This window comes from Kineococcus haloalkalitolerans (assembly GCF_050871905.1).
In the GTDB taxonomy this organism is placed as follows: Bacteria; Actinomycetota; Actinomycetes; order Actinomycetales; family Kineococcaceae; genus Kineococcus.
In genome coordinates, this window is record NZ_JBJLSH010000005.1 from 1 (window position 1) to 57671 (window position 57671).

Consider the following 57671-nt stretch of genomic DNA (forward strand, 5'->3'; position numbering starts at 1 on the left):
GTTGGTGTTGAAGGCCGCGCCGACGGATTGGTTGGTGGGGGGGCGGTGCGGGGGGTGGGGGGGGGCCCCGGGGGCCCCCGCCCCCCCCCCGCCTGGTGAGGAACGACTAGCCGAGGCTGGTCGACCTCGAGGTGTCAGCTCAGCCGCGCAGCAGGGTCAGGACGTTCTGCGAGGCGGAGTTGGCCTGGGCGAGCATGCTCGTGCCGGCCTGCGACAGGATCTGGCTCTTCGTGAACTTCGTCATCTCGGCAGCCATGTCGGTGTCGCGGATGGCCGACTCCGACGCGGTGATGTTCTCGATGGAGACGTTCAGGTTGTTGATCGCGTGCTCAAAACGGTTCTGCAGCGCACCGAGCTTGGCGCGGGTGTCAGAGACCTTGGCCAGGGCCGTGTCGATGGCGGTGATGGCGGAGTTGGCGCCAGTGCCAGTCGTCACGTTGAGGGAGGCAGTACCGAGGCCCGCAACCGAAGCGTCGATACGGTCGATCGACACAGTGATGCGGTCAGCGGCGGTGTTGCCGTAGCCAACCTGGAAGACGCCACCGGAACCAGAAGTACCAGTGACGGTGTCCAGTCGCACACCCGCCTTGGCGGCGTCGCCGGCGGTGGTGCCCTCACCAGTAGTGAGGGAGGTGAACTTCGACGAAACGAGGCTCACGTTCCAAACACCGTTACCCGCGTCGGTGACGACAGCCTTCACGTCACCGGCCTGGTACGTCGCGAGAGCCGCGTCAGCAGAACCATCGAGACCCGCGTCGACCGCCGTCTGCAGAGCAGTCTGGTACTCAGCGGCGGTAGCGTAAGTAGCGTCCGCGACGTTGATGTTGACGGGCGTACCGATCGTGCCAGCCTTGAAGACGCCGTCAATCGTGAAGTCGACGGCCGCGGCCGCAAGCACGAGCCCACCGGACGGAATGCCCGTGATGGAGCTCGCCACAACTGCAGCCGACCCGCCGTACGTGCCGTCGAGCAGCTTCTGGCTGCCGAAAGACGTCGTCTTGCTGATGCGGTCGATCTCCAGGCTGAGGGCCTCGATCTCCTTCTGTGCGGCGCCGGCAGCCTGAGAGTCCTGAGCACCCGTGTTCGAAGCCTGGACCGCCAGGTCACGCATGCGCTGCAGGATGCTCGTCACGGTGCCGAGAGCGCCGTCCGCAGTCTGGGCGACATTGACGCCGTCCTGAGCGTTGCGAGCGGCGACGGTGAGGCCACCGATCTGCGAGCGCAGACCCTCGGAGACGACCAGGCCGGCCGCGTCGTCGGCGGCCTTGTTGATGCGGAAGCCGGAGGACAGCTTCTCCAGCGAGCCGTTGAGCTGCTTGTCGGTGCGCTGCAGGTTGTTGTAGGAGTTGAGCGCAGCGATGTTGTTGTTGACGCGAAGACCCATGATCTTCATTCCTCCGTGAGTGGTGTCCTGGGGGACGCCGGTCCGTCCGTGGTCCGGCTCGCCGGGCGGTCTGTGTGCCCGACACCAAGTTCATCGGTCCGTGTGCGCCGGACCTGAGCATCTAGATGTGTGGCGAACGGGTGATGCCGCGCGATCACCTCCGGCGGGCGCCCGCTCCCCCGCTTCCGGTAGACAGCGGTCGTGACCACCACCGCCCGCGAGCGCCGCTTCCGCACCTGGACCCACCACAGCGAGCGCGCCGCGACCGTCGTGGCCGCCGTCTGGCTGGCCGCCTTCGCGTGGCCGGTCCTGGACCCGTCGCTGCCGTCGGCCGCCCGCCGGGCGTGCGTGGTGACCAACCTCGTGACGTGGGTGCTGTTCGGCGCCGACTACCTCGTGCGCCTGGCGCTGGCCCCGCACCGCGGCCGCTTCTTCGTCACCCACCCGCTGGACCTGCTGCTGCTCCTGCTGCCGGCGCTGCAGCCGCTGCGGCTGTTGCGCCTGGTGATGGTGGTGCGGGTGCTCAACAAGCGGGCGGGAGCGCGGCTGCGCGGGCGGGTCGGGGTGTACGTGGGCGCGGCGACCGCGCTCGTGGGGTTCTGCGCGGCCGTCGCCGTCCTGCAGGCCGAGCGCGGCGCGCCGGGGGCGACGATCACCACCTTCGGCGAGGCGGCGTGGTGGGTCGCGACGACGATCACGACCGTCGGGTACGGCGACTACTCCCCCGTCACCGCCACCGGCCGCGCCGTCGCGGTCGGGTTGATGCTGTCGGGGATCGCGCTCATCGGCGTGGTCACCGGCTCGCTGGCCTCGTGGTTCCTCGACGAGGTCCGCGACACCTCCGGATCGGCGGCCGACGCGACGCAGGCCGACGTCGCCGCGCTCGCGGAGGAGGTCCGCCGGCTGCGCGCCGAGCTGGCCGCGCGGCCCGGGAACGACGCAGCGCCCCGCCACCAGGGGTGACGGGGCGCTGCGGGGACGGGCTCAGGCGATCTGCGCGGCGACCGGCTTCGGGGCGCTGAACGTGCCGAACGCGGACATCGCCAGGCGGGCGCGGAAGTCCGACTGCGCGCCCACGGCGGCGTAGTAGGACTCCTTGCGCTGCACGCTGGCCGCCGACCCGGTCGCGGGGGCGACCATCTCCGGCGCCAGGTGGGTGTTCATGCCGTCGCGCAGCAGCGTCAGCGCCTCGGCGCGCATCTGCGAGACGCGGGACTCGCTGACCCCGAGGTGCAGGGCGATCTCCGCCATCGGCTTCTCGTGCAGGAAGTACTCCTCCACCACCAGCTTCAGCCGCTCGGGCAGCGCGGCGATCGCCGAGCGCAGGTAGCCGAGCTTCTCGCGGTGCAGCAGCTCCTGCTCCGGGCCGGGGGTGTGGGTGGGCAGGTGGTCGTCGATGGTGCCGCCGTCGGCGGTGAACCCCTGCATCGACAGGACCACCGCGCGCTGCGCCTCGTCGCGCGTCTCGTGCAGCTCCCGCGTGGTGACGCCCAGCGTCGCGGCCAGCTCCTCCGACGACGGCTTGCGGCCCAGCTGGGCGGTCAGCTCGTCCTCGGCGGCCGTCAGCTTGCGGCTGCGGCTGCGCAGCCCCCGCGAGGCCCAGTCCTGACCGCGCAGGTCGTCCAGCAGCGCCCCGCGGATGCGGGTGTTCGCGTAGCGGGCGAACGGCACGCCCGTGCCCGGGTCGTAGCCGCGCGAGGCCTGCACCAGCGCCATCAGCCCGGCCGAGGTCAGGTCGTCGCGGCTCACGTGCGAGGGCAGCCGGCCGATGAACTCGTTGGTGATGTAGCCGACGATCGGCAGGTGCTGCTCGACGAGCTCGGCGCGCTGCGCGTCGGTGAGCTCCACAGCGGTGAGCTGGGCGGCGGTGGCGGCGTCTGCGGTCACACACCCCTTGTCGGCACGCGCCGGCCGTCACCTTGAGCACCCGGACGGCGGACGCACGAGAGTGACGGGTGGGACGAGCGGGTGACGGCGCGGCAATGCAGCTCAGGTCGGCGCGGGGCCCGGGTCAGTCGAGGTCGAAGACGTAGCGCAGGGCTCGGTCGACGTCCTGCCGCTCCTCCCAGGTGAGGTTGCGGACGTAGTCACCCAGGCGCTGAGGGTCGAACGCGCGGAGCTGCTCGACGAGCACCCTGCCCGTTTCACCGTCGATCACCAGGTCGGGGCGGAAGACCGCCGGCGCGGGGCCGTCGCTGCCCGTCGTCGGGGCCACGACCCACGTCGACAGCCACGGCAGCCGATCCGTCTGCAGGACGACCGCGTACCGGACCCCCCGTTGCTCGTGCCCCCGGCCGTCGAAACGTGCCCGGTAGACCTCGCCGCTCACGCCGTCCGCTCGCGGCGGGGTTCGTTGGCAGCCATCTCGTCCATCTCCGCAGCCACACGGGCCGCCCACTCGCGCTCGCGCGGATCGCCGGCCAGCCGCGCCGCGTCACGGTCGGCCTGACGCCGGTACTGCCGCCAGCGACGCGCCTCGAGCGCTTCGCGGATCAGTGCGTCGAAGGTCAGGTGGTCGTCCTCCGCGACGCTGCGCAGGAGGTCCCTGGTCTCCTTGTGCACGCGGATGGTAGTGGTGTCAGCCATCCTCCGAGTCTACTCAGCGTAGACACGGTCAGGAAGTCCACAACCGCTCGCTGTCCACGTCCGCCAGCCACGGCACCGGCCCGGCGCCCTCGGCGTAGGTGCGCTCGGCGGTGAGCACGAGCCGCGTCACCGTCTCGGCGTCTGGATCGACGATCCAGTAGCCCGGAACGCGCCACTGCGCGTACAGCTCTCGCTTGAGGACCCGGTCCACGATCCGCGTCGACACTGACTCCACCTCCACGACGAGGAGCACGTCGGAGGGATCGACCCACAGCTCGTCGCGCCCTACGACCACCGCGTCGACCACCACGACGTCCGGGACGAGCAGGCGGTCGGTGTCACCGCGCCGCAGCAGGTTCACGCCCGGCAGCACGCGGTGCGCCACGGGCTCGCCGAGGACGTGCAGCAGCTGTCCGACGACGCGCTGGTGTCGCACGCCCGGCACCGGGCGCACCAGCAGCGCGCCGTCCAGCAGCTCCAGCTGGGCCGTCGGCTCCTCGGGCAGGTCCTCGACCGTCCACGGCCCCGCGCCCCGCACCTCCACGGCCCCTCCCCCGCTCGCGCTGACAGCCAGCCTGCAGGCACCCGCCGACACGCCGATCTACAGCTCCGCCGGCGCGGTGTGTCGCCTCGACCGCGCAGGCTGACTGTCAGCCCCGCGCCTCACAGGTCGTCGATGAACCGCTCGACGTCGTCGGGAGCGCCCGCGACGAGGATCTCGTCGCCGTACGCGAGGACGGTGCCGGCGTCGGTGTGCCGGTAGCGGGCCTCCTGCGCGGGCTTGACCGACACCACCGTCACCCGACGCTTGGCGCGCAGCCCGGACTGCCCCAGCGGCACCCCGACGAGGTACTGCGGGGGGCGGGTCTTGGCCAGCGCCCACCCCTCGTCGACCTCCAGGTAGTCCAGGGCGCGGCCGGAGACCAGGTGGGCCACGCGCTCGCCCATGTCGTGCTCGGGCAGCACGACGTGGTGGGCGCCGACGCGGCGCAGGATGCGGGCGTGCTGGTCGTCCAGGGCCTTCGCCCAGATGTCCTCCACGTCCAGGTCCGACAGCAGCGAGGTGGCCAGGATGCTGGCCCGCATGTCGGTGCCGATGGCGACGACGGCGCGGCTGTAGTCGGCCACGCCGATCTCGCGCAGCGCGCTGACGTCGGAGGCGTCGGCGACGACGACCTGCTCCAGCTGCCCGGCCAGGGACTGCACCAGCTGCGGGTCCTCGTCCACGGCGAGCACCTCGGTGCCGCCGCGGGCCAGCTCCAGGGCCAGGGAGCGGCCGAAGCGCCCCAGGCCGATGACGACGACGGGTTCGTGCCTAGCCAACGATCGTCCTCTCCTCCGGCAGGGAGTGCCGGCGTCCACGCTCGCGCAGCGCGAGTGCCGACGCCAGCGACAGCGGGCCCACGCGGCCCAGGAACATGAGCGCCACCAGCACCAGGTGCGCCGGTTCGGGCAGGCTGGCCGTGATGCCGGTGGACAGCCCCACGGTGGCGAAGGCGGAGACGGCCTCGAACAGCACGTCGCCGAAGTCCTCGTGGGAGATGACCAGCAGCGCCAGGGTGGAGCTGGTGACCAGCCCGACGCCCAGCAGCGCCACCGCGAGCGCCTGGCGCTGGTTGGTGGCGGGCACGCGGCGGCGGCCCACCTCGACGTCGGTGTCGCCGCGCACCTCCGCCCACAGCACGTACGCCAGGACGCCGAAGGTGGTGACCTTGATGCCGCCGGCGGTGCCGGCGCTGCCGCCGCCGATGAACATGAGGACGTCGGTGGCGAACAGGGTCTCCGGCCGCAGGGCGGCGATGTCGAGGCTGTTGAACCCGGCGGTGCGGGCCATCGCGGAGGAGAAGAACGCCGTCAGCAGCGCCCCGCCGGGCCGCTCGCCGCCGAGGGTGGCGGGGTTGGTCCGCTCCAGCAGGGCGTAGGCGAGGGTGCCCAGCACCAGCAGCGCCACGGTGACGATCACCGTGACGCGGGTCAGGACCGACCAGCTGCGCGGGCGGCGCCAGGAACGGGCCAGCTCGAACACCACGGGGAACCCCAGCCCGCCGATGATGACCGCCGCGGCGATCGGCAGGCAGACCACGGCGTCGGAGACGTACCGCACGAGGCTGTCGGCGTGCAGGCCGAACCCGGCGTTGTTGAAGGCGCTGATCGCGTGGAACACGCCGTACCAGGCGGCCTGGCGCCACCCGAACGCGTAGGCGGTGGCGAACCGCACCGTGAGCACCAGCGCGAGGACCGCCTCGCACGCCAGGCTGAACACGACGATCCGCCACACCACCCGGCGCACGTCCCCGGCCGACAGCGTCTTCGTCTCCGTCTGCGCGAGCAGCCGCGCCCGCAGCCCGAGGCGCCGGGAGACCAGCAGCGCCAGCAGGCTCGCCAGGGTCATGAAGCCGAGCCCGCCGGTCTGGATGAGCGCCAGCACCACGACCTGACCGGTCACCGACCAGAAGGTGCCGGTGTCGACGGTGACCAGTCCTGTCACGCACACCGCGGACACGGCGGTGAACAGGGCGTCGGTCAGCGGCGCGCGCTCGCCCGACGCGGTGGCGATCGGCAGCGACAGCAGTCCGGTGCCGACCGCGGCGGCGGAGGCGAAGCCGAGGACGACGGCGCGGCCGGGACCGCGGACCCCGCCGCCCAGACCGCCGCGACGGCGGGTCCGGGAGCGCGCGGGGAGGGACGCTGCAGGCACGAGGGATCACGATGGCACAGCCGCGGTGACCACGGGCTGTAACACCACCCCGCAGCAGCGCGCCCGGTCGGGTGGTCCCGCCCCCGGTCGGCCCATCCCGGCTCAGCGGACCGGCCCCGGCGGCCGATGGTGCACCTGAGCGACGCCGGCGGAACCCGCGACCGGCCCGCGCGAGCACCACCGGGAGGACACACGTGAAGGCGCTCTGGCAGGTCGTCCAGGACCTCGAGCACGCGTCCCGCAAGGGACAGCTGACGCCCAGCTTCGTCGAGACGTACGCCGACAAGCACGGCGAGCGCGTCAGCGCCCTGTACGCGCTGGCCGCCAAGAACATGCTGGCCATCGACCACGAGGCCGGCCGCAACGACCACATCCTGCGCTCGCCGGAGGAGGACCGGCCCGTGCGGCAGGGCACCGTGAACGCCGCCGCGGTCGCGGCCGCCGCGGAGGACACCTCGCGGGAGATGCACCGCGAGCTGCGCCGCGCCCGCGACGACGGCCGCCCCTACGCGCTGCGCAAGCCGTCGAAGAACGCCTTCTTCATCGTCAAGGACCGTTGAGCCGCTGCGACGCCACCGACCGAGGCGCCGGTCCCCCGCGGGGGCCGGCGCCTCGTCGCGTCCAACCGTCCGGGCGCGCACCACCCGAACGGCGGCGGGCGCCCGCTCAGCTCCGCGGGCGCGGTGCCGATGGGCGGGGGACACGCACGACGAGCACGCGCACGGCGCGACCGGGAAGGACACGCATGGCACTCGCCGAGGTCTCCGGCATCCTCTGGAAGGAGCGGGAGCTGCTGGAGCTGCTCCTGTTCAAGCTGGAGGAGGAACAGCTCGTGCTGGCCAGCGGCCGCACGCGCTGGCTGGCGCACGCGACCCGCGAGGTCGAGTTCGTCATGGAGCAGATCCGCTCCACGGAGGTCCTGCGCGCCACCGAGGTCGACGCCGTCGCCGCCGAGCTGGGCCTGGAGCCCGGCCCGAGCCTCAACGCCCTCGCCGAGGCCGCCCCCGAGCCGTGGGGGGAGCTGCTGCGCGGTCACCGCGACGCCTTCCTCACCCTCACCGCCGAGATCCAGGACCTCGCCGACGCCAACCGCGACCTGCTGACCTCCGGCGCCCGCGCCGTGCGCGAGGCCCTCCTGGGCCTGGACACCACCCTCGACACCTACACCGCCCGGGGCAAGAACCACGCCGCCTCCGCCGGCGGGTCCCGCGCCCACTTCGTCGACGAAGCCCTCTGAGACAGGACCCCACGATGAGCACCTTCTCCGGCATCAACCAGGCGTCCCGGGCCCTGACCGCGGCGCAGCGGGCGATGGAGGTCACCGGCCAGAACATCGCCAACGCCAACACCCCCGGCTACTCGCGCCAGCGCGTCGACCAGGTCTCCAGCGTCGTCGCCGACACCGGCCAGTGGGCGCGCCAGAACGTGCCCGGCGACGGCGTGCAGATCACCGGCATCAGCCGCGTCGCCGACGCCCTGGCCGCCGCCACCGCCCGCCAGGACTCCGCCACCGCCGCCGAGCAGAAGACCACCGCCGGCGTGTGGACCGGGATCGAGGGCGCCCTCGGCGACACCGGCGGCACCGGCCTCAGCAAGGACCTCGCCGACCTGTCCGCCGCCTGGAACGACCTCGCCAACGCGCAGGGCTCCCAGGCCGCCGACGCCGCCAAGGCCCTCGTGCTCTCCCGCAGCCAGACCGTCGCCTCGACGCTGAACTCGATGGACTCCCAGCTGTCCGCGCAGTTCGACGGCCTCGTCGGCCAGGGCCAGGCGGTCGTCGACCAGGCCAACGAGGCCGCCCGCCGCGTCGCCGACCTCAACGCCGTCATCCTGCGCGCCTCCTCCAGCGGCTCGATCCCCAACGAGCTGCTCGACCAGCGCGACGGCTACGTCAACCAGCTCGCCGACCTCACCGGTGCGCGCGTCGTGCAGCGCGAGCACGGCGTCGTCGACGTGTACGTGGGCAACGGGGCGATCGTGTCGCGCGACTCCGTCGAGCCGCTGCGCCTCGACGCCCCCGGCGGCTTCTCCCTCGAAGGCGCCAAGAACGGCCAGCGCATGACGTTCACCATCGCCGGCACCGTCGTCGAGCCGCCCGCCGGGCAGCTGAAGGCGACGCTGGACGGGGTCAACAAGACGCTGCGGGAGCAGTCCGACCGGCTCGACCAGCTCGCCGGTGACATCGTCGCGGCCGGCAACCGCGGTCAGAACCCGGCTCCCCTCGAGGTGAAGCCGGGCGCCACGACGGCGGCCGGCGTGCGCGTCGTCCCCGCTTACGACTTCCGCGCCCTCGTCGCCAGCGACAGCGGCTCCGTGAACGGCGCCGTGGCGGCGCAGGTGCAGAAGGACCTGGCCGCCGTGACCGGCACGTGGCGGGTCTTCGCCAACGACATCGCCTCCTCCACCCAGTCCGCCGACAACCGCGCCACCCTCGCCCAGCAGGTGTCGCTGAAGTCCTCCGCCGCCCGCGAGGCGGTCTCCGGCGTGAGCATCGACGAGGAGATGACGAACCTCGTCTCCTACCAGCACGCCTACTCGGCCGCCGCGCGCGTCCTCACCGCCATCGACGAGGCCCTCGACCGCCTCATCAACCGCACCGGCGTCGTCGGACGCTGAGCCTGACCACGCCCGAGGAGGGACTGACATGATCGGCCGCGTCACCCAGCGCTCCATGGCGCTGAACTCCCTGACCAACCTGCAGGCCACCAAGGCCCGCTCCGCCCAGCTGCAGGAGCAGCTGACGAGCGGCACCAAGCTGGCCAAGGGCTCCGACGACCCCGTCGCCGCGGCCGCCGCGCTGCGCTACCGCGACCAGCTGGCCACCAACGCCCAGCACGCGCGGAACATCCAGGACGCCTCCGCGTGGCTGACCACGCAGGAGAACGCGCTGACCGACGCCACCAAGGCCGTGCAGCGGATCAACGCGCTCACCGTCCAGGCGGCGAACACCGGATCGGTGGACGTCAACGGGCGCACGGCGATCACCGCGGAGCTCAAGGAGCTCAAGGAGCAGCTGCGCGCGGCCGCCGGCACGACCTACCAGGGCCGCCCGGTGTTCGCCGGCGCCAAGGTGATCGCCGACGGCACGGACCTCTACAGCGAGGCCGGCGGCGCGTACACCTACAACGGTGACGAGGCGCCGCTCAAGCGCACCGTCGCCCCCGGGCTGGAGCTGGCCGTCAACGTGCCGGCCACGAAGGTCTTCGGCTCGGACGCCCAGAACGTCTTCGGCGAGATCGACGCCCTGATCGCCACCATCGAGGGCGGCGGCAACGCCGGCACCCACCTCGGCACCGTCCAGGCGCGCCTGACCTCCATCACCACCGGCCTGGGCACGATCGGCGCCCTGACGAACAAGCTCGAGGCGGCCAAGGAGGTCAACCAGACCCGCGCGGACACCCTCACCACCGCGCTGGACGACGTCGAGGGCGTCGACCTGGCCAAGACCCTCGTGGAGTTCAACCTGCAGAACACCGCCTACCAGGCGGCGCTGCAGGCCACCGCCAAGGTCATCCAGCCGACCCTCCTGGACTTCCTGCGGTGACCGCGGCTCCTACGATGGCGCCCGTGCCCGACGCTCCCGCCGCTGGTCCGCAGGTCGACTTCGTCGCGCCCCTCATGGGGCTCGCCGAGCACACCAGCTTCACCCTGGTGTCCCTCGACGACGACGGCGTCCTCTACGCGCTGCGCAGCGTGCGAGACCCGCAGGTGCGCCTGCTCGTGGTGGCGCCGGGGCGCTTCTTCCCCGGCTACACCCCGGAGATCGACGACGAGACGGTCAGCGCGCTGGACCTGCGCGACGCGACCGAGGCCGCGGTGCTGTGCGTGGTGAACCCGGGCACCGACCCGGCGTCGGCCACCGCCAACCTGCTCGCCCCCGTGGTGATCAACCACCGGTCGATGCGGGCGGCGCAGACGGTGCTCACGGGCACCGACCTGCCGCTGCGCGCGCCGCTCGTGGCCGCCTGACGACCCCCTGCGCTCGACCCGGGCCCCCGTCGCACCACGCGGCGGGGGCCCTCGCGCGTGGCGGCGCGGCCCGGGCGGCGCGTGTCGGGACCCGGCCCTAGGGTCGGGACGAGATCGACCGCCGTCATCCGGAGGAGTGCCGCGTGAACCTGGAGCGCCCCGTCGCCCCCGACCCCTACTCGCTGCTGCCGCAGGTGCCCGGCTTCGCGCTGGAGTCCACCGACGTGCGCGAGGGCGAGCCGATGGCCGAGGCGCAGGCCTCCGGCGCGGTGTCGCCGCAGCTGTCGTGGAGCGGCTTCCCCGAGGGGACGCAGTCGTTCGTCGTCAGCTGCTTCGACCCGGACGCGCCGACCCCGGCGGGCTTCTGGCACTGGACGGTCGTCGACGTGCCGGTGTCGGTGACGTCGCTGGAGGCCGGTGCGGAGGCGCCCGAGGGCGCGACGGTGCTGCGCAACGACGTCGGTGGCCGCGGCTACACCGGTGCCGCGCCGCCGGAGGGTGACCGCCCGCACCGCTACGTCTTCGCCGTGCACGCCCTGGGCGTGGAGTCGCTGGGCCTGCCCGAGGACGCCACCCCGACCGTGGCGGCGTTCTCCTCGCTGCCGCACCTGCTGGCGCGCGCCACCCTCACGGGCACCTACCAGCGGTGAGTGCGGACGCGACCTCGATCAGCGGCGACCTGCCGCTGCTACCGGCCGCCGAGCACCCCGAGCTGCTGCCGCCCGCCGTCCACGCCGCGCTGCCGGCGGGGGCGTGGGTGTGCGCGATCGACCCCGAGGTGGCCGACACGGCTGCCCTCGTCGAGGCGCACGGGGTGTCGCTGGAGGCGTCGGGCAACTGCGTCGTCGTGGCCGGCAAGCGCGAGGGCGAGGAGCGCGTCGCCGCGTGCGTGGTGCTGGCCACCACCCGCGCCGACGTCAACAGCGCCGTCCGCAAGGCGCTCGGGGTGCGCAAGGCGTCGTTCCTGCCGGTGGAGCGCGCCACCGCCGAGACCGGCATGGAGTTCGGCGGCATCACCCCCGTCGGGCTGCCCGACGGCTGGCGGGTCCTCGTGGACACCGCGGTCGCGCAGGCGGAGTGGGTGCTCATCGGGTCCGGGACGCGCGGCTCCAAGCTCGTGGTGCGCGGCGCCGACGTGGCCGCGCTGCCCGGCGCGGAGGTCGCCGACATCGCGATCGGCCGCTGACGCGCCGTGCGGCTGGACGCGCGGGGGCCGCGGGCGGCCGGCGAGGTGTGGGAGGACTACGCCCGCCCCGCCCGCTGGCCCGCGTGGTCCCCGCAGATCACGGGCGTCGAGGCGTCCGCGGACCGCATCGCCGCGGGGGTGACCGGCACCGTCCACGGACCCCTGGGGCTGCGGGCGCGCTTCGCGGTGCTGGCCGTCGACGATGACGCGCGGACGTGGACGTGGCGGGTGAGCGTGGGGCCGATCACCGCAGAGCTGGAGCACGGCGTGGTCGCCGTCCCCGGCGGCACGTCGACGTGGCTGCTGCTGCGCGCGCCGGCCGCGCTGGCGCTGGCCTACTCCCCCGCCGCCCTCCTCGCGCTGCGCCGACTCGTCGGCGCCTGAGCCGGGGGCCCGTCAGGGGCGGGTGGCCCACAGCGCGACGGCGGAGGCGGCGGCCACGTTGAGGCTGTCGACCTGCGGCGCCATCGGGATGCGGACGGTGACGTCCGCGCCGTCCAGCGCCCGGCGGGTCAGCCCGTCGCCCTCGGTGCCCAGCAGCAGCGCCAGCCGCTGCGGCGCGTCGAACGCGTCCAGGGCCGTGCTGTCGTCGGCCAGCGCGAGCGCCGCGACGGTGAACCCGTTGCTGCGCAACAGGTCCAGGTCGCCGGGCCAGGTGGTGGCGCGCGCCCACGGCAGGTGCAGGACGGTGCCCATCGACACCCGCACGCTGCGCCGGTAGAGCGGGTCGGCGCAGCGGGGGCTGACGACGACGCCGTCGACGCCGAACGCGGCCGCGGAGCGGAACACCGCGCCCACGTTGGTGTGGTCGACGACGTCCTCCAGGACGACCAGCCGGCGCGGTCCCGGCCCGAGCCCCGCGAGCAGGTCGGCCACGGACCGCTCGGGCGGGCGGTGCACCGAGGCGATGGCGCCGCGGTGCAGGTCCACCCCCGTCAGCGCGGTGAAGGCGTCGGCCGGGGCGAGGAACACCGGCACGTCGTGCTCGGCCAGGACCGCGTCGAGGACGTCGGCGAGCTCCACCTCGCGCGCCGGGGACAGCAGGAACGAGCGGGGCCGGTGCCCGGCGGCGAGCGCCCGGCGGACCACCTCGACGCCCTCGGCGAGGAACAGGCCCTCGGCCGGTTCGCGGCGGGCGCGCAGCTGCACGTCCTTGAGGCGGGTGTAGTCGGCCAGCAGGGCCGCGAAGCGGGGGTCGGCGAGGTCGTCGAGCGGGATCCGCGGCACGGGCGGCGACGCTACCCGGCGGGGGTCAGGCGCGGGCGGGGGCGGGCTCGGTCCCGGCCGGCGCGACGTCGGGCGCGTCGAGGTCCAGCACACCGTGCAGCACCCCGTCCGGTCCCGGGTTCAGGGCGCGCTCGACGTCCACGACGGGGCTGGGGTAGCCCAGCAGGTAGCCCTGCGCGGAGTCGCAGCCCAGCCGGCGCAGCGTGCGCAGCTGCTCGGGGGACTCCACGCCCTCGGCGACGACGCCCACGCCCATCGACTTGGCCATGCCGACGATCCCGGCGACGACGGCCTCGTCCTGCCGGTGCCGGCCCAGCCCGGCCACGAAGTGCCGGTCGACCTTGACGTGGTCGATGGGCATGGTCTGCAGGTGCGCCAGGGACGAGACGCCGCGGCCGAAGTCGTCGATGCCGACGCGCACGCCCATCGTGCGCAGCGCGTGCAGCGTGGAGAACCCGGCGGCGGCGTCGGCGACCAGCAGCTCCTCGGTGACCTCCACGAGCAGCGCGTCCCCGGCCGGGCCGGACGGCTGCGCGCCGGCGACCACGTCCAGCAGCGCGTCCCCGGCCAGCTGCCGCGGCGACAGGTTGACCGAGATCGTCAGGCGGCAGTCCTCGCCCGCCGCGTCGGCCTCGGCGTACCAGGTCTCCAGGGTGCGCCAGGCCTCCTGGATGACCCAGGCGCCGATGTCGAGGATGAGGCCGCTGCGCTCGGCGACGGGCACGAACTGCTCCGGCACCAGCAGCCCGCGGCGCGGGTGCTGCCAGCGCAGCAGCGCCTCCACGCCCTGCACGTGCCCGTCGCGCAGGTCCACGATCGGCTGGTAGTGCAGGCGCAGCTGCCCCTGCTCCACGGCCAGCGCGAGGTCGACCTCGGTCTGGGACACGTCGACGGCCTGGGCCTGCATGCGCTCGTCGAACAGCTCCGAGCGCGCCTTGCCGCCCTCCTTGGCCCGGTACAGGGCCGCGTCGGCGCGGCGCAGCAGCTTGGAGGCGTCGCCCTCGTCGCGGGCCAGGGCGATGCCGACGCTGGGGGTGACGTCCACGGTGCGGCCGGCGCCCAGCTGGACGGGGCGGTCGGCGATGGCGGCCACGACGCGCTCGGCGATGCGGCTGGCGTTCAGCTCGTCGCTGAGGTCCTCGCACAGGACGGCGAACTCGTCGCCGCCGAAGCGGGCGACGGTGTCCTCCGGGCGCACGGTGGCGCGCAGCCGGTGGGCGACCTCCAGCAGGACGGCGTCCCCGCCGGCGTGGCCGTGGGTGTCGTTGATGCCCTTGAAGTTGTCCAGGTCCAGGTAGAGGACGGCGCAGCCGCGCTGGCCGCGGCGGGCCAGGGCGTGCTGCAGGCGGTCGGTGAACAACTGCCGGTTGCCCAGGTCGGTGAGCGGGTCGTGCAGGGCCTGGCGGCGGGCCTCCTCCAGCTCACCGCGCTGGCGCACGCCGTCCTCGTCGACGCGGTCGGCGGCGCCCAGGGCCAGGTACAGCAGGAACACGGAGGTCAGGACGCCGGCGAGGAGCGCGGCCAGCAGCGTCTCCAGCGCGGGCGGGCCGTCGAGCAGGCGCTGCACGAGGGCGATCACCCCGACGAGGACGAACGGGGAGGACAGCGCCCACGGGACGAGGCGCACGCGGACCTCGTCGCCCGGCGCGTGCCTGCGGGCCCAGGGCCAGCGGGCCATGTCGGGCTCGCCCCCTTCCTCGTCGTCGCACCGGTGGACCGCGCTCCGGCATCCCCGAAGTCACTGTGCGCCGATACGTGAGCGCTCATCGTCACCGAGTTGCCGTCACCTGTCCAGCCCAACCGGGCCGCGCCCACCGAACCACGTGACGCACGGTGCTGGCTCGCTGACACGCTGCGCGTTCACCCGGACGGGGGACGCCCCGCCCGCCCACTCCCGCCGTGATCACGGACGAGCCATCCTCTCAACCGTCCATGATCACGCCTGGGAGGCGGTAGCTCGCCCTCCCCCTCCTCTGTGATCTTGCCGGGAATCCCAGCGAGATCACGGAAGGGCCGAGGGGCGAGAGGCAGGGACGGCGGACCGGCACGCGGGTGCCGCCGAACGGTGGAGCGCGCTCGCCGATCGTTGAGCGCGGCACCGGCGACGCCGACCACCTGGAGGTGTCCAGACCAGCGGCCCGCTCAGCGGTCGGTCGACCCGGCCGCCCCGCGGGGCGCCACCGGGCGCTGACGGCTGTCCTGGCGCTGCTGGTCGCCCTGGTGCTCGCCCCCGCCGCTCCAGCCGGGGCGGCCGCGGCGCTGCCGGAGTACACGCTGACGACCCTGCTCGACGGGAACTCGCCGGGCAGCGAGGTCGACGTGCCCGACGTGGCCGCCGACAGCAGGGGCAACGTCTACGTCGCCGACCGCGGCCACCACCGCGTCCTGCGCATCGCCCCGAACGGCACGCGCAGCGTCGTCGCCGGCACAGGTGAGTGGGGTACCCCCGTGGACGGGGCGCTCGCCACGCAGACCCGGCTGGACAACCCCATCGGGGTCGACGTCGACCGCCACGACAACCTCTACATCGCCGACCTGGCCAACCGGCGCGTCGAACGCGTCGACGCCGTCACCGGTGTCCTGACGGTGGTCGCCGGGAACGGTGCGGCAGGACTGCCCGTCCCCGGTCCCGCGACCCGTTCACCGCTGATGAACCCGGTGGACGTGGCCGTCGACCCGGAGGGCAACGTCTTCGTCGTCGACCAGGAGGCCAAGCAGGTCCTGCGCGTCACCCCCGCCACGGACACCGGTCCCGGCACCCTCACCGTCTTCGCGGGCGACGGCACCACGGTCGGGCCGGCGGGACCGGGACCCGTCGCCGCGACGGCCACCGGGTTGTTCAACCCGGTCGGCATCGCCACCGACAGCCGCGGCGTCAGCTACGTCAGCGCGAAGGCCGCGCACCGGGTCTACGCCATCACCCCGGACGGCTGGCTGACCGTCGCCGCCGGCAACGGGCAGGTCGGTCAGGTCACCGAGGGCGCGCGCGCCGTCGACTCCCCGCTCGCCTACCCCGAGCGCCTGGCCGTCGACCGCAACGACAACGTCTACATCGCCGACGAGGGCAACAACCGCATCGACGTCATCGACACCGACGGCACCATCTCCGTCGTCGCCGGCACCGGCACCGGGGGCTCGCCCACGCAGGGGCCCGCCCGGGAGTCCATGCTCAAGACCCCCACCGGCATCGCCGTCGGCCCCGCCGGCGACGTGTTCGTCGCCGACCAGGGCAACAGGATGGTCCAGCGGCTCAGCCCCACCGCCCGCCCCGTCGTCACGGGACCGGCCAGGCTCACCGCCACGGTCGGGCAGAGCTCCAGCGCCACGTTCACCGCCAGCCCCGCGTCCCCCACCCCCACGTGGTCCGTCGCGGGCACCGTCCCCGCCGGGCTGTCCGTCGACGCGGCGACCGGCACCTACACCTGGAACCCCGCCCGGGCCGGGGGCACGACCGTCGCGGTGCAGGCCTGCACCTACTCCACCCGCCAGTGCGGCTACGCCGACCTCGTCCTGGAAGGGGTGGCGACGCCTCCCGGCGCGCCCGCGGGCGTCACCGCGCGCGCCGGGGAGGGCAGCGCCGGCGTCTCCTGGCAGCCGCCCGCCTCCGACGGCGGCGCCGACGTCACCGCCTACCTCGTCACGACCCTGCTCGACGGCGTCCCCACGGGCAGCCCGGTCGAGACCGCCGCCACGGCGCGGTCCGTGGACGTCCCCAGCCTGCGCCCGGGGCGCTCGTACTCCTTCACCGTCGCCGCGCGCAGCGCCGCGGGGACCGGTCCCGCCTCGGCGCCCTCGACCCCGGTCGTCCCGACCGGGCCGCCGGGTGTCGTCGACCCCGGTCCCGTGGAGGGCGCCGTCGGCCGCAGCACCACGCGGACGCTCGCAGCGCTGCCGGCGACCCCCGGCCTGGTGTGGTCGCTGACCGGCCCGGCGCCGGACGGCCTGGCCCTCGACGCCACCGGGACCCTGACGTGGTCGCCGGCGGCGGTGGGCACGAGCACCGCGCAGGTGCGGGTCTGCGACCCGGCGACCTCCCTGTGCGGGGACGCCGTCCTGACCCTGACCGCCGTCGACGTGCCCGGTGCGCCGCAGGCCGTGGACGCCGGACCCGGGGAACGCAGCGCGAGCGTGACGTGGGACCCGCCGGCCGCCGACGGCGGGGCGCCCGTCACCGGGTACGTGCTCACCACCGTCCGCGACGGCTCCGGCCCCGGCGCGGTGACGGCCGTGCCCGCCGGCACGCGCACGGTCGTCGTGACCGGCCTGCAGGAGGGTGCGACCTACCGGTTCACCGTCGCGGCGCGCAACCGGGCCGGGACGGGCGGCGCCGCACCCGCGGCGCGCGCGGTCGTCCCCACCGCCCCCGCTCCTCCCCCTCCGGGGCCGGCACCCACCGCGCAGCCGCGGCCCGTGCCGGAACCGACCCCGGACCCGGGACCCACCCCGACGAGGACGGCCGCACCACCGGTCGCCCCACCGGTCGCCCCACCGGTCGCCCCGCCGGTCGTCCCGCCGGTCGTCCCGCCGACCACGGGGTCGCGTCCCACCGCCCGTCCCACCGCCGGGCCGACGGCGAGCACCCCCGCGGCTCCCACGCGTGGCGACCGGGCCGGCACGGGACCCGCGGCCGTCGCGCAGGCCCCGGCAGCGACCCCCGCGCCCCCGACGGCCGCACCCGTCCCGCGCGCCCCGCATCGCCAGGACGCCAGCGCACCGGCCGCGCTCCCCGCACCGGCGAGCGCACCACCGCCGCCGTCCGCGGCGGCCGGTGACCTCCGCGCTCCCGCACCGCGCGGGGCACCGCCCTCCCCGGCGGCCGCCACGGCCTCGCCGGTGGACCCCGGCGTCGGGACGCGCGCGGCGCAGGCCGTCACCGCCGTGGCCGCGGCGATGGCCCGCAACGCCCAGTACCCCCTGCTGCTGCTGCTCCTGGCGGTCGTGTTCCTGCTCGTGCAGCACCGCATCGACCGCGACGACCCCAAGCTCGCCCTCGCACCGCTGCGCGAGGAACCGGACCTGCCGTTCGGCCCGCCGCCCGGCGGGCGCCGCCCCCGAGGAGACCGCTGATGGCCGCACCGGACGTCCCCCGCGGCTCCGCCAGCCTGCTGCCGCTGGCCGACCGCCTGCTGTGGTCGACGCTGCTGCGCGCCGGCCTGGTCGCCCTGGTGGCGGCGCAGCTCGTCGTCGGCGGCGCCGGGCCGGTCGCCCCGTCGCTGCACACCGCGCCCCTCGGCGCCGCGTACCTGGCCCTGTCGGTGCTGGTCGCCCTGTGCGCGCGGGCGAACCGCACCGTCGCACGCGCCGCCCTCGACGTGGCCCTCGTCGTCGACAGCGTCGCCCTCGCGGCGGCGTGGCACCTGCTGGGCGCACCGACCCTGGTCACCCTGCTGTGCGCGTTCCACGCCGGGGCGGTCAGCCTGCTCGTCTCCTTCCGCACGGGCGTGAAGGCAGCGCTGACCCACTCGCTGGCGGTGATGTGCGTCTGGCAGGCCCAGGTCGTCGGGGTCCTGGCGACCCCGGCGGGCGCAGCCGGCTCCTCCACCTACCTGGCGTTCCTGCTGCCCGTGTGGGCGGCGGCCCTGGGCACCGCCACCTTCGCCGCCGTCAACGAGCGCGAGCTGCGGCGCCGGCGCTACGACGCCGAGGCGCTGCAGCGGCTGCTGGGCGGGGTGAGCGGGGCGCAGGACACCGTCGCGGTGGCCACGGCGCTCGCCGCGTTCGCCGGCGAGGAGCTTCCCGCGCGCCGCGCGCTGGTGGTCGTCGAGGCGCCGCGCGGGGGCGGGCCGGGGCTCGCCGTGCGGTGGGAGGCGGGCACCGCCGCGCCCGTACCCGGTCCGCGTCCCGAGGACGCCGGTGACCTGCTGACGGGCGCGGTGCCCGGGGACGGCCCCGTCCCGGTGCGGGGCCTGGACGGGCGCGCGGACGCGTGGCTGGCCGGGCAGCTGCCCGGCGCCCGCGGGGTGGTCCTCGTGCCGGTCCCGGTGCACGGCACCCGGGCGTGGCTGGTGCTCGACCTGGACCGGGATCGGGGCGTGGCGCGCCGGCTGCTGTCGGCGGCGCAGCAGGCCGCCGCGCACGCCGGGATGGCGCTGGAGCGGGCCGCGGCGGTGGAGGCGCTGCGGCGCGCGGCCGCCGTGGACGGGCTGACGGGGGTGGCCAACCGCCGCACCCTGGACGAGAGCCTGCGCGCGGAGCTGGCGCGAGCCGCCGCCACCCGCACCCCCGCCGCCCTGGTGCTGCTGGACCTGGACCACTTCAAGGCCGTCAACGACGGCCTCGGGCACCAGGCGGGCGACGAGGCCCTGCGCACCGCCGCCGCGGCGCTGGAGGGGGCGGCCCGCGCGGGCGACCTCGTCGCGCGCTACGGCGGCGAGGAGTTCGCGGTGCTCCTGCCGGGCACGGACGCCCCGGCGGCGGTGGAGGTCGCCGAGCGGCTGCGGGCCGCTGTGGCCGCGGGCACCCGACCGCGCGTGACGTGCAGCGCGGGAGTGGCCGCGGTCCTGCCGCCGGCCCGGACGGCCGGCCCGGACGCCCTCGACGGCCTCGCCGCCGACCTGCTGGGCGCGGCCGACGGCGCGCTCTACGGGGCCAAGCGCGCGGGCCGGGACCGCTGCGTCGTCGCGCCGCCGGTCGACGCGGCGCCCCGGGCGCAGGACGCGGCCACCGGGTGACAGCCCGCCGCCCCCACTGTGATCACGCACGGGTGGGGTTTCACCCATCCGTGATCACGGCGAGGGAGGAGCGTCCCGACCGTCTCCCGTGATCTTGCTGGGATCCCCCGCAAGATCACGGGAGGAGGGGCGGGGCGACCGTCGGACCGGCGCGCCGCAGGACCGGCGTGGGTGCGGCGGCGAGGCGGTGACGGACGGGGCTCAGCGCGGCGGGGCGACGGTGCGGCGGTCGTCGGCCCCGCGGACGGTCAGGCGAGCGGCGTCCAGGGCCTGCAGCAGCGGCAGCGCCACCCGGCGCGAGGTGCCCAGCGCGCGCCGGGCCTCGCCGGCGCCGAAGGGCTGCGGCAGGCGGGCCAGCTCGGCCGCGGCGCGGCTCAGGGCACCGGGCGCCAGGACGACGCCCTCCCCCACCCGCTCCAGCGCGCCGACGCGCACGGCGGCGGCCAGCTCGGCGCGGCCCAGACCCAGCTCGCGCAGCCGCTCGGCGTCCGGCGCGACCCAGGGCTCGCGGGCCAGGTCGGCCAGCACGGCGTCCACGGCGCGCCGCACGGCCGGCGGCAGGTCCGCCGAGCCCGCCGAGCCCGCGGGCACGACACGCCCGGCGGCCAGCCGCAGCCCGGGCGCGCCGGCGACGAGGGCCTCCACGAGGGCGCGGTCGGGCAGCCGCAGCGCCTGGCGGGCCTCCTCCAGCGCCGGCCCCGGCTGCAGGGGGTGCTGCGCGGTGTGGGCGGCGACGACGGCGGGCAGCCGCTGCCGCAGCCTCTCCCACACGGCCGGGTCGGCGTGCCAGTCGCCGGCCACGGGCGCGGTGGCGACGGCGACCCCGGCGCGGCGCAGGTCGCCGGCGCGCACCAGCCCGCGCCGGCGCAGCTCCTCGGCCTCGTCGGGCACGTCGGGGGCCGGGGTCAGCCGGTCGGCGCGGCGGGCGGCGGCCCCGCGCCGGGCCAGCCGCGGCGGGGTGGCGTCCAGGACGGTCCCGGCGCCGAGGACCTCGTGGCGGGCCGGCTCGCGCAGCAGCAGCCGGTCCCCCACGTGCAGGGGCAGCGGCCGGCGCAGCCGCACCCGCACGAGCAGGTCGTCGCCGGCGGCGCCCAGCGGCCGCAGCCGCACCGGCACGGCCGCCGACCCGAGGTGGGCGACGAGCTCGCCGGGCAGCGCCTCCTCGCGGCGGGCGGCGCCGGGCAGCCGGACGTCCGCGACGGCGGTCGAGGTCCAGGAGTCCGGCGTCAGCAGCGCGTCGCCGCGGCCGACGGCGGCGCGCTCGACGTCGCGCAGGTTCAGCGCCACCCGCGCCACGCCCTCGGCGCGCTCGACGTCGCGGCCGGTGCTCTGCACCCCGCGCACCCGCACCGCACGCACGCCGTCGGCGGTCGTCAGCTCCAGCGCGTCGCCGACGGCGACGGTCCCGGCGGGCAGGGTGCCGGTGACGACGGTCCCGGCGCCGCGCACGGTGAAGCTGCGGTCCACCCACAGCCGCACGGGCGCGGTCGCGTCCGGGGCGGGCACCTGCGCGAGGACCCCGGCCAGCGCGGTGCGCACGTCGTCCAGCCCGGCGCCGGTGACGGCGCTGCACGCCACCGCGGGTACCCGGCCCAGCGGAGTGGCGGCCAGGCGCTCCAGGGCGTCGGCGGTGACGGGGCCGGGGTCGGCCAGGTCGGCGCGGGTGACGACGAGCAGCCCGTGGCGCACCCCGAGCGCGGCGACGGCGGCCAGGTGCTCGGCGGACTGCGGCATCCACCCGCCGTCGGCGGCCACCACCACGCACACCACCGGCACGGGCCCGACCCCGGCGAGCATGGTCGGCACGAACCGCTCGTGGCCGGGCACGTCGACGAAGGCGACGGTGCCGGCGCCGGGCAGGTCGGTCCAGGCGAAGCCGAGGTCCAGGGTCAGGCCGCGGCGCTTCTCCTCGGCGAAGCGGTCGGGGTCGGTACCGGTCAGGGCCCGCACGAGGCTGGACTTGCCGTGGTCGACGTGCCCGGCGGTGGCGACGACGTGCACGTCAGGCCCCGTCCGCCGCGGGGGCGGCCAGGGCGGCCAGGACCGCGCCGGCCAGGTCGCCGTCGCGCTCGGGCGGCACGCAGCGCGGGTCCAGCAGCAGCCGCCCGCGCTCGACGCGCCCGGCGACGGCCGGCTCGCCGGTGCGCAGCACGGGGGCCAGGCCGGCGGGCAGCGACAGCGCCGCCGACGGCAGCTCGAGGCCGGGCGCTCCCCCGCCGCCCACGACGGCCGGGGCCTCGAGGACCTCCACGTCGGCGTCCGGGCGGGCCGCGCGCACGGCCCCGGCCAGCGCCGCGCAGCGCCGGTGCAGGTCGGCCGGGTCGGCGTGCAGCGCCGTCCAGGTCGGCGTCAGCGGTGCGCGCAGCGTGGCCTCCAGCGCCGCCAGGGTCAGCTTGTCCACCCGCAGCGCGCGGGCCAGCGGGTGCCGGCGCAGCCGCTCGACGAGGTCGGCGCGGCCCAGCAGCAGCCCGGCCTGCGGGCCGCCGAGCAGCTTGTCGCCGCTGGAGGTGACCAGGTGGGCACCGGCGCGCAGGGCGGTGGCGGCGTCCGGCTCGTCCGGCAGCAGCGGGTCCGGGCGCAGCAGCCCGGAACCGGTGTCCACGACGACGGGCACGCCCAGCCCGGCCAGCTCGCCCGGCCCGACGCCGGCGGTGAAGCCGGTGACGACGAAGTTGGAGGGGTGGACCTTCAGGACCATGCCGGTGTCCGGGCCGACGGCGGCGGCGTAGTCGGCCAGCGTGGTGCGGTTGGTGGTGCCGACCTCGCGCAGCCGCGCGCCGGTGGACTCCAGCAGGTCCGGCAGCCGGAACCCGTCGCCGATCTCGACCATCTCCCCGCGGCTGACGACGACCTCGCGGCCGGCGGCCAGCGCCGTGGCGGCCAGCACGAGGGCGGCGGCGCCGTTGTTGACGACGTGCACGTCGCCGGCGTCGGGGACGGCGGCGCGCAGGGCGGCCAGGGCGCCGCGGCCGCGGCGGGCGCGCCGGCCGGTGGCCAGGTCCATCTCCACGTCGGTGGCGCCGGCGGCCGCGGCGACGGCCTCGACGGCGTCGGCGGACAGGGCGGCCCGGCCGAGGTTGGTGTGCAGGACGGCGCCGGTGCAGTTCAGGACGGGCACGAGGCTGCTGGGTGCGGCCAGCGCACCGTCGACGGCGGCGGCGACGGCGGCCACGGGGTCCGGCCCGTGCAGGTCGAGGTCGCCGGTGCGGGCGCGGGCCAGCACGTCGCGGACACCGTCGCGGACGGCGTCGCGGCCGCGGCGGCGCAGCAGCGGGGCCAGGTCGGGGTGGGCGAGCACGGCGTCGGTGCGGGGCAGCGCGCGCCGGGGGTCGGGGCGCTCGCCGGAGCGGCGCGTCGTCGGGCTGTCCGGCACGGGCGCACCCTACGTCGGGGGTGTCCGGGGCGAACGGGCAGGCGCTGGCGGAGGCGGATGGGAATCGAACCCACCTGACCGAGGTGCTCGGTCACGACGGTGTTGAAGACCGCGGGGGCCACCAGGCACCCGTACGCCTCCCCGTCAGCGTGCGGCCAGCCTAGGTCACCCGTCCGGCCGGGAGCGGCCCGGTGAGCGCGGGCGGGACGGCCCGCCTAGCGTGACCGCCGTGACGACGGGCACGGGTGCGACGACGGGGACGGGCGCGGTGACCGGCGAGGGGGCCGGCGCGGGGGCGCTGCGGCGGCTGACGCAGTACGCCCACGGCGGGGGCTGCGCGTGCAAGATCCCGCCCGGGGAGCTGGCCGAGGTCGTCGCGGGGCTGCGCGACGCGGGCGGCGCCCCGGACGGCCTGGTCGTCGGGGTGGGCGACGACGCGGCCGTGGTCCGGGTGGACACCTCCGGCCCGCAGCCGCTCGCGGTCATCGCCACGGCGGACTTCTTCACCCCCGTCGTCGACGACCCGTACACGTTCGGGCGGATCGCGGCGACCAACGCCCTGTCGGACGTGTACGCCATGGGCGGGCGGCCGCTGGTGGCGGTGAACCTGCTCGGCTGGCCGCGCGACGTGCTGCCGCTGGAGCTGGCGCGGGAGGTGCTGCGCGGCGGGCTGGACGCGGCGCGCGCGGCCGGCTGCCACGTCGGCGGCGGGCACAGCATCGACGACCCGGAACCCAAGTACGGCATGGCCGTCACCGGCGTCGGGGACCCGGACCGCCTGCTGCGCAAGGACGCCGCCGAGCCGGGCACGCCGATCACGCTGACCAAGCCGATCGGGCTGGGCGTGCTGAACAACCGCCACAAGCGCACCGGGGAGCGGTTCGCGGAGGCGGAGGAGCTGATGACGACGCTGAACGCGGAGGCGTCGGCGGCGGCGCTGGCGGCCGGAGCGCGCTGCGCGACCGACGTGACGGGGTTCGGGCTGCTGGGGCACCTGCACGAGGTGGCCTCGGCCAGCGGGGTGACCGCGGTGCTGGACGCCGCGGCGGTGCCCGTCCTGCAGGCGGCGCGCGCGTCGTTGGCGGAGGGGTTCGTGCCGGGCGGCAGCCGGCGCAACCTGGACTGGGTGCGCCCGCACCTGGACGCGGGGAGCGTCGGTGAGGACGAGCTGGTGCTGCTGGCCGACGCGCAGACCTCCGGCGGGCTGCTGGTGGCCGGGGAGCTGCCGGGGTACCCGGTCGTCGGGGAGTTCGTCGCGCGCGAGGGGTCGACGACGGTGCGGGTGCGTGGCTGAACCACCGGCCGGGCCAGCGGCGGTCGACGGCGGCCGCCCGCGGACGGCGCCGGTCCTCGGAGAACAGTGATCACCAGACCTTCTACTTCCAGTAGTATCCGACTACCGTGCGTGAGAAAGTGCGGTGCGGGGAGGTCGGGTGGAGACGGTCGTGGGTGATCGCGGAGCGGCGGTGCCGCCGCCCCGGCACGCCCCGGCGCCCCTGACCGGCTCCCCCCTGGCACCGCCCGGACCGTCCCCCGCCCTCCCCGCCGGCTCCGTCCCGGCGTCCGTCGGGGCCAGCGAGTCGGTGCTGGACCACCTGGCCGCCGTCGTGCCGCTGCGCCGCTGGACGATCACCCGCAACGACCGCGGCCGGCACCGGGTGGTCGCGACGCGCTCCACGCCCCCGGGCACCCGGGCGGGGGAACCGCTCGAGGAGCTGCCCGGTGAGCTGCCCGAAGGCGCACCGGACACGGCGGCGCTCGCCCGCGGCACCGCCCGCGAGCCGCGCCTCCTCGTGCGCGACGGCTTCACCGCCACCCCGCTGCTGGGCGAGGACGGCACGGTGGAGGGTGCGCTCTGGGGCCAGGACGAGCCCGCGCGGCTCCTGGCCGTGCGCGCGCACCTGCCCCTGCTGGGGCTGCTGGCGCGGCTCCTCGGCTCGCTGCTGCAGAGCGAGCGGCACGCCGCGCACCTGCAGCGCGTCGCGGCCCGGGCGCTGGAGCAGGCCGAGACCGACAGCCTGACGGGGCTGGCCAACCGCCGCGGCTGGGCGCGGGCGGTCGCCGACCACCGGGCGCCCCCCGCCACGACCCCGGCCACGACCCCCGCCACGGTTCCCGCCGCACCTCCCGCGGGCGCACCGGGCGGCTCCTGCGTCGTCGTGCTGGACCTGGACGACCTGAAGGTCGTCAACGACGGCCTCGGGCACCGCGCCGGTGACCGCCTGCTGCGGCGGGCCGCGGCCGTCCTGCGCGAGCACGTGCGCGAGGAGGACCTCGTGGCCCGCTTCGGCGGTGACGAGTTCGCGGTGCTGCTCGCGGGGGCCGACCAGCCGGCCGGCGAGGCCTTCGCGCGGCGGTTGCGCGACGGGCTGGCCGCCGCGGGCGTGTCCGCCTCCCTGGGTGTGAGCGAGTGGCTGCCCGGGCAGGACCTCGACGCCGCGTGGCAGCGCGCCGACCAGGCGATGTACGACGACAAGCGCGAGCGCGCCCAGCGGCGGTCGGTGGACCTGCGCGGGCGCTGAGCCCTCCCCCGTGCGCGGCATGTCACGCCGGACACCCCCTCGCGCGTCCTCCCGCTCACCGCGATCACCCGTTCGGGTCAGCCGCCGTGACGCTCAGGTACCGCGGCGGGCTGCCGATGGGACGCGCGAGCGCGGCACCCGTCGCTGCGCACCACCCGCGCACCGCACGAGGGAGCTGAGATGAACGTCGACCGCCCCGTCCGCCCCGCCTGGGCGGGCACCCAGGACCGCCGCGCGTCCCTCCCGGCGGGCCCCGACGTGCCCGTCGTGGTGCGCCGGCCCACGGCCCTGGTGCACCTGGCCCCGAGCGACCTGGCCTTCATCGCCGCGAGCACCGGCGAGCACGTCGACCCCGCGGCCGGGCAGGCCTCCACGCTGGCGTGGACGCTGGCCCACGACCGCGCCGACGGCACCCTGGCGCCCGGGCACCCGGTCACCCCCGCGTACCTGCAGCGGCTGGCGTCGGTGTTCGGCACGGCCTCCGGCGGCGTCGACGACCTGTTCACGGCCGCGCAGCTGCGCACCGCGCACGAGTACCTCGACGCCCACGGCGGCGCCGCGCGCACCGACTTCCGCGCCTGACCCCCCACCGCTCCCCCGCGGTGATCATGCACGGGTGAGCGTTCACCCTTCCACGATCACGGCGGGTGGAGACGGGGTCGGGGACCCCGCGCGGCGGGAGGCGCCCGACCGACCCACCACCCGCCCCCTCCCGCACCACCTCTCCCCTCCCGTGATCTTGCTGGGATTACCAGCGAGGTCACGGAGGGCAGAGACGGTGCGGGGTCAGGCGGGGGCGGGCACCGGGTCGGGGTCGGCGACGACGGTGATGTCGCGGCCTCGCTCCTTGCCCTCGTACAGCGCGAGGTCGCACAGGGCCAGGACCTCGGCCGCGGTCTGCCCGGGCCGCCACTGCGCGACCCCGGCCGTGCAGGTCTGCCCGCGGGGGACGACGGCGCGGATGCGGTCGGCCACGGCCCGCGCCCCGGCCGCGCTGCAGCCGGGCAGGGCCAGGACGAACTCCTCCCCGCCCCAGCGCGCCAGGGTGTCCACCTCGCGCAGGCAGCCGGCGGCGGCGGTGGCGAACTCGCGCAGCAGCTCGTCGCCGGCCAGGTGGCCGAGCGTGTCGTTGTAGCGCTTGAAGTGGTCCAGGTCGAGGAGGACGAACGACAGCGGCAGCCCCGAGCGGGCGGCGCGCGCGGTCTCGGAGGCGACGCTCTCGTCCCAGCGGCGGCGGTTGGCCAGCCCGGTCAGCGGGTCCCGCTCGGCGGCCAGGGCCAGGCGCAGCAGCAGGTCGGCGCGCTCGACGGCGTGCGCGGCCTCGGAGGCCAGGGTGGCCAGGGCGATCGGCACGTGCGCCGGCAGCGCCTCCACGCGCTCGCGCCAGACGCAGACCAGCAGCCCGGCCCGCTCCCCCAGGCTGGTGCGCACGGGCTGGAAGGCGGCCGAGGTCACCCCCAGGCCCTCGCGCAGGCGCTGGGAGGCACCGTCGTGGGCGGCCAGGTCGGCGACGAAGTCCGCCTCGCCGCTGCGGAAGACGGCCGCCGTCAGCGACTGCTCCTCCAGCCGCACGCTGACCGGCGGGAAGCCGGCGCCGGCGACGGCGGCGCTGCTCAGCGCCCCGGACCCGTCGGGTTCGAGCAGGTAGGCGCCGTCGGCGCCGGTGACCTCGCGGGCCGCCGCGCAGATGGCCGCGCGCACGTCCTCGGCGGCGTTGAGGGAACGCAGGGCCTCCGTGAGGGCGGCGGCGTGCTCGGCCTGCCGCAGCGCGCCGGCGGCCTGGGCGCGCACGCGGGCCAGGAGGGCGTCGCGCTCGTCGCGCACCAGGGCGAGCACGAGGCCCACGACGGCGGACACGCCCACGAACGCCTGCACGAGCAGGGCCGGCAGGACGGTCGCGGCGACCTCGCCCGGGGCCGCGCGGAACGGCCCGGCGAACGGCCCGGCGCCCTCGAGGGTGAGGACGACGGCGGCCGCGCCCGTCAGGAGGGTGTGGACGCTGAGCACGGAGGTGCTGAAGCGCAGCGCCACCCACACCGTCAGCGGCAGCAGCAGGAACGCGACGGGCAGGCCCACGAGGTGCGTGAACAACCACGCGTACAGCAGGACGGTGGCACCGGCCAGCGCGGCGAGCTCCGCCGCCCGCGCCGGCCGGGCGGGCGGGGCCGGGTGCAGCAGCCGCAGCCCGAGCGGGACGACGAGCAGGACGCCGACGACCGCGCGCGCCGTCCACACGGCCAGGGAGCTCCACGACCACCCCCCGCCCACGGCGGCGGCGGTCCCCAGCGCCGCGGCGCCGGACGCGGTGGCGGCGAGCGCGGTGGCGCCGACGAGGGCGAGGAGGTGGTGCACGCGGTGCAGGGGCGCCCCGGCGACCAGGCGCGGCGACCAGCGGCCCAGCAGGACCACGAGGAGCAGCGTCTGCCCCAGCAGCGCGGCGGTCAGCAGCGCGGCGGCGGGCAGCGCGGCGCCCGTGAGCAGGTGCACGAGCAGCGAGGTGGCGGCCAGCGGGACGGCGAAGGACGCGGCGCGCAGGGCGGCGCGGCGGGTCGTGCGACCGGCGCGGGCCGCGGACGGGCGGGAGCGGGCGCACCACAGCGCGGCGACCCCCGCGGCCGGGGACACGAGCGCGAAGCCGTGCTCCTCCAGCGCGGTCAGGCGCCCGGCGGCCAGGGCGAGCCCGAAGAGCACCGTCCACAGCAGCGCGCGGAGGGCGGCGCGGCTCGTCCTGCGCACGGCACCTCCTCCCGGCGGCCACGGGTCCGGGCCGCTCGCCGTCCCCGGCGGACGGTCCGCTGCCCGGGGCTCTGCAGAGGTCGCTCGGTCACGCGCCGTCGCACCTTGAGCCGTCCGGGGACGGCGGGCACCCGCGCGGGCACCGGCCCGCTGGCCCGGACGGGTCGCGCCGTCGCACCCGGTGGACGTCGCGGGCTCAAGTCCTCCCCCGGTGCGCCGACGTCTCAGGAGCCCGGTGCGCACGTCCCGCCCCGGGCCGAGGCGACCAGGGCGACGACGGAGGACCGGCCGTGGCGAAGGTGCTCGTGGTGGAGGACGACCAGGACATCCGCACGCTGCTGGAGGTGCGGCTGCGCGGTGCGGGGCACCGGGTGCTGGGCGCCGGCAGCGCCGACGAGGCGCACGCGGTGCTCGCCGAGCGCGGCGCGCCGGACGTCGTCGTCAGCGACGTCACGCTGCCCGGCACGAGCGGGCTGGAGCTGGTGCGCGCCCTGCGCGCCGACGAGCGCTACGCCGCCGTGCCGGTGGTGTTCCTGTCCGGGCGCGTGCAGGAGGCCGACATCGCCGCCGGCCGCGCCCTGGGCGCCACCTACCTGACGAAGCCGGTCGTGCTCAGCGCGCTGGCCAAGGCGATCGAGCAGGCCCTCGCGGTGCCCGCGGCGGGCGACGGCTGGTGAGCGGCGGCTCCGCGACCTCCAGCCGCACGCCCCCCCGCCGCGCGGCCGGCGGCCGTGCGCGGCAGCCGGTCTCCCGGTTGCTGGCCACGGGCCTGGCGCTGGCCGTGGCGGGCCTGGTCCTGGCGGGCACGTCCTCGTACGTGCGCATCCAGGGCCTGCTGCACGACCAGGACCGGGTCGAGCGCACCCACGCCGTCCTGGACGACGTGAGCACCGTGCGGGTGCTGCTGCGCGACGCCGAGCGCGGCCAGCGCGGCTACCTCATCACCGGCCGCGAGTACTACCTGGAGCCCTACGAGGGCGCGCGCGAGCGCATCACCGCGGCCGTGGACGGGCTGGTCGCCGAGACGGCGGGCACCCCGGACGGTGACGCCGCCGGCGCGGAGCTGGCCACGGCGGTGCGCGAGAAGCTCGTCGAGCTGGACAGCACGATCGCGCTGCGCCGCGAGCGGGGGTTCGAGGAGGCGCGGGCCGTCGTCGCCACCGACGCCGGCCGGCGGGCGATGCGGCGCACGACCGCCGCCCTGGACGTGCTGGAGACCGAGCAGCGCGCGGTGCTGGCCGCCCAGCGCGCCGAGGGCGCCGAACGCGCGGCCACGACCCACCGCCTCGTGCTGGCCGGCACGGCGCTGGCGCTGGCGCTGGTGGCCGGCGGTGCGGTGTGGGTGCGCCGCTCCCTGGTGCAGCCGGTGCAGGAGGTCGCGGCCGCGGCGCAGCAGCTGGCGGCCGGTGAGCCGCCGCGGGTGCGCGTGGAGCGCGGACCGCGCGAGGTCGTGGAGGTGGCCCGCTCCATCGAGGAGGCCGTCGGCGTGCTCGTGCGCGCCCGCGACGAGGCGCTGGCCGCCGACGCGGCGAAGACGTCGTTCCTGGCGACGATGAGCCACGAGGTGCGCACCCCGATGAACGCCGTCATCGGGATGAGCGACCTGCTGCTGCAGACGCCCCTGGACGACCGCCAGCGCGAGCTGGCCGAGACGGTGCGCGACTCCGGCGACGCGCTGCTGGCCACCATCGACCAGGTGCTGGACTTCTCCCGGTTGCAGAGCGGGGACCTGCGCCTGGCCGACGAGCCGTTCTGCGTGCGCCGGGTCGCCGAGTCCGCGGTGGCGCTGCTGGCGCACGAGGCGTCGGCCAAGGGCCTGGAGCTGACCGCGCACGTGGAGGCGCCGGCGCTGGCGACGGTGCGCGGGGACGCGGACCGGCTGCGGCAGGTCGTGGCGAACCTGCTGGACAACGCCGTGGAGTTCACCTCCCGCGGGGAGGTGGCCCTCACCGTCGTGGCGACCCCCGCACCGGTCGCCCCGGACGAGCCGGAGCTGGTGGACGTGCGGATCGCCGTGCGCGACACCGGTGTCGGCATCGCCCCGCACGACGTGGTGCGGCTGCTGGAGCGCTTCGGGCAGCTGGACTCCTCCACGACCCGCGGCCACGGCGGCGTGGGCCTGGGCCTGGCGATCAGCGCCCGGCTGGTCGCGGCGATGGGCGGGCGCCTGGACGTGGACAGCGTCCCCGGCATCGGCTCGACGTTCTCCGTCGCGCTGCGCCTGCCGGCCGGGCCGCCGCAGGAGGACGGGCGGACCGCCGCGCCCTCGACGCTGGCGGGCCGGCACGTCCTCGTCGTGGACGACAACGCCACGAACCGGCGCGTGCTGCGCCTGCAGCTGGAGGGGTGGGGCGCGCGCTGCACCGACGTCGCCTCCGGAGCGGAGGCCCTGCGGCTGCTGTCGACGGTGGTGGACGCGGCGGACGTGCCGGCGGTCGCGGTGGTCGACATGCACATGCCCGGCATGGACGGCGAGCAGCTGGCCCGGGCCGTGGCGGAGCTGCCGGCGCACCGGCGACCGGCGGTGACGGCGCTGCTGACGAGCGTGCACGTGCCGGCCGCGGCCGCCGGTGGCGTCTTCGACGTGGTGCTGTCCAAGCCGACCCGCAGCGAGGTGCTGCGCGGCGCGCTGGAGCAGGCGCTGGGCCGGGCGGAGAGCTCGGCGCAGGACCCGGCGCGGGGTCCGGCGCGGGGTCCGGCGCGGGGTCCGGCGGACGGTCCCGGCCGTCCGGCGGCGCCGGAGCCGGCCGGCCCCCCCGCGCCCGCGCGGACCCTGCGGGTGCTCCTGGCGGAGGACAACGTCGTCAACCAGCGCGTCGCGCAGCTGCTGCTGGCCCGCTTCGGGCACGCGGTGGACGTCGTCGCCGACGGCCGGGCGGCTGTGGAGGCCGTGCGCGAGCACGAGTACGACGTGGTCCTCATGGACCTGCACATGCCCGGGATGGACGGCCTGGAGGCCACCCGGCGCATCCGCACCGACCTGCCCGCCGACCGGCAGCCGCCCGTGGTGGCCCTGACCGCCAGCGTGCTCACCGGCGACCGAGACGCGTGCGCGGCCGCGGGCATGGACGAGCACCTGACCAAGCCGGTGCGCGCGCGCGAGCTGCAGGAGGTGCTGCAGCGCGTCGTGCTGCAGCGGCTGGTGGGCGCGGTGCGCCGCGACGGCGAGCGGGCCCGGGAGGCGCACCGCCTGGACGGCGCCGTCCCCGCCGCCCTCGCCGACGGCCCCGCCCCCTCGCCCGCCCCCTCGCCCGTCCTCGCCACGGCTCCGGACGCCGTCGCGGAGCCGGCACCGTGGCCGCCGCTGGAGGTCTCGGTGCGGGCCCGCCTGGAGGACCTCGGCGGTGTCGCGACGGCGCAGGACCGCGAGCTGTTCGCCGGGCTGCTGACCTCCTTCGCCGACCGCGCCCCCGCGGCGCTGGAGCAGCTGCGCGCGGCCGTGCTCGCGCGGGACCCCGCGGCCGTGGCGGTGCACGCGCACGCCCTGAAGGGATCGGCGGCCAACCTGGGCGCCGAGGAGCTGGCGCAGGCGTGCGCGCAGCTGGAGGACACCGCGCGCGGCGGCGGCAGCGCGGGCGCGGAGCAGCTGGACGCCCTGGACGGCCTGGCCGGGCGGGCGTGCGCCGCGGTGCGCGCCCTGGCGGGTGAGCTGCGCGCCGTCGACGCACCGCGGACGACCCCGTGACGGGCCCCGCGGCCGTCGGGGCCGTCGGGTCCGTCGGGGCCGTCGAGGCCGCACCCGCGCGCGCCGCCGGGCTGCCGGCCGCCGCCGCCTTCGCCGCGGTGTTCGCCGCGGCGGTGTGGCTGGGCCGCTCGACCGCCGTCGACGCCAGCGGCATCGGCCTGGTCCACCCTGGCGCGGGGATCGCCGCGCTGTGGTTCCTCGCCCGCCGCGGCGGGGCGCACCGCTGGGCGGACTGGGGCGCGCTGGCGGTGCTGACCGGCGCGATCACCGCGCTGACGGGCACCCCGCCGGCGCTGGCGGCCGCCCTGGCCGCCGCGAACGTCGTGCAGGTCGCGGCGCTCGTGCGCGCCGTGGCGGCCTGGTGCCCGCACCTGGGTGCCCGCCCGCCGGCGACGGTGGCGGACCTGGGCCTCCTGCTGGGAGCGGCGGGCGCGGCGTCGGCCGCCGGCGCGGTGCTGGGCACCGGCGCGGTGTGGGTGGCCACCGGCGCCTGGTCGTGGGTGGGCGCCGCGGTGTGGGTCGCGCGCGGCGCGGTCGCGGTGCTGCTGACGCTGTGCGCCGGCCCGCTCCTGGCGGCGGCGGTGCGCGCGGCCCGCTCCCGCGGGGACCGGTGGGCGCGCCCGGCGCCCTGGCGCGTCGTGGAGCTGGTCGCCGTCGTGGTGGCCGGCGCGCTCGCGCACGTCCTCGTCTTCGGGGCGCTGGACTCCCTGCCGCTCGTGTTCGTGCCCGTCGGTCTCGTCGTCTGGGTCGCGCTGCGGTTCGACACCACCGCCGTGGTGCTGCTGGCGCTGGTCGCGACCGTCGCCGCGGTCGGCCTGACCCTGGCCGGGCACGGCCCGTTCGCGCACGTGGCCGACCCGGGCGCCCGCGCCCTCGTCGTGCAGGCGTACGCGGGGCTGAGCGCCGTCATCGGCCTGGCCCTGGCGCTGGGGCGCGACGAGCGCGAGGAGCTGCTGCGCCAGGTGCGCGCGGCGGCCGCGGAGGCCGAGCGGCGCGGGGAGCTGGCCGAGGCCGTGCTGGCCACCGCCGAGCTGGGCGTGGTCGTCGCCGACGCGGACGGGCGCCTGGTGCAGTTCAACGAGGTGGCCCGCACCTGGCACGGCCTGGACGCCGACGCGGACCTGGACCCGGCGGAGCACGCGGGCACCTACGACCTGTTCGCCGCCGACGGGCGCACACCCCTGCGCCCGTCGGCGGTCCCCCTGGCCCGGGTGTTCCGCGAGGAGTTCGTGCGCGGGGTGCAGATCGTCATCGCGCCCCGCGGGCGCCGGCCGGTGACGGTCGTGTGCTCGGGGCGGCTGATGCGCGCCGCGGACGGCACCGCGCTGGGCGCGGTGGTCGCCATGCAGGACGTCACCGCGGTGCGGGCGCGGGAGGCCGCGCTGGTGGAGGCGCACGCGGAGCTGGCGGAGCGCACCGAGGAGCTGCTGCGCTCCAACGGCGAGCTGGAGCACTTCGCGGGGGTCGCCGGCCACGACCTGGGGTCCCCGCTGACCGTCGTGTCGGGGTACGTGCAGATGATCGGCGAGGTGCACGGCGAGGCGCTGGGCGAGGAGGGCCGCGGCTGGGTGGCGGCGGCCCTGCGCGGGGTGGACCGGATGAGCGCGCTCATCGACGCCCTGCTGCGGCACTCGCGGGCCGGGGCCGTGGTGTGCGAGCGCAGGCCCACCGACACCGGCGAGGTCCTCGCGCAGGCGTGCGACGACCTGGCCGCGCAGGTGGCCGCGGCCGGTGCCGTCGTGCGCGCGCCCGCTCCCCTGCCGGTCGTGCACGCCGACCCGGTGCTGCTGCGCCAGCTGCTGCAGAACCTGGTGGGCAACGCGGTCAAGTACCGCGACCCGGACCGGGCGTGCGCGGTGGAGGTCAGCGCCGCGCGCACCGGCGAGGGCTGGGAGTTCCGCGTCGCCGACAACGGCCGCGGCATCCCCGAGGCCGACCGCGAGCGGGTGTTCGAGATGTTCGCGCAAGTCGGGTCGCCGGACGGCGGTGGGCAGGGCGGGCCCGGCGGCCACGGCATCGGGCTGGCGACCTGCCAGCGGATCGTGCGCCGCCACGGCGGGCGCGTGCACGCCGAGGAGACCCCCGGCGGGGGCACCACGGTGGTGTTCACGCTGCCGCAGCGCGGGCCCGAGGCGCCCGCCGGCGCCGGTGCCGCCGCGGTGCGGCGCGCCGGGGCCCTCCCGGTCGGCTGAGCCGGGCGCGGGGGTGCAGGATCGGGAGGGTGCAGATCCTCCAGTCGACCAAGCTCGCCGGTGTCCTCTACGACGTCCGGGGCCCCGCGCTGACCCGCGCCCAGGAGCTGGAGCAGGCCGGGCAGCGGGTCCTGAAGCTGAACATCGGCAACCCCGCCCCGTTCGGCTTCGAGGCGCCGCCGGAGCTGCTGGAGGACATGGTCGCCAACCTGCCGCAGGCGCAGGGGTACAGCGACAGCAAGGGGCTGCTGTCGGCGCGGCGGGCGGTCATGCAGTACAGCCAGCAGAAGGACCTGGCGGGCGTGGACGTCGAGGACGTCTACCTCGGCAACGGCGTCAGCGAGCTGATCGTCATGGCGATGCAGGCGCTGCTGGACGACGGCGACGAGGTCCTGGTGCCCGCGCCGGACTACCCGCTGTGGACGGCGGCGGTCAGCCTCGCCGGGGGCAGGGCCGTGCACTACCGCTGCGACGAGTCCGACGGGTGGGCCCCGGACACCGAGCACCTGGCCTCGCTGGTCACCGAGCGCACCAAGGCCGTCGTGGTCATCAACCCCAACAACCCCACGGGCGCGGTGTACGAGCGCCCGGTGCTGGAGCGGATCGCCGAGGTGGCCCGCCGGCACGGGCTGCTCCTGCTCAGCGACGAGATCTACGACAAGATCCTCTACGACGGGGCGACGCACACCTCGACGGCGGCCGTCGCCCCCGACGTGCTGTGCCTGACGTTCAACGGCCTGTCCAAGGCGTACCGGGTGGCGGGGTTCCGCTCCGGGTGGATGGTCGTGTCCGGCCCCAAGCACCACGCGGCCAGCTTCATCGAGGGCCTGGACCTGCTGGCGAACATGCGCCTGTGCGCGAACGTGCCCGCCCAGCACGTCGTGCAGGCCGCGCTGGGCGGGCACCAGTCGATCACCGACCTCGTGCTGCCCGGCGGGCGGCTGGCCGAGCAGTCGCGGCGCACGTGGGAGCTGCTCAACGAGATCCCCGGCGTCAGCTGCGTCAAGCCGCGCGGCGCCCTGTACTGCTTCCCGCGCCTGGACCCGGAGGTCCACCGCGTGCACAGCGACTACCAGCTGGTGCTGGACCTGCTGGAGCAGGAGCACGTGCTCGTCGTGCAGGGCACCGGGTTCAACTGGCCGCACCCGGACCACTTCCGCATCGTCACGCTGCCGCACGTGGAGACGCTGGAGACCGCGGTGGGCCGCATCGCCTCGTTCCTGGGACGCCGCAGCGGCTGAGGGGCGCGGCCCCTTCGGGGGTCACGCGTGCGGGTCAAGGCGGGGCACCACCGGTCGATCACCTAGGAGACCGCGCCGGTCCGTACTAGTGACCGGTCCCGCACCGACCGGCAGGTGACCCCGTGACCACGACCGAACCCCACACCAGCACGTGCCCCGCGCAGCGGGCCCGGCGCCGGCGCCGCGCGGTGGCCGCGCTCCTCGCCGTGGGCGGGGTGACCCTCGTCGGCACCGGCGCCCTGGCGAGCTGGAACGTCAGCAAGGACGCCGCGCCCTCGTCGGTGGCCGCCGCCACCGCAGCGGTCGAGGTGCTGCCCGCCAACGGCATGCCGCTGACGGCCAACATCGCCAACCTCGTCCCCGGGGACTTCTTCTACCGCTACGTCGACGTGCGCAACGACGGCTCCACCGCCGCGGCCTTCACGGGTCTGGTGAGCGCGACGGGTGCCCTGGCGCCGTGGCTGGACGTCGAGGTCGCCAGCTGCCCGAGCGCCTGGAGCACGGGCCAGCTCGGCTGCGCCGGCGCGGCCGGCACCCCCGTCGGTGCAGCGGGGACCGTCACGGCGACCGGCCGCGCCGTGGACCACGGGACGATCCAACCGGGCTCCGGCGCCGTCCAGCGGCTCCGGTACAAGTTCACCTTCAACAGCACGGCGCCCTCGGACGTCCAGGCCGAGTCGTCGACCCTGTCGATCCGCGTGACGAGCACGCTCGTCGGCGGCCGCGACCGCACCGGCGGCTGACACCCGTGCGCCTGGCCGCCGCGGTCGTGTGCGTGGTGCTCTCCTCCCTCAGCGGTGCGGCGGACGCCGCGGCGGCGTGGTCGCGCTCGTCGACCGCACCGGTCGGCACGGTCACCACCGCGGTCCTCGGCGCCGAGCTCGCTCCGGCCGCCGGCGTGTCCGCCGACCGCACGAGCTACTCCGGCGACGTCCTGGTGCTCGCCCCGCCCATCGCCCTGGAGCTGCGCAACACCTCCTCCCTCGACCTGCCGGTGCTCCTGAGCCTGTCCAAGCCCGCGCTCCTGACGCTCAGCGCGACCGTCGAGACCTGCGCGGTGCCCTGGACGGCGGGCACGTGCGCGTCGGGTCGGACCACCTTGGCCGTGGACGTGCTGTCGTCGCAGCTGCGCACGGCGACCACACCGGTGGTCCCGGCCGGCCGCAGCCTGTACCTGCGCCTGTCCTTCACCGTCTCGGTGCTCACCAGGATCGACCTCCGGGTGGCGCCGGTCCGGCCAGCGGGCCGCGACAGGACCAGCTCGTGACCGCCCGCGCGCGGACGGGCTGGGCGGTGCTCGTGCTGTCGGCCCTGCTCGTGCTCGCCGCGCACCTCGTCGGGGCGCGGGTCGTCCCCGTGCTCACCGGGTCGATGGACCCGGTGTTCCCGCGGGGCAGCCTCGTGGTGACGACACCGCTGGCGGGTGCGGACGTGCGCGCGGGCGACGTCGTCGCGTTCCGCCCGCCCGCCCCCTACGACACGGGCAGCCGACCGGTCCTGCACCGCGTCACCGCCGTCTCCGAGCGGGACGGCGCGCGGGCCATGACCACCCGGGGGGACGCGAACACGACGGCGGACCCGTGGACGGTGGCCCTCGACGACGCCGACCTGGCGCGGGCGCGCTGGGCGCTGCCGCTGCTGGGGTGGGTGCTGGCGGGCGGGACCGTGACCGCAGCGCTGGGCGTGGGCGGCGTCCTGCTCCTGCTGGAGGCCCGGCAGGTGGCAGCGGCGCGGCACGACCCGCCGTGCACCTGCGGCGCGTGAGGGCCCGTCAGGCCCCGGCCTGCGGCGCCTCGCGCTCGCGGCCGCGCAGGTGCAGGAACCAGTAGGCCAGGCCGACGAACAGCCCGCCGCCGAGCACGTTGCCCAGCAGGGCGAACAGCCAGTTCAGCAGGATGTCGCCCCACCCGAAGCCGGGGACGCCGGCGAACCAGGCGGCGGGCAGGAAGAACATGTTCGCCACGACGTGGTCGAACCCGAGCGCCACGAACGCCGTGATGGGGAAGAAGATCGCCAGCACCTTGCCGGCGACGTCCTCGGCGGCCAGGGACATCCACACCGCCAGGCAGACCAGCCAGTTGCAGCCGACGGCGCGCAGGAACACCTCGTGGTGCGCCTCGCCCACCGCCTTGCTGGTGGCCAGCCCGGCCAGGCGCTCGTGGTTGGCGGCGGCCGTCGTGCCCTCCGCCGCGTCGGGCCCGCCGATCACCCCGGTGGCGACGGCCAGGACGTAGGCGACGAACAGCGCTCCCAGCAGGTTCGCGACCAGGAGCACGCCGATGTTGCCCAGGAGCTGGCCCACGCTCGCGCGCCCCTGCAGAACGGCCATCGGCACGAGGGCCATGTTGCCGGTGACCAGCTCCGCCCCCGCGACCATCACCAGCACGAGGCCCAGGGTGAACACCGCGCCGTTGAGCAGGGTGATGATGCCGCCCCAGATGGCGGGGTCGAGACCGGCGGTGGTGTCCACCGCGATCAGCCCGGCGAAGGCGATGTAGGCGCCGGCGAGGAAGCCGCCGACGAGCATCTTCGGCAGCGGCAGCGCCGCCTTCTTCGCGCCCGCCGCGACGGCGGCGACCGCGACGTCGTCGGGACCCTTGTACGCCACGGCGCCTCCTCGGGGTGCTGGTGAGCGCGGACCACCGGTCCGCTGCCGGCCTCAGGTGTCCTGCGACCGGCCTCCCCGCGCGGCCAGCCGCTCCCGCTGCGGGACCACGACGTACCGGGGGTCCAGGGTCGAGTCGACGCCCGCCTCGAACACGGCGATGCGGGTGAGCAAGGACCCGGCCAGCAGGCTCGCCCCGGACACGGCGGCGACCACGCGCGAGCGGCGGCCGACGAGGGCGCCGACGGCGCCGGCGACGGTGAGGGCGCGGGCCGCCTTGAGCATCTTCCCCGGCCGGCCGAGCTGGAAGGGCTCGCTGACCACGCCGTGGGCGTGCTCCATGCGGTGGGCGGCGACGAGCTCGGTGGCGGCGGCCGGGAGGGCCAGCCGGACCGCGGTGCGCGTCTGCGCGGCGGGGGCGAGCACCAGGGCCGCGCCCGCGCTGGCCGCCAGGGCGCTGCCGCCGAAGACGAACGGCAGCTCCCGGTAGGGCTCGTGCCAGCTCGGGACCGCCGTGTCCGCGAACAGCACCGCCGTGTACGTGGCCAGCAGGGGGCCGACGACCGCGGCACCGAGGCCGGCGGCGCGGCCGACACCGGCGGCGACGCGCCGTGCGAGCCCGGGCAGACCGCGCTCGGGCAGCAGCCAGGCCAGCTCGGCGACGGCCGCGGCGCCGGAGAGGGGGCCGAACGCCGACAGGATCCACGTCCCGACCGACATCGGGGAGGTCGGCTTGGCCGTCCTGAGCATCATGTAGAAGCGCTCGGGCCGCCCGAGGTCGACGATGAGGAAGTACGCGCTGGCGCCCACGGCGGCCAGCGAGGTGGTGCGCAGCCCGCGGCGCGCCGCGGTGTGCCCCCGCAGGTCGGCGACGGCCGCGAGCATCGACGTTCCCGCCGCCAGTCCCCCGGTGAACAGGTAGTACGCGATGTCGTGCTTCCACACGGGCGGCTTGAGGACGGCCCGGCCGTAGTAGGAGCGGAACTCGGCCTCGGGGACGACCGCGTTCACGTCACCGCGCCGGCGGCGCCGCTCGCGGCGGCCCATCCCGGCCTCCCACATGCGGGCGGCCTGGCCGCCGACGGGGTCGGTGCCGACGTCGTCGTGCCCGGGGACGCCGGGCTGGCGCGGGGTGGCCTGGGACGGGCGGGGGTCCTCGTGCCCCCGGAAACCCTTCAGCTGCGGCTGCTCGCTCATCGCCGTCCCACCGCCGCGGCGGCCACCCCGAGGAGCATGGCCCCGGCGGCCACGATCATGTGCTTGTACATCGACGGCAGGTCGCGGGTCGTCACGACCGGGTCCGGCGGCAGCCCGTACACCTCCGGCTCGTCGAGGAGGAGGAAGAACGCGCCGTCCCCGCCGACACCGTCCTCGGGGTCGTGCCCGTACAGGCGCGCCTCGGTGACGCCGACGTCGTGCAGCTGCTGCCGGCGCCGCTCGGCGCGCTCGCGCAGCTCGTCCAGGTCGCCGTACTGGATGGACTCGGTGGGGCAGGCCTTGGCGCAGGCGGGCGTCTCGTCGTCCTTGAGCCGGTCGTAGCACAGGGTGCACTTCCAGGCCCGGCCGTCCTCCTCGCGCTTGTCGATCACGCCGTAGGGGCACGCCGACACGCAGTACCCGCAGCCGTTGCAGATGTCGTCCTGGACGACGACCGTGCCGAACTCGGTGCGGAACAGCGAACCGGTGGGGCAGACGTCCAGGCACGCGGCGTGCGTGCAGTGCTTGCACACGTCGGACGCCATGAGCCAGCGCACCGCCTGCCGCCCGTCGCGGTCGGGCACGGCGCCCGGCGCCAGCATCCCCGGCATCCCGAGGTCCTTGGCGCCCCCCGGGGCGGCGGTGCCGCCCGAGCCGCCCGAGCCGCCCGAGCCGCCCGAGCCGCCCGAGCACCCGCACCCGCCGCCGCTGCCGCACCCGCCGGTCGCCCGGTCGACCGCGACGCCGGCCACGGGCTGCCCGCCCGGCACCGCGGTGCCCAGCCGGGCGGCCTCGTCGAAGACGTCGATCCCGGCGGCCACGGTGTCCTGCTGCAGCTGCTCCGAGCCGGTGCCGGTGGCGTCCGCCGCGTACGGCGGCGTCTGCCGGCCGGCGGAGCGCGACTGCTCGACGAAGCGCACCGCGCGCCACGAGTCGGCGCCCAGCCCGCCGGTGTTGTCGTAGGACATCCCGAGGAGGTCGATGCCGTCCTCCGGCACCGCGTTCCACTCCTTGCAGGCCACCTCGCAGGCCTTGCACCCGATGCACACCGACGTGTCGGTGAAGAAGCCCTTGCGCGGCGGCGGGTCCGCGTACCCGGCGTCGCGGGCCGGGTCGTCGAGCCGTCCGTACAGGCTGTTCGCCCCTGTCACCCGTCGTCCTCCCCCGCTGCGGCGGACCCGTTGCCCGCGTCGCGCGGCCCGGCTCCCTGGTCGTGGTGCGCCCTGACCCTCGGCCCCTCGCCGATGACCAGGCGCGCGCCGTCCACGCCGTGCTGCTGCGCGCGCCCCGGAGCGCTGCGCACCTCGTGCCGCACCGACAGCACGTCCTCGACGAGGTCCGGGTGCTCGCCCGTGCCGGCCGGCGTGGACCCGGCCACGGCCTGCTCGCCGCGGTCCATCTCCCCGTCCAGGTACTGCTGCGTGACCGCGACGCTGCCGGTGGCCATCGTCACGCCCCCGCGCAGGCGGTAGGCGTCCACCAGGTCCAGCGCAGCGCGCCCCTGCGGCCGGCGACCGGGCTGCACGTCGCACGTGCCGGCCTTGAACTCCTGGATGTGGACGTTGGGGTCGACCGTCATGTGCGCGAGGTCGTTGACGACGTCGCCGGTCGTCAGCCCCCCCGCGCCCCAGTGGTAGGGCAGCCACACCTGGTGCACGACGCGGTCCTGCACCTTCAGCGGCGCCAGGCGGTCGGTGACCAGCACCCGCGCCTCGACGACGGCGCGCGCGGTGACCACGTGCGCCCAGCCCAGGTGCTGCAGCCCCCGCTCGGCGGCCAGCTCGGGCGAGACCTCCATGAACAGCGCCGGTTGCAGCTCCGCCAGGTACGGCAGGAAGCGGCTCATCCCCCCGGCGGTGTGGTGCTCGGTGAGGCGGGAGGTGACCCACACGAAGGGGAACACCTCGCTGCCGGGTTCCGGCGGGCTGGGGTGCACCTCGTCGAGGTGGTTGGTGTAGACCACGCGCGCCGGGTTCTGCTGCTGGGTGTAGAGGCTGTTGCGGAACGGCGACTCGCCCGGCTCGTAGTGCGCCGGCAGGGGCCCGTCGACCACGCCCTTCGGCGCGAACAGCCACCCCTTGCCGTCGGACTGCATGACGAACGGGTCGTCACCGGCCAGGGCGTCCGGGCCGGTCGCGCCCTCCGGCGGCCGGTAGGACGGCGGTTTGGTGGCCTCGAAGTCGGGCACGTCGTCGCCGGTCCAGCGGCCGGCCTCCTCGTCCCACCACACCAGGGCCTTGCGCTCGCTCCACGGCTTGCCGTCCGGGTCGGCCGAGGCGCGGTTGTAGAGGACGCGGCGGTTCATCGGCCACGCCCAGCCCCACTCGTGGGCGTGCAGGGACTGCTCGCGGCCGGGCTTGCGCCGAGCCGCCTGGTTGACGCCCTCCGCGTACACGCCGGAGTAGATCCAGCAGCCGCTGGAGGTGCTGCCGTCCGCCTTCAGCGCCGTGTAGCCCGGCAGCAGCTCACCGGTGGTGGTGTCGTAGCCGTTGATCTCCTTCAGGACCGCCTCGGCGTCGGGTTCGTCCCGCTCGCCGTGCAGGGGGTAGTCCCACGCGAGGTCCAGCAGGAGGCGGTCGCGGGGGTCGTCCGACCCCGCCAGCCGCTCCCTCATCGCCCGGCCCAGGTGGTAGAAGAACCACAGCTCGCTGCGGGCGTCGTCCGGGGACTCGACCGCCTTCTCCCGCCACTGCAGCAGCCGCTGCGTCTGGGTGAAGGTGCCCTCCTTCTCCACGTGCGTGGCCGCGGGCAGGAAGAACACCTCGGTGCGGCACTGCTCGGGGACGATCTCCCCGGTCCCCACCTCCGGGGAGTCCTTCCAGAAGGTCGCGCTCTCGATCATCACGAGGTCGCGGACCACGAGCCAGTCCAGGTTGGCCATGCCCAGGCGCTGGGCGCGACCGTTGGCCGAGCCGACGGCCGGGTTCTGGCCCAGCAGGAAGTACCCGAAGATCTTCCCGCCGGTGATCATGTCCATGACCTGCGAGTAGGTCCCGTGGTCACCGCTGATGCGCGGCAGCCGCCCGAACAGGTAGTCGTTGTCGGCCGTCGCCGCGTCGCCGAAGTACGCCTTGAGGAGGCTGACGATGTACGTGTCGGCGTTGCCCCAGAACCCCTTCTGGTTGGCCCCCTTGATGGCGGCGACGTAGCTGTCCAGGTCGCTGTGCCGGGCCGCGTGCGGCATCTGCAGGTAACCGGGCAGGAGGTTGTACAGGGTCGGGATGTCCGTGGACCCCTGGATGCTGGCGTGCCCGCGCAGGGCCAGGATGCCCCCGCCGGGCCGCCCCATGTTCCCCAGCAGCAGCTGCAGGATGGCGCCGGCGCGGATGTACTGCACACCCGTGCCGCGCTGGGTCCAGCCGACGCTGTAGACCAGCGCGCCGGTCCGTTCCCGGCCGGAGTTGGAGATCCAGGCCTCGGCCACCTCGTCGAACAGGTCGGTGGGGATGCCGCACACCTCGGAGACCATCTCCGGCGTGTAGCGGGCGAAGTGCCGCTTGAGGATCTGCCACACCGTGCGCGGGTCCTGGAGGGTCTGGTCGCGCTGGATCTGCTCGTGGTCGACCGGCGCGCCGCCGGACCCCATGGACTGACCGGTCTCGGCCGAGGACGACCTCGCGGTCTCCTCCTCCTCCTCGCCGTGCTCCTCCGACCCGGCGTACTGCCAGGAGTCGGTGTCGTAGGAGCGGGTCTCCGGGTTGAACCCGGAGAACAGCCCGTCGAGGTCCTCGGTGTCCTGGAAGTCCTCGTTGATGATCCACGAGGCGTTCGTGTACGCGAGGACGTACTCGCGGAAGTCGCGCTCCTCGGTGAGGACCTTGTTGATGATCGCCCCGAGCAGCACGATGTCCGTGCCGCTGCGGATGGGCACGTACGTGTCGGCGAGCGCGCTGGTGCGCGTGAAGCGGGGGTCGATGTGGATCACCTTGGCCCCGCGCGCCTTGGCCTCCATCACCCACTGGAACCCGACCGGGTGGCACTCGGCCATGTTCGAGCCCTGGATGACGATGACGTCGGCGTTGCTCAGGTCCTGCTGGTCACCGGTGGCCCCACCGCGACCGAACGAGGCACCCAGACCGGGCACCGTGGCGGAGTGTCAAATGCGCGCCTGGTTCTCCACCTGGATGGCGCCCATGGCGGTGAACAGCTTCTTGATGAGGTAGTTCTCCTCGTTGTCCAGCGTGGCGCCACCCAGGCTGGCGATCCCCATCGTGCGGTTGAGCGGGCGCCCCTCCTCGTCGGCGTCCTGCCAGCCGCGCCGGCGGGCGTCGAGGACGCGGTCGACGATCATGTCCATCGCCGTGTCGAGGTCGAGGTCGCTCCACTCGGTGGCGAACGGGGCGCGGTACTTCACCGTCGTCACGCGCGCGTCGCCGTTGACGAGCTGCTCGCTGGCCGACCCCTTGGGGCACAGCCGCCCGCGCGAGTGCGGGCTGTCCGGGTCGCCCTCGATCTGGACGACCTTCTCGTCCTTGACGTAGACGCGCTGGCCGCAGCCGACGGCGCAGTAGGGGCAGACGGACTTGGCGACGCGGTCGGCCGACGTCGTGCGCGGTTCCAGGGAGCGCGAGCGCGCCGACTGCGAGGCCGCACCGCGGCCCAGGGGGTCGTCCCCGGTGATCTGGCGGTAGACCGGCCAGCCCTCGAGGAAGGTCTTCAGCCCCACGCGCACCTCCTCGTCGTCCGGGACGCCGGTACCGGCGCCGTCGCTGGGCCGACCCTAACCCCGGCCCCGGTGCGGCGCGAGGGCGACTCGCGCGGGACCCGACCCCGTCCTCGACCCCGTCAGCGACCCCGTCCTCGACCCGGGGCGCGTCGCGGTGCCGCACCGCGGCGGGAGGCGCCTCCGGGTCCCCCGCCCCGGTCGCCGGCCCTGCGCGGCGGGAGGTCCGCCGACGGTGCGCCGGCTCCGCGCGGGTGCGGCTGGCGCCGCCGGGGGTCCCGGCGGGCTGAGCGGGTGGCGCGCGGGGGCTTCAGCGGAGCGGGGACGGGGCGTGCCCGGTCGACTCCCGGCGCACCAGCGTGAAGTCGGCCACGACGCGCTCGGGCGGCGCGTCCCGGTCGGCCATGCGGCGCAGCAGGAGCCGGGCGGTCGCCTCGACCATCTCCTCGTGCCCGGGGGCGACCGTGGACAGCGAGGGGTTCGAGAAGGCGGCGTCGGGCACGTCGTCGAAACCGACGACGAGCGCGTCACCGGGCACGCGCAGGCCCCGGTCGGCGAGGCCGCGCAGGACTCCCAGGGCCAGCGTGTCGGTCGCGCAGACGAACCCGTCGGTGTCCGGCTGCAGGCGCAGGGCCTCTCCCACGAGGGCAGCACCGGCGGCCAGGCGGGTGCTCGTGGTCTCGACGGGGACGACGCGGGCGCCGGGGTGGGCGGCCACCGCGCGGGCCACCCCGCGGGCGCGCAGGAGGAACGCGTCGTCGCGCCCGCCGGAGGGGTCCTGCCCGCGGTCCGGCGGGGGCATGCCGATGGCGGCGAGCCGGCGGCAGCCCTGCTCGAGCAGGAGCCGGGCCGCGGCCTCGGCGCCGTCGGCGTTGGCCATCTCGACGTGGTCGAACCGCTCGAGGTCCTGCCGCTCGCCGAGCATGACGACCGGGAGGTCGCCCACGAGGGCCGCCACGTCCGCCGGTCCCAGGTCGCTGGCGCTGAGGATCAGCCCGTCGTAGGCGTTGGCGCGCGAGTCGGTGATGGCCGCCAGCTCGCCCTCGCGGCTGGCGCCCGTCTGCTCCACCACGACGCGCAGCCCCTCGCGGGAGAGCCGGGCGACCACGGCCGCGGCGAGCATCGCGAAGTAGTGGCTGTCCAGCTCGTGCACGGCGAGGCCGACGACGCCGGTGCGGCCCTGGCGCAGGCTGCGCGCGGCGACGTTGACCTGGTAGCCCGAGCGCTGCACCTCGGCCAGCACGCGCCGGCGCGTCTCCGCGCTGACGCGCCGGCGGCCGGTCAGCACGTTCGAGACGGTCATCGAGGAGACCCCCACGGCCGCCGCCACGTCGCGCATCGTCACCACGGCGCGGACCTCCGTTCACGCAGAACCCTCGGCGGGACCCGCCGGATCGTCCCCGAGTGTGCCCGACCACGCTGACGGCTCACCCCCGAAGTGCTTGACACCCTCCCGCTCCCCTGGTTTATCGTCAAACCAGGAGCTCGACGACGACTCCCGCGACGAGGGGACCGCCCCGACCCCCCACCCGCCCGCGCGCCGCACCCGGCTGCGACCGCACGGGGAGCCACGGCACGACGTCGCTGCGGCGACGGCCACCCACACCCCCAGGAGCCACCGTGACGCTGCACCGCCGCAACGCCGCACCCGCGCGCAACCCGCTCGAGCGCCTCGTGGCGCACCGGACGAGCCGGCGCGCCTTCATGACGGCGCTGGCCGCGGGTGGCGCCGCCGGCGCGCTCGCGGGCTGCAGCACCTCCGGCGCCAGCGGCGGAGGCGGTGGCGGCGACGGCCTGGCGTTCTTCTCGTGGGACGACGAGGCGGCCATGCGGCCCCTCCTGGACCTGTGGGCCGAGCAGAACCCCGACGTCCCGGTCCAGTTCTCCCAGTCCCCGCCGGTCGCCGAGTACATCGCGGCGCTGCAGACCCGGGTGCTGTCGGGCACCGCGGCGGACGTCTTCATGATCGCCGCGGAGAACAAGACCAACCTCATCGACGGCGAGGCCGTCACCGACCTCTCGGGCAAGCCCTACATGGAGGGGATCAACGAGTTCAACGCCGCCACCTACGCGCGCGACGGCAGGCCGTACGGCATGTCGGTGTCCTCGTGGGGCGCCGGCATCGCCTACAACCGCGAGCTCCTCGCGGGTGTCGGCGCGGACGGCGTCCCGGAGACCTGGGACGAGTTCCTCGCGCTGTGCGCGGAGCTGAAGGCGGCGGGCACCACCCCCTACATCGAGGCGGTCACCGGTCCCTCCCTCGTCGTCGCGGGTTTCCTGGGAGCCCAGAACGCCGCTCTGGGCGGCACGATGGACCAGCAGATCTTCGACGGGTCGAGCACGTTCGTCGAGCAGTGGACCGAGCCCCTGGCGCAGTGGCTGCGCCTGTGGGACGAGGGGTACGCCACGCGCGACGCCGTCGGCATCACCGGCGACCAGGGCCGCGACGAGTTCGCGCAGGGGCGCGTGGCCATGACGATCACCGGCCCCTGGGACGTCCCCACGCTGCGCGAGTCGGCGCCCGACCTGGACTTCGCGCTCGCGCGCGTCCCGGCGCTGGCCGGCGGTTCCCCGTTCCTGGCCGGCGCGGCCTCGCCGGGGTTCGCGGTCAACAGCCGCTCGGAGAAGGGCGAGCTGGCCGACCGGTTCCTGGCCTTCATGGCGAGCCGCGAGGCCATCCAGACCTACAACGAGGAGAACGCGGCCATCACCACCACGGCCGACTACGAGCCGGTGGTCGACCCGGCCCTGGAGGTGGTGGCCGAGGGCGTGCGCGCCGGTGAGATCTACCTGCCGCAGATCGCCTGGACGCGCGCGGAGGACAAGCTCAACGAGACGGGGGTCGCCCAGGCCCAGCTGCTGGTGCAGGGCAGCCAGACCCCCGAGGGCATGGCGGCGGAGATGGACCGCACCCTGGCGTCCGCCTGATGGCCGCCCCCTCGTCGCCGGAGGTCCGCCAGCGGGTGCGCCGCGGGGCCCGGGCGGGCAACCCGGTCGTCCCCGGCGCCGCCGCCAGCACCGCGACGCCCGGGCGCTCCGGCCCGCAGGGCGGCTGGAAGCAGGTGGCCGGTCACCAGGCGTTCCTGCTGCCCGTCATCGCGGTCTTCGTGGTGCTGTTCCTCGTCCCGCTGGCGCAGACGTCCTGGTACTCGCTGACCGACTTCTCCGGCTACAGCCTGGACGCGGAGTTCGTCGGGCTGGAGAACTACGGGCGCATCCTCACCGACCCGTCCATGCTCGCCGGGCTCGGCTTCACCATCGGCTTCGCCGTCGCGCAGACCGCCGTCATCACGGCCCTGGCGATCCCGCTGGCGGTCGCCCTGAACCGCGCCTTCCTGGCGCGCTCGCTGGTGCGCTCGCTGATGTTCTTCCCCGCCGTGCCCAGCATCGCCGTGCTGGGCCTGGTGTGGGGGTACATCCTCTCGCCACTGGGCTCCGGCGTGCTCAACCAGGTCGTCGAGAGCCTGACCGGCCTGGGTCCCTACCCGTTCCTGGCCGACCCGTGGCTGGCCCGCGGCTCGGTCGTCCTGGTGGCGGTCTGGTCGCAGGTCGGCTGGCACGCCGTGCTGTACCTGGCCTACCTGCAGTCGATCCCCGCGGACTACTACGAGGTGTCGACCATCGACGGCGCCAGCCGCGCCCAGCAGTTCCGGTACATCACCCTGCCGCTGCTCACGCCGGCCATCACCATCAGCACGTTCCTGCTGATGACGGGCGGCCTGAAGGTCTACGACCTGCCGTTCACGCTGACCGGCGGTGGACCCGGCTACGCCACCTACACGCTCACGCAGTCCATCATCACCAGCGGCGTGGCGCAGGGCGAGTACGGGCGCGCCTCCGCCCTCGCCGTGATGTTCACCCTCGCCGTCGGTGCCGTGTCCCTGGGCCAGCTGCTCGTGGCGCGCCGCCTGGAAGGACGGGTCCGATGACCACCACGCTGCCCGCGGGGACCGCCACCCGCGCCCCGCTCGACCGGCCCCCGCGACGCCGGGACGGACGGCCGCGCGGCCCCGGGTACTGGCTCCACTCGGCGCTCATGCTGTGCCTGGCGGCGCTCGTCGCCGTGCCGCTGTACTACGTCGTCGTCAACACGTTCAAGACGCAGGCCGAAATGTCGGCGTCCCCCCTGGCGCTGCCCTCGCAGCTGTACCTGCAGAACTACGTCGACGTCTTCGGACGGGTGCCCCTGGCGGCGAGCTTCGTCAACACCCTCGTGGTCACGGTCGCCTCGATCACCGTGATGCTGCTGGTGGGGTCGATGGCGGCCTACGCCATGGTGGTGCGCTCCTCGCGCTTCAACACGGTGCTGGGACTGTGCCTGCTGGCGGCGTTCGTCATCCCGGGGCAGTCGACGCTCATCCCGCTGTACCGCTTCCTCGTGGACATCGGGCTCATCGACACCCTGTCGGGTCTGGTGCTGCTCTACAGCGCCGGCGCCATCTTCTGCTACTTCCTCATCCAGGGGTACATGCGGACGCTGCCGTTCGAGATCATCGAGGCGGCCCGCATCGACGGCGCGGGGCCGTGGCAGATCTTCTGGCGCATCGTCCTGCCGCTGGTGCGGCCGATCCTCGTGACCGTCGGGGTGTTCCAGACCATGTGGGTGTGGAACGACTTCATCACCCCCAACGTCTTCCTCACCAGCCCGGACAACCGGACGATCGTCCTGCAGGTCTACAGCGCGGTGGGTCAGTTCTCGACCGACTGGCCGCTGTTCATGACCCTGTCGGTGCTCGCCATCCTCCCGATGGTCGTCTTCTTCGTCCTCACCCAGCGGCACATCGTCAGCGGTCTGGTGGGCGGCGCGATCAAGGGCTGAGGTGAGCGCGGGCAGCCGGTCACCGTCCACGGCGGTCGGAGGCGGGGTCGCCGGGCCCGCGCGCGGGGGCGGCCTCCTGCTCAGGGTGGTCCGTCACCACGCCGCGCCTCCTGCTCCAGCACCCCGTCGAGGTCGGGCAGCCGGTCCAGACCGCGCAGGGCCTGGGACATCCGCCGGTTGCCCTCCAGGAGGGTCCGCCGCGTGGCCAGGAAGTTCCAGTACCCCGCGGTGTAGGGGCAGGCGTCCTCGCCGACGCGGACCTTCGGGTCGTAGCGGCAGCCGCGGCAGAAGTCGCTCATGCGGTCCACGTAGGCGCCGCCGGCGGTGTACGGCTTGGTGGCCAGCACACCGCCGTCGGCGTGCTGGCTCATGCCGACGACGTTGGTGGTCATCACCCAGTCGTAGCCGTCGACGAAGTTGCGCCAGAACCAGTCGGCCAGCTCGTCGGGCCGGTAGCCGCGCTGCAGGCCCCAGCCGCCCAGCACCATCAGGCGCGGGACGTGGTGGACCCAGCCCTCCTCGCGCACCCCGCGCAGGACGTGCGACAGGCACGCGGCGTCCACGGCGTCGGCGTCCAGGTCGGCGAACCAGCGCGGCAGCGGGGTGGTGGCCCCCAGCGCGTTGGAGCTCCTGTACTCCTCCCCCAGGTACCAGTGCAGGTGCCACGTCCACGAGCGCCAGCCGACCACCTGGCGCACGAACCCCTCCACCGAGGCCAGCCGGACGCCGTGGGCGCGGCCGTGCTCCTCGGCGCGGCGGGCCACCTCCAGCGGGTCGAGCAGCCCGAGGTTCTGCGGGGCCGACAGCAGCGAGTGCGCCATCCACGGGTCGCCGCGCAGCATGGCGTCCTCGTAGGTGCCGAACTGCTCCAGCCGGTGCTCCAGGAAGTGCCGCAGCGCCCGCAGCGCCTCGCGGCGCGTCACCGCGAAGCGGCGGGGGCCGTCCTCGCCGGTGAACTCCACGTCCCCGTCGCGCTCCCAGCGGTCCAGGTCCTCGCGCACCTGCGCGTCCACGTCGTCCTCGGCCGGGTACCAGGGCTCGGCCACGTCGAGGCGCTCGCGCCGCCGCGGCGGGCCGGAGCGGTTGTCGTGGTCGTAGTTCCAGGAGCCGCCCACCGGCCCGCCCCCCGCGTCCAGGAGCAGCCCGTGGTGGCGGCGCACGTCGCGGTAGAAGTCCTCCATGAGCAGCCGCCGCCGGCCGCGGGCGTCGGCCCAGCGGCGGAACTGCGGCTCGGAGACGACGAACCCGCGCGAGCGCAGCACCTGCGCGCCCAACCGCCGCACGAGGCGGCGCGCCGGGTAGGAGGTGGGGTCGCACACGCTGAGGTCGCCGGCGGCCAGGCCCGCCTCGGCCAGGCCCTGCGCGTAGGTGGGGGCCTGCACGTGCACGGCCTGCTCGCCCAGCTCGCGGGCGCGGTGGCGCAGCGCCGACAGGACCAGGTGCGCCTTGCGGCGGTGGAAGCGGCCGCGGCGGAAGACGTCGGTGGACTCCAGGAGCAGGACCGGCTGGCGCGGGCCGTCGAGGAAGTGCGGGCCCAGCTGGTCGGCGAACAGCCAGCGGCGGGTGCCCGGCGCCCGCTCGGGCGGGTCGCCGCTCTCCGTCGGGTCGACCTCCGCGTCCACCGGACCGGGCGTGCGCTCCACCACGACCACCACTGTCGCGGCCCCCGCGCCCGCGGGCACGTCGGGCCGGGGGTTCGACCCCGCCGCACCGGGGTACTCCTCCCGCGAGGACCGGAGCACCCCAGACACGGACCCGAGGGTCCCCGCCGGAGAGGACGACGTGCCCCACCACCACGACGCCACCCACCCCGCCCAGCAGGACCGCGAGCTGCTGGCGATCTACCTGAACGACCACCTGGCCGGAGCCGCCGCGGGCCTGTCGCGCTTCCGCGCTGCCGCCCGCGCGCACCGCGGCACCCCGGCCGGTGACGTGCTGGCTCAGCTGGCCGCGGAGGTCGCCGAGGACCGCCGCACGCTGCGCGGCGTCATGCGCGAGCTCGGCGTCGAGCGCCAGCGCGTGCGGCAGCTGCTGGGACGGGTCGCCGAGAGGCTGGCCCGCCTGAAGCTCAACGGCCGCGTGGTGCGGCGCTCACCGCTGGGGTCGGTGTTCGACCTGGAGGTCCTGCTCATGGGCGTGGAGGGCAAGGCGGCCGGCTGGCGGGCCCTGCAGGTGCTGGCCCCGGGCGACGACCGGCTCGACGGGGCGCTGCTGGAGCAGCTGGTGCAGCGCGCCGACAGCCAGCTGGAGCGGATCGAGGAGCTGCGCCGCACCGCCGTGGCCGAGGCCCTGGGCGGTCGGCGTCACGAGCGCGAGAACGTCGCCGTCTCCCCGCGCGCCACGTAGCGCACGACGTCGGCGAGGCCGCGCCGCTCCGTCTCGGCCCGGAAGTCCGACAGGGGCGAGCGGAACACCGGGTAGTCGTCGAAGTGCACCGGGACGGCCGCGCGGGGGGCGACGAGCTCCAGCACGTCGGCGCCCTGCACCGCGTCCATGGTCACGACGATCCCGCCGGGCAGCGTCGTGCCGCCCAGGTGCAGCACCGCGACGTCCACCTCCGGGTAGCGGCGCGGCAGCTCGCGCAGCTCCGGCACCGCCAGGGTGTCGCCCGTGACGTGGACGGTGAGCCGGTGCCGGCCGCCACCCTCGGCCGGGCTGGAGAACTCCAGCACGCTGCCCATCACGGGCGGCAGCAGGCGCCCCAGCGCGCGGGGGGCGTGCCGGCCGGGGGCGGCCGTCACGCGCACCTCGTCGGCGCCGGAGCGCAGCACGCGGGCGTCCCAGGTGCGCAGGCCCGTGACGTCGCGGAAGCCGTGCAGCCCGGCGAGGCGGCGCTGGGCGTGGGGGGTGGTCACCACCGGCACGGAGCGGTCCAGGCCGCGGCGGGCGACCCGGTCGAAGTGGTCGCCGTGCAGGTGCGAGAGGACGATCCCGTCCAGGGGTGGCAGCTCGTCCACCCGCAGCGCGGGGTCGGTCAGCCGGCGGCTGACCAGGCCGCGCCCGAGCCAGGCGCGCTGGCCGCGGTGCAGGAAGTTCGGGTCGGTCAGCAGCGTCAGGCCCCCCCACCGCAGCAGCACGGTGGCGGTGCCGACGAACGTCAGCTCGAGGTGGCCGGGGACCGGGCGGGGCCGGGGCGGGTGGGGAGCGGGCACACCCGCCCCCTACCCGCCCACGGCGCGCTCACGCCTCCGGCACGCGGCCCGTCGCCCTCGTGGCGGAGTCGGCCTCGCGGGTGGCGCCGGCGGCCTCGGCGCGGGCCCGCTGCAGCGCCTCGGCCGGGTCCTCCAGCGTCGGCTCGTCCAGGTCGCTGGCCGGGACCCCACCCCCCGCCCGGCGCCGGCGGGCGGAGGCGGCGCCGTCCTCCCCGGCCCCGTCCGCCCGGCCGTCCCCGGCGCCGCCGTGGGCGCTGAACATGTTCCCGAAGCCCTTGAGGGCGTCGTTGAGCTCGCTGGGCACGATCCACACCTTGTTGGCGTCGCCGCGGGCGATCTGCGGCAGCGTCTGCAGGTACTGGTAGGCCAGCAGCTTCGGGTCCGGGTCGCCGCGGTGGATGGCGTCGAAGACCTGCGTGATGGCGCGCGCCTCGCCCTGCGAGCGCAGGATCGCCGCCTGCGCCTGGCCCTCGGCGCGCAGGATCTGCGACTGCTTCTCGCCCTCGGCGGTGAGGATCTGCGACTGCTTGAGGCCCTCGGCGTTGAGGATCGCGGCACGGCGGTCGCGCTCGGCGCGCATCTGCTTCTCCATCGAGTCCTGCACGCTGGCCGGCGGGTCGATCGCCTTGAGCTCGACGCGGTTGACGCGGATGCCCCAGCGGCCGGTGGCGTCGTCGAGGACGCCGCGCAGCTGGCCGTTGATCTGGTCGCGGCTGGTCAGCGTCTGCTCCAGGTCCAGCGAGCCGATGACGTTGCGCAGCGTCGTGACGGTCAGCTGCTCGATGCCCTGGATGAAGTTGGCGATCTCGTAGGTCGCCGCCTTGGGGTCGGTCGGCTGGTAGTAGATGACGGTGTCGATGCTCACGACGAGGTTGTCGGAGGTGATGACCGGCTGCGGCGGGAAGGAGACGACCTGCTCGCGCAGGTCGACGGTGGCGCGGGCGCGGTCGATGAACGGCACGAGGACGTGCAGCCCGGCGTCCAGGGTCCGCGAGTAGCGGCCCAGGCGCTCGACGATGACGGAGGTCGCCTGCGGGACGATCCGGATGGTCCGCGCGACGATCACCGCCACGAACAGGACGACCAGGACCAGGACGATCAGCGTGACCATCAGGGCTTCTCCTCGGGTTGCGGTGCGGGGGGCGGCGGGGGCGGGCCGACGACGGCCGTCGCCCCGTCGATGGCCACGACGACGACGTCCTCGCCGGCCCCGAACGCCTGGCCCGCGCTGGCGGTGCGCGCCGACCACGTCTCGCCCACGAGCTTGACCAGGCCGCCGCGCACGGTGACGGCCTCGAGCGTGAGCGCCGGTCTGCCCACCAGGGCGGGCGTGTTCGTGGTGCCGGTGGCGGGCATGCGCAACCGGCGCAGCAGGAGCGGGCGGACGGTGACGGCCAGCGCCCCGGCCACGAGCGAGGCGACGAGCACCTGCCCGACGTAGCCCAGGCCGAGGGCGGAGCTGAGCGAGCCGGCGAGCGCGCCGCCGGCCAGCATCGCGAACACCAGGTCCAGGCTGGTGACCTCCAGGACGCCGAGCACGAGGGCCGCGGCGATCCACAGCAGCCAGGTCTGCTCGGCCAGGCTCTGCACCCACTCCACGACGACCACCTCCCGCGGAGATCGTAGGCACGGGCGGCGGGGGGGCGCACGCGCCGCCGCCCGCGCCCGCCGCGGGGGAACCCCGGGGGCCCGCCGCTCGTTGGAGCACGGGCTGGTTGCCCCGGAACACGTTGCGACGCAGGCCCTCCCGCCGTGCGGGTGAGACGTGTGCCTGGTAGCAAAGGCGATCGTGACGACCCCGCCGCCCCGCGACTTCCCCCCGATCGAGGACCACGCGCTCATCGGCGACGGCACGACCGCCGCCCTCGTGGCGACGGACGCCACCGTCGACTGGCTGTGCCTGCCGCGCTTCGACGGGCCCGGCTTCTTCGTCTCCCTGCTGGACGCCGAGCGCGGCGGCCGCTGGCTGCTGCAGCCCGAGGGCCTCGTCTCCGTCCGGCAGGAGTACCTGCCGCGCACGGCCGTGGTGCGCACCGAGCTGCGGGCGCGCCACGAGGGCCGCGACGGCGTCGTGGAGGTGCTCGACGCCCTGCCGCTGGCGGGCCCGCCGCGCGTGGGCACGGCCACCGGCACCGGTGAGCTGGTGCGCCTGGTGCGCGTGCTGGACGGGGAGGTGGAGCTGCGCAGCTCCCTGAGCGCCCGCGGCGGCCTGAACGTCGCGGGGGCCACCGACGGGCTGGTCCTGCGCTGGCCCAGCCGCAGCCGCGACCTGAGCCTGACCACGACGCGCCCCGTCCCCGGCCTGGAGCGCCTGGAGGGGCGGGTGCGGCTGCGGGCCGGGGAGGCCGTCGGCTTCGTGCTGCGCTGGGCACAGGGGCCCACCGCGCTGCGCACCGTCGACGACGTGAGCGGGGCCCTCGAGGGCACCGCCGACGCCTGGCGGGAGTGGACGCGGCAGGTCACCTACGAGGGCCCGTACGCCGAGGACGTGGTGCGCAGCGCCATCACCCTGAAGCTGTGCGACCACCACGAGAACGGCGCGCTGGTGGCGGCGCCCACCTCCTCGCTGCCGGAGGGGATCGGCGGCGAGCGCAACTGGGACTACCGGTTCACGTGGGTGCGCGACGCCGCCTACAGCGTCTACGCGCTGCGCAGGATCGGCCTGGAGGACGAGTCCGCGGCCTTCCTGCGGTGGGTGCTGACCGCCTTCCGCCAGCAGGACCGGCCGAAGGTGCTGTACACGCTGGACGGCACGGCGCCCGGGGAGGAGTTCACCGACCCCGACCTGCGCGGCTACCGCGGGTCGGCGCCGGTGCGCTGGGGCAACGCCGCCGCCGACCAGGTGCAGCACGACGTGTACGGCGAGGTGCTCGACTGCGCCTGGCAGTGGGCGCACCACGGCGGCGACGTCGACGAGGAGCTGTGGGGCCGGTTCCGCGCGCTGGCGGACGCCGCGGAGGCGAACTGGCGCACCCCCGACCACGGCATCTGGGAGATCCGCGACGCGGGCCGGCCGTTCACCTACTCGGTCGCGATGTGCCAGGTGGCCGCCGACCGCACCGCCCGCCTGGCCCGGCTGACGGGCCGCGAGCGCGAGGCGGGCCGCTTCGAGGCCCTGGCCGCCACCGTCCGCGAGACGCTGCTGCGCGAGGCCGTGGGCGAGCGCGGGCACTTCACCGAGCACCTCGGCGGGGGCGAGGACACGCTGGACGCCAGCCTGCTCGCCCTGCCGCTGCGCCGCGTCGTGGAGGCCTCGGACCCGCACATGGTGCGCACCGTGGAGGCCGTCGTGGACCGGCTCGGCGCCGGTGGCGGCCTGCTGTACCGCTACCTGCCGCACGAGAGCCCCGACGGCCTGGCCGGTGACGAGGGCGCCTTCCTGCTGTGCTCGTTCTGGTGGGCCGACAACCTCGTGCACTCCGGCCGCCTCGACGAGGGGCGCGCGCTGTTCGAGTCCCTGCTGGCGCGCACCAACCACGTCGGGCTGCTGCCCGAGCAGGTCGACGCCGGCACGGGCGCCTTCCTCGGCAACTTCCCCCAGGCGTTCTCCCACATCGGCCTGGTCAGCACGGCCGTCAACATCGCCCGCCACACCGGAGGTGCCGCGTGACCGCCCAGTTCGTCCTCCTCGGGGCCACCGGGGACCTGACCCGCCGCTACCTGCTCCCGGCGCTCGCGCAGATCGTCGACGACGTGGCCGGCGGCGTGCGCGTCGTCGGCGTCGCCCAGGACGACCTGGACACGGCGGGCTTCCGCGAGCGGCTGGCGCAGCCGGTCCCCGGCCGTCTGCCCGACGGCGCGCCGGCGTCCCTGACCGCGACCGCGGAGTACCTGCGCGGGGACGTCACCGACCCGGCCGACCTGTCGCGGGCGCTGGAGCTGGCCGCGCGGGAGGCGGGCGAGGACCCCGTCGTGGTCTACCTCGCGCTGCCGCACGTGCTGTTCGAGCCCGTCGTCGCGGCGCTGGCGGACTGCGAGCTGCCGGCCTCCGCGCGCGTGGTGGTGGAGAAGCCGTTCGGCGAGGACGGCGAGGGTGCGCGGCGGCTGAACGCCGCGCTGGCGCGCGTGGTCCCCGAGGAGCGCACGTTCCGGGTGGACCACTTCCTGGCCAAGCAGACCGTGCTCAACGTGCTGGGCCTGCGCTTCGCCAACCGCTTCTTCGAGGCCGTGTGGAACTCCACCCACGTCGCCGGTGTCGACATCGTCTTCGACGAGTCCGTCGACGCGCAGGCGCGGGCGAACTACTACGACCGCTCCGGGGCGCTGCGCGACATGGTGCAGAACCACCTGCTGCAGCTGCTGACCTACGTGGCGATGGAACCCCCGCAGTCGATGCGCCCCGCGGAGCTGAGCGCCCGCAAGGTCGACGTGCTGCGCGCGGTGCGCCCGCTGGACGGCGAGGCGGTGCGCACCAGCACCGTCCGCGCGCGCTACACCGCCGGCACGGTGGACGGCGAGCACGTCGACGCCTACGTCGACGCCCCCGGCGTCGACCCCGGCCGCGGCACCGAGACCTACGCGGAGGTCGTGCTGCACGTGGACACCTGGCGCTGGTCCGGGGTCCCGTTCCGGCTGCGCACCGGCAAGGCGCTGGGCGCGGACCGCCGCGAGATCGTCGTGCGCTTCCGCGACGTGCCGCACGCCGTCTTCGCCGGCCCCCGCCCGGCCCCCAACGAGCTGCGCCTGCAGCTGGACCCGGACCGGCTGTCGCTGCTGGTGCAGCTCAACGGCAGCGGTGACCCGTTCGAGCTGGAACCCGCCGAGCTGGACACCGAGCTGGCCCGGCAGGACCCCGGCCCCTACGGCCAGCTCCTGCTGGCCGTGCTGGCCGGCGACACGCGCCTGTCCGCGCACGCGGCCGAGGCCGAGGAGGGCTGGCGCATCGTCGAGCCCGTCCTGGCGGCGTGGGCGCGCGGCGAGGTGCCGCTGCGCGAGTACCCCGCCGGGAGCGACGGCCCGGCCTGACACCCGCCCTCCCCACACGTCCCGCGCCCCCCGCGCCCCCGGGTCCACCCGGTGGGCGCGGGGGGCTTGCCGTCCCCCGGTCGGGGGTGTTCTACTGCCGCTGCCTTCCGGAAGGATTCCGGAAGGCGGATCGAGCAACGACGCCACCTGATCCACCCCGAGGGGACGACGAACCGTGACACGACTCCTGCGCACGGGCGGCACCTGCGCCCTGGCCGCCCTCACCGGACTGACCGGCCTGGCCCTGACCGCCCCGCTCGCGCTCGCCGCGCCCCTGCCGACCGGGGCCACCGCCAGCAGCGTCGCGAGCACCACCGGCACCACCGCCGACGCGCCCTTCAGCGCGACCTTCGACACCGGGCTGCAGGGCTGGGGCCCTCGCGGCACCGGCGTGAGCGTCCAGCACGCGCCCGGCGCCGGCCGGGAGGGCAGCGGCGCGCTGTCCGTCACCGGCCGCACCCAGAACTGGCACGGGCCGAGCCTCGACGTCACCAGCGCCCTGAGCGTCGGGAACACCGTGGAGGTCTCCGTCTGGGCGCGCCTGGCGCCCGGGCAGGACCCCACCGGCCTCACCGTGACGCTGCAGAGCGACCGCACCGGGAGCGCCAGCACCTACGCGAACATCGCCACGGGCCAGGTCACCGCGGACAGCTGGACCCGGCTGCGCGGCTCCTACACCCTCGCCACCCCGCTCAACCGCGCGGAGCTCTACGTCGAGGGCCCCGTCGGCGTGTCGTTCCTGCTCGACGACTTCCAGCTCACCGGGGCCGTCCAGACCCCCCTGCAGGACGTGCCGGCCC

The 57671-nt window shown here is 75.9% G+C and carries 48 protein-coding genes, 1 tRNA gene and 1 pseudogene (1 of these 50 running past the window's edge); 28 read left to right on the top strand and 22 right to left on the bottom strand.

Going from position 1 to position 57671, the window contains the following annotated elements; all coding sequences use genetic code 11:
• Window positions 1-139: 139 nt before the first annotated feature.
• Window positions 140-1384, bottom strand: coding sequence for a flagellin N-terminal helical domain-containing protein (locus tag ACRYMY_RS03595; protein WP_432546004.1), 1245 nt, complete (start codon window positions 1382-1384; stop codon window positions 140-142).
• Window positions 1385-1585: 201 nt separating this feature from the next.
• Between ACRYMY_RS03595 and ACRYMY_RS03600 the strand changes: the two genes are divergently transcribed.
• On the top strand, window positions 1586-2347 hold the full coding sequence (locus tag ACRYMY_RS03600; protein ID WP_432545902.1) for a potassium channel family protein: 762 nt from the start codon (window positions 1586-1588) through the stop codon (window positions 2345-2347).
• Between the two features lie 21 nt (window positions 2348-2368).
• Here ACRYMY_RS03600 and ACRYMY_RS03605 read toward each other — a convergent pair whose 3' ends face one another.
• The 6 genes from ACRYMY_RS03605 to ACRYMY_RS03630 form a co-directional block, all read right to left on the bottom strand.
• Entirely contained in the window at window positions 2369-3271 is a 903-nt protein-coding gene (locus ACRYMY_RS03605) for a sigma-70 family RNA polymerase sigma factor (RefSeq protein ID WP_432545903.1), read from the bottom strand.
• A gap of 124 nt (window positions 3272-3395) precedes the next feature.
• Entirely contained in the window at window positions 3396-3713 is a 318-nt protein-coding gene (locus tag ACRYMY_RS03610) for a type II toxin-antitoxin system PemK/MazF family toxin (protein ID WP_432545904.1), read from the bottom strand.
• Complete coding sequence (locus ACRYMY_RS03615) at window positions 3710-3970, bottom strand: hypothetical protein (protein WP_432545905.1); 261 nt, start codon at window positions 3968-3970, stop codon at window positions 3710-3712. The genes ACRYMY_RS03610 and ACRYMY_RS03615 overlap by 4 nt, the downstream gene beginning before the upstream one ends.
• Before the next feature lie 28 nt (window positions 3971-3998).
• On the bottom strand, window positions 3999-4514 hold the full coding sequence (locus tag ACRYMY_RS03620) for a Uma2 family endonuclease (protein ID WP_432545906.1): 516 nt from the start codon (window positions 4512-4514) through the stop codon (window positions 3999-4001).
• Between the two features lie 119 nt (window positions 4515-4633).
• Window positions 4634-5293: a potassium channel family protein gene (locus ACRYMY_RS03625; RefSeq protein ID WP_432545907.1), complete on the bottom strand. Its 660-nt coding sequence runs from the start codon at window positions 5291-5293 to the stop codon at window positions 4634-4636.
• Window positions 5286-6668 (bottom strand): TrkH family potassium uptake protein, encoded by a 1383-nt coding sequence (locus ACRYMY_RS03630; RefSeq protein ID WP_432545908.1) that lies wholly within the window; start codon window positions 6666-6668, stop codon window positions 5286-5288. Before ACRYMY_RS03630 ends, ACRYMY_RS03625 begins: the two co-directional genes overlap by 8 nt.
• A gap of 194 nt (window positions 6669-6862) precedes the next feature.
• Here ACRYMY_RS03630 and ACRYMY_RS03635 point away from each other — a divergent pair, with 194 nt between their 5' ends.
• The 8 genes from ACRYMY_RS03635 to ACRYMY_RS03670 all read left to right on the top strand — a co-directional run bounded on the left by ACRYMY_RS03635 (window position 6863) and on the right by ACRYMY_RS03670 (window position 12207).
• Window positions 6863-7228, top strand: coding sequence for a hypothetical protein (locus ACRYMY_RS03635; RefSeq protein WP_432545909.1), 366 nt, complete (start codon window positions 6863-6865; stop codon window positions 7226-7228).
• A gap of 185 nt (window positions 7229-7413) precedes the next feature.
• Complete coding sequence (gene flgN, locus ACRYMY_RS03640; protein ID WP_432545910.1) at window positions 7414-7905, top strand: flagellar export chaperone FlgN; 492 nt, start codon at window positions 7414-7416, stop codon at window positions 7903-7905.
• Window positions 7906-7919: 14 nt separating this feature from the next.
• Window positions 7920-9284: a flagellar hook-associated protein FlgK gene (gene flgK, locus ACRYMY_RS03645; RefSeq protein ID WP_432545911.1), complete on the top strand. Its 1365-nt coding sequence runs from the start codon at window positions 7920-7922 to the stop codon at window positions 9282-9284.
• A gap of 28 nt (window positions 9285-9312) precedes the next feature.
• Complete coding sequence (gene flgL, locus ACRYMY_RS03650) at window positions 9313-10212, top strand: flagellar hook-associated protein FlgL (RefSeq protein WP_432545912.1); 900 nt, start codon at window positions 9313-9315, stop codon at window positions 10210-10212.
• Window positions 10213-10235: 23 nt separating this feature from the next.
• Window positions 10236-10637, top strand: coding sequence for a flagellar assembly protein FliW (gene fliW, locus ACRYMY_RS03655; protein WP_432545913.1), 402 nt, complete (start codon window positions 10236-10238; stop codon window positions 10635-10637).
• A 143-nt stretch (window positions 10638-10780) separates the two neighbouring features.
• On the top strand, window positions 10781-11287 hold the full coding sequence (locus ACRYMY_RS03660; protein WP_432545914.1) for a YbhB/YbcL family Raf kinase inhibitor-like protein: 507 nt from the start codon (window positions 10781-10783) through the stop codon (window positions 11285-11287).
• Window positions 11284-11823, top strand: a complete 540-nt coding sequence (locus ACRYMY_RS03665; RefSeq protein ID WP_432545915.1) for a YbaK/EbsC family protein — start codon at window positions 11284-11286, stop codon at window positions 11821-11823. Before ACRYMY_RS03660 ends, ACRYMY_RS03665 begins: the two co-directional genes overlap by 4 nt.
• A gap of 6 nt (window positions 11824-11829) precedes the next feature.
• Complete coding sequence (locus tag ACRYMY_RS03670) at window positions 11830-12207, top strand: SRPBCC family protein (protein ID WP_432545916.1); 378 nt, start codon at window positions 11830-11832, stop codon at window positions 12205-12207.
• A gap of 12 nt (window positions 12208-12219) precedes the next feature.
• On the opposite strand, the gene ACRYMY_RS03675 is transcribed toward ACRYMY_RS03670, so the two are convergent.
• Both ACRYMY_RS03675 and ACRYMY_RS03680 read right to left on the bottom strand, forming a co-directional pair.
• Window positions 12220-13050: a TrmH family RNA methyltransferase gene (locus tag ACRYMY_RS03675; RefSeq protein ID WP_432545917.1), complete on the bottom strand. Its 831-nt coding sequence runs from the start codon at window positions 13048-13050 to the stop codon at window positions 12220-12222.
• A gap of 25 nt (window positions 13051-13075) precedes the next feature.
• Window positions 13076-14677: a putative bifunctional diguanylate cyclase/phosphodiesterase gene (locus tag ACRYMY_RS03680; RefSeq protein WP_432545918.1), complete on the bottom strand. Its 1602-nt coding sequence runs from the start codon at window positions 14675-14677 to the stop codon at window positions 13076-13078.
• Window positions 14678-15171: 494 nt separating this feature from the next.
• On the opposite strand from ACRYMY_RS03680, the gene ACRYMY_RS03685 reads away from it, so the two are divergent.
• Complete coding sequence (locus ACRYMY_RS03685; RefSeq protein WP_432545919.1) at window positions 15172-18117, top strand: fibronectin type III domain-containing protein; 2946 nt, start codon at window positions 15172-15174, stop codon at window positions 18115-18117.
• The gene (locus ACRYMY_RS03690) at window positions 18117-19721 is read left to right on the top strand and encodes a GGDEF domain-containing protein (RefSeq protein ID WP_432545920.1); all 1605 of its coding nucleotides are present in this window, start codon (window positions 18117-18119) and stop codon (window positions 19719-19721) included. Before ACRYMY_RS03685 ends, ACRYMY_RS03690 begins: the two co-directional genes overlap by 1 nt.
• A gap of 201 nt (window positions 19722-19922) precedes the next feature.
• On the opposite strand, the gene selB is transcribed toward ACRYMY_RS03690, so the two are convergent.
• The 3 genes from selB to ACRYMY_RS03705 form a co-directional block, all read right to left on the bottom strand.
• Window positions 19923-21722: a selenocysteine-specific translation elongation factor gene (selB, locus tag ACRYMY_RS03695; RefSeq protein ID WP_432545921.1), complete on the bottom strand. Its 1800-nt coding sequence runs from the start codon at window positions 21720-21722 to the stop codon at window positions 19923-19925.
• Window position 21723: 1 nt separating this feature from the next.
• Window positions 21724-23094 (bottom strand): L-seryl-tRNA(Sec) selenium transferase, encoded by a 1371-nt coding sequence (gene selA, locus ACRYMY_RS03700; protein ID WP_432545922.1) that lies wholly within the window; start codon window positions 23092-23094, stop codon window positions 21724-21726.
• A 45-nt stretch (window positions 23095-23139) separates the two neighbouring features.
• A tRNA-Sec gene (locus tag ACRYMY_RS03705) sits at window positions 23140-23235 on the bottom strand.
• A 157-nt stretch (window positions 23236-23392) separates the two neighbouring features.
• On the opposite strand from ACRYMY_RS03705, the gene selD reads away from it, so the two are divergent.
• From selD to ACRYMY_RS03720, 3 genes are all read left to right on the top strand, one after another.
• Complete coding sequence (selD, locus tag ACRYMY_RS03710) at window positions 23393-24388, top strand: selenide, water dikinase SelD (RefSeq protein ID WP_432546005.1); 996 nt, start codon at window positions 23393-23395, stop codon at window positions 24386-24388.
• 151 nt (window positions 24389-24539) lie between these two features.
• Window positions 24540-25616 (top strand): GGDEF domain-containing protein, encoded by a 1077-nt coding sequence (locus ACRYMY_RS03715; RefSeq protein WP_432545923.1) that lies wholly within the window; start codon window positions 24540-24542, stop codon window positions 25614-25616.
• A gap of 180 nt (window positions 25617-25796) precedes the next feature.
• Window positions 25797-26198 (top strand): hypothetical protein, encoded by a 402-nt coding sequence (locus ACRYMY_RS03720; protein ID WP_432545924.1) that lies wholly within the window; start codon window positions 25797-25799, stop codon window positions 26196-26198.
• A 204-nt stretch (window positions 26199-26402) separates the two neighbouring features.
• Here the strand turns inward: ACRYMY_RS03720 and ACRYMY_RS03725 are convergent, their stop codons facing one another.
• A complete protein-coding gene (locus ACRYMY_RS03725; protein ID WP_432545925.1) occupies window positions 26403-28352 on the bottom strand; it encodes a GGDEF domain-containing protein in 1950 nt (649 codons plus the stop codon).
• Window positions 28353-28642: 290 nt separating this feature from the next.
• Here ACRYMY_RS03725 and ACRYMY_RS03730 point away from each other — a divergent pair, with 290 nt between their 5' ends.
• The 7 genes from ACRYMY_RS03730 (at window position 28643) to ACRYMY_RS03760 (ending at window position 37234) form a co-directional block, all read left to right on the top strand.
• Window positions 28643-29029, top strand: coding sequence for a response regulator (locus tag ACRYMY_RS03730; protein ID WP_432545926.1), 387 nt, complete (start codon window positions 28643-28645; stop codon window positions 29027-29029).
• Window positions 29026-32037, top strand: a complete 3012-nt coding sequence (locus tag ACRYMY_RS03735) for a hybrid sensor histidine kinase/response regulator (RefSeq protein WP_432545927.1) — start codon at window positions 29026-29028, stop codon at window positions 32035-32037. Before ACRYMY_RS03730 ends, ACRYMY_RS03735 begins: the two co-directional genes overlap by 4 nt.
• Window positions 32034-34229 carry a sensor histidine kinase gene (locus tag ACRYMY_RS03740; RefSeq protein ID WP_432545928.1) on the top strand — a complete coding sequence of 732 codons (2196 nt, stop codon included), beginning with the start codon at window positions 32034-32036 and terminating at the stop codon, window positions 34227-34229. Before ACRYMY_RS03735 ends, ACRYMY_RS03740 begins: the two co-directional genes overlap by 4 nt.
• 29 nt (window positions 34230-34258) lie before the next feature.
• Window positions 34259-35470 carry a pyridoxal phosphate-dependent aminotransferase gene (locus ACRYMY_RS03745; RefSeq protein ID WP_432545929.1) on the top strand — a complete coding sequence of 404 codons (1212 nt, stop codon included), beginning with the start codon at window positions 34259-34261 and terminating at the stop codon, window positions 35468-35470.
• Between the two features lie 122 nt (window positions 35471-35592).
• Entirely contained in the window at window positions 35593-36213 is a 621-nt protein-coding gene (locus ACRYMY_RS03750; protein WP_432545930.1) for a hypothetical protein, read from the top strand.
• Between the two features lie 5 nt (window positions 36214-36218).
• Window positions 36219-36737, top strand: coding sequence for a hypothetical protein (locus tag ACRYMY_RS03755; protein WP_432545931.1), 519 nt, complete (start codon window positions 36219-36221; stop codon window positions 36735-36737).
• Entirely contained in the window at window positions 36734-37234 is a 501-nt protein-coding gene (locus tag ACRYMY_RS03760; protein WP_432545932.1) for a signal peptidase I, read from the top strand. Before ACRYMY_RS03755 ends, ACRYMY_RS03760 begins: the two co-directional genes overlap by 4 nt.
• A 7-nt stretch (window positions 37235-37241) precedes the next feature.
• Here the strand turns inward: ACRYMY_RS03760 and ACRYMY_RS03765 are convergent, their stop codons facing one another.
• The 5 genes and pseudogenes from ACRYMY_RS03765 to ACRYMY_RS03785 all read right to left on the bottom strand — a co-directional run bounded on the left by ACRYMY_RS03765 (window position 37242) and on the right by ACRYMY_RS03785 (window position 45274).
• The gene (locus ACRYMY_RS03765) at window positions 37242-38078 is read right to left on the bottom strand and encodes a formate/nitrite transporter family protein (protein ID WP_432545933.1); all 837 of its coding nucleotides are present in this window, start codon (window positions 38076-38078) and stop codon (window positions 37242-37244) included.
• A gap of 51 nt (window positions 38079-38129) precedes the next feature.
• Window positions 38130-39272, bottom strand: a complete 1143-nt coding sequence (gene nrfD / locus ACRYMY_RS03770) for an NrfD/PsrC family molybdoenzyme membrane anchor subunit (RefSeq protein WP_432545934.1) — start codon at window positions 39270-39272, stop codon at window positions 38130-38132.
• The gene (locus ACRYMY_RS03775) at window positions 39269-40423 is read right to left on the bottom strand and encodes a 4Fe-4S dicluster domain-containing protein (protein WP_432545935.1); all 1155 of its coding nucleotides are present in this window, start codon (window positions 40421-40423) and stop codon (window positions 39269-39271) included. The genes nrfD and ACRYMY_RS03775 overlap by 4 nt, the downstream gene beginning before the upstream one ends.
• 269 nt (window positions 40424-40692) lie before the next feature.
• Window positions 40693-43938: pseudogene (gene fdh, locus ACRYMY_RS03780) on the bottom strand (formate dehydrogenase); the annotation flags it as partial.
• A gap of 307 nt (window positions 43939-44245) precedes the next feature.
• Window positions 44246-45274, bottom strand: coding sequence for a LacI family DNA-binding transcriptional regulator (locus ACRYMY_RS03785; protein ID WP_432546006.1), 1029 nt, complete (start codon window positions 45272-45274; stop codon window positions 44246-44248).
• A 281-nt stretch (window positions 45275-45555) separates the two neighbouring features.
• Here ACRYMY_RS03785 and ACRYMY_RS03790 point away from each other — a divergent pair, with 281 nt between their 5' ends.
• From ACRYMY_RS03790 to ACRYMY_RS03800, 3 genes are all read left to right on the top strand, one after another.
• Window positions 45556-46863, top strand: a complete 1308-nt coding sequence (locus tag ACRYMY_RS03790; RefSeq protein ID WP_432545936.1) for an ABC transporter substrate-binding protein — start codon at window positions 45556-45558, stop codon at window positions 46861-46863.
• On the top strand, window positions 46863-47864 hold the full coding sequence (locus ACRYMY_RS03795) for a carbohydrate ABC transporter permease (protein ID WP_432545937.1): 1002 nt from the start codon (window positions 46863-46865) through the stop codon (window positions 47862-47864). The genes ACRYMY_RS03790 and ACRYMY_RS03795 overlap by 1 nt, the downstream gene beginning before the upstream one ends.
• Window positions 47865-47971: 107 nt before the next feature.
• Window positions 47972-48754 (top strand): carbohydrate ABC transporter permease, encoded by a 783-nt coding sequence (locus ACRYMY_RS03800; RefSeq protein WP_432546007.1) that lies wholly within the window; start codon window positions 47972-47974, stop codon window positions 48752-48754.
• Window positions 48755-48834: 80 nt separating this feature from the next.
• Here the strand turns inward: ACRYMY_RS03800 and ACRYMY_RS03805 are convergent, their stop codons facing one another.
• Window positions 48835-50376: a cryptochrome/photolyase family protein gene (locus tag ACRYMY_RS03805; RefSeq protein WP_432546008.1), complete on the bottom strand. Its 1542-nt coding sequence runs from the start codon at window positions 50374-50376 to the stop codon at window positions 48835-48837.
• A gap of 160 nt (window positions 50377-50536) precedes the next feature.
• Between ACRYMY_RS03805 and ACRYMY_RS03810 the strand changes: the two genes are divergently transcribed.
• A complete protein-coding gene (locus ACRYMY_RS03810) occupies window positions 50537-51100 on the top strand; it encodes a hypothetical protein (protein ID WP_432545938.1) in 564 nt (187 codons plus the stop codon).
• Here the strand turns inward: ACRYMY_RS03810 and ACRYMY_RS03815 are convergent.
• The 3 genes from ACRYMY_RS03815 to ACRYMY_RS03825 are packed head-to-tail and all read right to left on the bottom strand — an operon-like array spanning window position 51058 to window position 53505.
• The gene (locus tag ACRYMY_RS03815) at window positions 51058-51906 is read right to left on the bottom strand and encodes an MBL fold metallo-hydrolase (RefSeq protein WP_432545939.1); all 849 of its coding nucleotides are present in this window, start codon (window positions 51904-51906) and stop codon (window positions 51058-51060) included. The genes ACRYMY_RS03810 and ACRYMY_RS03815 overlap by 43 nt on opposite strands.
• A gap of 28 nt (window positions 51907-51934) precedes the next feature.
• Entirely contained in the window at window positions 51935-53017 is a 1083-nt protein-coding gene (locus tag ACRYMY_RS03820) for an SPFH domain-containing protein (RefSeq protein WP_432545940.1), read from the bottom strand.
• Window positions 53017-53505 (bottom strand): NfeD family protein, encoded by a 489-nt coding sequence (locus ACRYMY_RS03825; protein ID WP_432545941.1) that lies wholly within the window; start codon window positions 53503-53505, stop codon window positions 53017-53019. Before ACRYMY_RS03825 ends, ACRYMY_RS03820 begins: the two co-directional genes overlap by 1 nt.
• Window positions 53506-53695: 190 nt before the next feature.
• Here ACRYMY_RS03825 and ACRYMY_RS03830 point away from each other — a divergent pair, with 190 nt between their 5' ends.
• The 3 genes from ACRYMY_RS03830 to ACRYMY_RS03840 all read left to right on the top strand — a co-directional run.
• On the top strand, window positions 53696-55516 hold the full coding sequence (locus ACRYMY_RS03830) for a glycoside hydrolase family 15 protein (protein ID WP_432545942.1): 1821 nt from the start codon (window positions 53696-53698) through the stop codon (window positions 55514-55516).
• Window positions 55513-56871 carry a glucose-6-phosphate dehydrogenase gene (locus tag ACRYMY_RS03835; RefSeq protein ID WP_432545943.1) on the top strand — a complete coding sequence of 453 codons (1359 nt, stop codon included), beginning with the start codon at window positions 55513-55515 and terminating at the stop codon, window positions 56869-56871. Before ACRYMY_RS03830 ends, ACRYMY_RS03835 begins: the two co-directional genes overlap by 4 nt.
• Before the next feature lie 175 nt (window positions 56872-57046).
• Window positions 57047-57671, top strand: partial view of an endo-1,4-beta-xylanase gene (locus tag ACRYMY_RS03840; RefSeq protein ID WP_432545944.1) — the 5' portion only. Its footprint extends 1703 nt past the window's final position; only the first 625 of its 2328 coding nucleotides appear in the window; the start codon lies at window positions 57047-57049; its stop codon lies off the right edge, out of view.

Excerpts from the sequence above, each read along its gene's own strand:
- nrfD (WP_432545934.1), bottom strand. The coding sequence starts at position 39,272 with ATGAGCGAGCAGCCGCAGCTGAAGGGTTTCCGGGGGCACGAGGACCCC.
- ACRYMY_RS03690 (WP_432545920.1), top strand. The coding sequence starts at position 18,117 with ATGGCCGCACCGGACGTCCCCCGCGGCTCCGCCAGCCTGCTGCCGCTG.
- ACRYMY_RS03720 (WP_432545924.1), top strand. The coding sequence starts at position 25,797 with ATGAACGTCGACCGCCCCGTCCGCCCCGCCTGGGCGGGCACCCAGGAC.
- ACRYMY_RS03800 (WP_432546007.1), top strand. The coding sequence starts at position 47,972 with ATGCTGTGCCTGGCGGCGCTCGTCGCCGTGCCGCTGTACTACGTCGTC.
- ACRYMY_RS03785 (WP_432546006.1), bottom strand. The coding sequence starts at position 45,274 with ATGCGCGACGTGGCGGCGGCCGTGGGGGTCTCCTCGATGACCGTCTCG.
- ACRYMY_RS03595 (WP_432546004.1), bottom strand. The coding sequence starts at position 1,384 with ATGGGTCTTCGCGTCAACAACAACATCGCTGCGCTCAACTCCTACAAC.
- ACRYMY_RS03615 (WP_432545905.1), bottom strand. The coding sequence starts at position 3,970 with ATGGCTGACACCACTACCATCCGCGTGCACAAGGAGACCAGGGACCTC.
- ACRYMY_RS03795 (WP_432545937.1), top strand. The coding sequence starts at position 46,863 with ATGGCCGCCCCCTCGTCGCCGGAGGTCCGCCAGCGGGTGCGCCGCGGG.
- flgK (WP_432545911.1), top strand. The coding sequence starts at position 7,920 with ATGAGCACCTTCTCCGGCATCAACCAGGCGTCCCGGGCCCTGACCGCG.
- ACRYMY_RS03820 (WP_432545940.1), bottom strand. The coding sequence starts at position 53,017 with ATGGTCACGCTGATCGTCCTGGTCCTGGTCGTCCTGTTCGTGGCGGTG.
- flgL (WP_432545912.1), top strand. The coding sequence starts at position 9,313 with ATGATCGGCCGCGTCACCCAGCGCTCCATGGCGCTGAACTCCCTGACC.
- flgN (WP_432545910.1), top strand. The coding sequence starts at position 7,414 with ATGGCACTCGCCGAGGTCTCCGGCATCCTCTGGAAGGAGCGGGAGCTG.